Genomic DNA, 54,842 nt, shown 5'->3' with positions numbered 1-54,842 from the left:
ATCGTGCGGAGGAGGTTCTTCGTCGTCGTCTTGCCGTTGGACCCGGTCACGCCGACGACGGTCAGCCCGCCGAGCGCACGGACGCGCCGGACGACCTCCGTCGCGAGGGCGCCGAGCGCCTGCACGGAGTCGTCGACGAGCACCTGCGGCACGTCGAGATCGAGCGGGCGCTCCACGATCAGGAGAGCGGCGCCGTTCTGCACGGCGGCCGGCGCGAAGAGGTGCCCGTCGGTGTGCTCCCCGCGCTTGGCGACGAAGATCCCGCCGGGGCGGATCTCGCGGGAGTCGGTCTCGGTGGCGCCGTCGACGAGCGTCGACGCCGTCGAGGAGGGGCCGGCGAGGTGCAGGCGTCCGGAGACGGCCTCGGCGACCTCGGTGAGGGTCATGGCGATCATCTAGAGCCAGCCCGCCTCACGCAGAGCCAGACGGACGTCGTCCCTGGCCGAATACGGCATGTGCACTCCTGCAACCTCCTGGTAGTCCTCGTGGCCGGGTCCGGCGTAGAGGATCGAATCCCCCTCGCGCGCGAGCGCGACGGCGGCGCGCACGGCGGCGCGCGGGTCGGGGATCTCGTGGATCTCCCGGTCGGGTGACGCCTCCCTCGCCGCACGGAGGAGGACGTCGCGGATCGCGGCGGGGTCCTCCCAGCGGGGGTGGAAGTCGGTGACGACGACGACGTCCGACAGCCTGGCGGCGATCGCGCCCATGTCGGCGCGCTTGGTCGGATCGCGGTCGCCGTCGGCCCCGAACACCATGATCAGGCGACCGGGCGTCAGTGCCCGCAACGCCTCGAGAGCGTTCTGGAACGCATCGGGAGTGTGGCCGTAGTCGACGTAGACGCGCGGACCGCGCTCGCCCGAGACCCGCTCGGCGCGACCCGGGATGTAGACGTCGAGGACGCCCTCCTCGAGGGCGTGGGCGATGGCTCCGAGGTCGAAGCCGGACTCGACCAGCATCACGATCGCGAGGGCGGCGTTGGCAGCCATGTACCAGCCGATGAGCGGCACGGTCACCTCGACCGAGCGGTGCTCGGGCCCGTCGAGCCGGAAGGTCGTCTGCTCGGTCGTCCCCGCGACGACGGTCATCGTCCAGTCCGCGGGGACGTCGGGGGCGACTCCGACCGCCGGGGAGCTCGCGAGGGTCGCGACGGGGATGCGCGAGCGCTCGGCCAGCTCCCGGCCCCAGGTGCTGTCGACGGTCACCACGCCGCGACGTGCACGGTCGGGTTGGAAGAGATCCGCCTTGGCCTCGAAGTAGTGGGCCATGTCGGAGTAGTCGTCGAGGTGGTCGTGGCTCAGGTTCGTGAAGCCGACGACGTCGAAGACGACGCCGTCGATGCGGTGCCGGGTCAGCGCCTGAGCGGACACCTCGATCGACACGGCGCGGACGGCCGACTCGCGCATCCGAGCCAGGAGCGCGTGCAGCTCACTGGCCTCGGGGGTGGTCAGGGAGCTCGGCACGGCGACGTCGCCGATGCGGCGCTCGGCCGTCGAGCTGAGACCGGACACGACTCCGAGACGGCGCAGGAGGGCGTCGAGCAGGTAGACGACGCTCGTCTTGCCGTTCGTGCCGGTGACGCCGAACAGGGTGGGCACGTCCTCGCGGGTGCGGTGGATCCAGGAGGCGACGTCGCCGAGGGCGGCGCGCGGATCGGGGGTGACGAGGACGGGCAGTCCGCTCGCCGCGGCGAGGGCCGCGCCCTCCTGGTCGGTCAGCACGGCCACGGCGCCCGAGGCGGCGGCGTCGGAGGCGAACGCGGCGCCGTGCACACTCCGGCCGGCGACGCCGACGTAGAGGTCGCCGGACTCGACCTGACGCGAGTCGAGCGTCACTCCGCTCACCTCGACGCCCTCCGTGCCCGGAACGGCGCGGAGCGAGAACTCGGACACCAGCTGCGAGAGCGACCTCGGGACCGGATGCTCGGGTCGGAGGGAGGACTGCGGGCGAGTGACGTGCAATGCCCGCTCTTTCTCTCGTGGTGGTGCGATCACCACGTCGTGGGGTAGCTCACGGCGGGGACCGTCGACGGCTCCACCCGGTTGGTCTTCAGCACCTGGGTCATGACCTGCTGGAAGACCGGGGCGGTCGCCTGGGACGTGTTCATCTTAACCGGATCGGCGATGGTGACCGTCACGACGTACTTCGGGTCCTCTGCGGGAGCGAGCCCCGCGAGGGAGACCGTGTAGCTCGAGGAGTAGCCGCCATCGCCGTCCGGCTGCTGAGCCGTTCCGGTCTTCGTCGCGATGTTGTAGCCGTCGACGTGGATGTAGTCGGCGAGCCAGCCGTCGGTGTAGTGGGTCTGCAGCATGTCGACGACGTCGTGCGCGGCTCCGGCCGAGACGACCTGCGTGCCCGTCGCGTCCGGGACGTCGACGACGGTCCCGTCGGCCGTGGTGCAGCCGGCCACCAGCTGCGCCGGGAGGCGCACTCCGTCGTTCCCGAGGGTCTGGTAGATGCCCGCGACCTGGATCGCCGTGGCGGAGACGCCCTGGCCGAACATGGTCGTGTAGTTGGTCTGGCCGTCCCAGTCCTGGTAGTCGCTGAGCAGGCCGCCGGACTCGCCGGGGAACCCGACCGCGGTCGGAGCGTCGAGCCCGAACTTCAGCATGTAGTCGTAGCGCTGCTGAGCCGACAGCTTCGAGCCGATCGTCGCGATGCCCACGTTCGACGAGTCCTTGAGGATCCCGGTCAGCGTGTAGTTCGTCGGCGTGTGCGCGAAGTCGTCGCTGAACGAGACGCCGTTCTTCTCGAAGGTGTCGGGCGTCACCACGTGGGTCGTCGGCGTCGCGAGCCCCTGGTCGATCAGCATCGCGGCCGTCATGGGCTTGAACGTCGATCCGGGCTCGAACGGGCTCTGGAACGCGCGGGATCCGCGATCGGCCGCGGCGCTGGCCGTGACGTCGTTGGGGTCGACGGTCGGGGTCTCGGCGACGGTGAGCAGCTTGCCGGTCTCGACCTCCTGCACGACGACGATCCCGTAGCTGCCGCCGACCTCGGCGACCCGCTGCGACAGCACCTGCTGCGCGTAGTACTGCAGATCGGAGTCGATGGTCAGCTGCACCTGCCCGCCGTCGACGGCGGGCGTCTCGGCGACGGTGCTGCCCGGGATCCGGACGTAGTCGGCGCTGCGCTCGAAGCTCTCGGAGCCGTTCTTGCCCGCGAGGCAGGAGTTCTCGGTGTACTCCACGCCCTCCTGAGCCGCGCCGTCGGCGCCGACGTAGCCGATCAGGTTGCCGGCCACCGCGCCGTTGGGGTAGGTCCGCCCCTGCTGCGTCTCGAAGTAGAGCCACGGGATGTCGAGCGCGACCAGCTTCTGGTAGGCCTCGAGGTCCAGGCCCTCGGCCAGCACGAGGTAGTTGGCCTTCGCGTTCTCGGCCAGCTCGGCGTCGACGAGGCCCGTCACCTGCTCCACGCTCTGGCCGGTGATCGCACCGATCTCGGCGGCGGCCTGCTCGATGCTGACCACGACCTCCCGACCGTCCGGCATCTCGCGGGGGAACTCAGCGACGTTGCGCGGCGACGTGGTCAGCCGGTAGCGGGTCGTCGTGTCCGCGAGGACCGCGCCCGCACGATCGACGATCGCGCCGCGGGTGCCGTAGGTGACGCTCCTGCTCGACTGGCTCTCGGCGGCCGCGTCGGTCAGCTCGTTCGCGCGGACGATCTGGATGTCGACGAGCTTGCCGATGAACAGGCCCACGACCGCGGCGATCACGAGGAACGTGACGGCGGTGCGGCGTCGGCTGGAGCGGTTCTGTCTCACTGCGGCGGTGTCCTTCTGCGTCCGGGCGGGGTGGAGCCGTTCGTCGTGTGCTGGTCGGAGCGGCCGGGAGGCCTGGCCGGTCAGTGCGTGATCGGGGCGGGCAGCTCGCCCTGCAACGGTACGGCCGAGGCCGCTCCGGCGGCGGACGACGCGCTCGCGGCGGCGGGAGCGGCCTCCGCGCCGGCGGGGAGGATCAGGGCGTTCGGCACGAGCGCAGCGGCGCCCGCGGTGCCGACCTCGCTGGCGGAGGCGGAGGCGGGGTCGCCCAGCACGGCGCCGTCCGACAGGCGGAGGTAGACGGGAGCGGTGTTCGCGACCATGCCGAGACCCTGCGCGGCGGTCGCGAGGTTCTGCGGCGAGCTCAGCGTGTCGACCGCGTCCTGCTTCTCGGCGTTGCTGCGGGTGAGCGTCTTCTGCTCGGTCTGCAGCGCCGCGATCTGGTACGCGCCCTGCGACAGGCCCACGCTGACGAGGAGCTGCACCACGATGATCGCGAACAGGCCCGCCACGGCGACGATCCCGTAGACGAGCTTGGGGCGCGGTGCGCTCGCTGCGGCCGGGACCGCCTCGATGCGGGGCCTCTCGGACGGTTCACCCGGACGGGCCGGGCGGGTGTGCTCGATGACGGCGGGGTCGATGACGGCGGTGGCGCTCACGCGGTCCTCCTGATCCTCTCGGCCGCGCGCAGACGCACGGGTGTTGCTCGGGGGTTTCGGGCCTTCTCCTCGTCGGACGCCAGTTCGGCGCCGCGGAGGACGAGTCGGAACTCGGGTCGGTGCTCGGGCAGCTCCATCGGCAGCCCCGCGGGGGCCGTCGAGGACGAAGCGGCCTGGAGTGCGCGCTTGACGATGCGGTCCTCGAGCGACTGGTAGGCCTCCACGACGATCCGGCCGCCGACGGCGACGCGGTCGAGTGCGGCGGGGATCGCGCGCTCGAGGACCGACAGCTCCTGGTTGACCTCGATGCGCAGCGCCTGGAAGACGCGCTTGGCGGGGTGGCCGTTGCGCTGGATCGCTACCGGCGTCGCGGCCTGGATGATCTCGACCAGTCGGCCGGAGCGCACGATCGGCGCCTCCCGACGCGCCTCCACGATGCGCTTGGCGTACCGCTGGGCGAGGCGCTCCTCGCCGTACTCGTGGAAGATGCGGCGGAGCGCGCCCTCGTCGTACTCGGCCAGGATCGTCTCGGCCGTGAGCGGCGCCGTGGCGTCCATCCGCATGTCCAGCGGCGCGTCCTTGGAGTAGGAGAAGCCCCGCTCCGTCTCGTCGAGCTGCAGCGAGGAGACGCCGAGGTCGAAGAGCGCCCCGTCGATCTCGTCGATCCCCAGCTCGTCGAGCACGTCGGGCAGCTCGTCGTAGACGGCGTGCACGAGGTCGATCCGCGAGGAGTGCGCGGAGAGCCGCTCCCCCGCCAGCGCCAGCGCCTCGGGGTCGCGGTCGAGACCGACGAGGTGGAGGCCGGGGAAGCGCTCGAGCAGCGCGAGCGAGTGGCCGCCCATGCCCAGGGTCGCATCCACCAGCACGGCGCCGTCGCGCTCGATCGCCGGAGCGAGGAGCTCGACGCAGCGCTCGAGGAGCACGGGCAGGTGGCGCTCCTCGGTCGGGCGCACCTGCTTCTTCTCGGTGTCGTCTGCCATGGCGGTCCCGCCGTCCTGTTCCTGCTGCCCGATCCCCATCCATCTCACGACCGGACACCGGGGAAGGTGCGTCCGGGCGCCGAGTGGCTGGGAGTCGCGCGGCAGGAGCTAGAACAGTCCGGGGATCACCTCCTCCTGGGTGTCGGAGAAGACGGACTCCTGCTCGGTCAGGTACGCGTCCCAGGCGTCCTGCGCCCAGATCTCGGCACGGTTGCCCGCGCCGATGACGGTGAGGTCGCGGTCCAGGCCCGCGTAGGCGCGCAGCGGCGCCGGCAGCGTGACGCGGTTCTGCTTGTCGGGCGTCTCGGCGCTCGCGCCCGAGAGGAACACGCGGAGGAAATCGCGGGCCTGCTTGCTGGTGACCGGCGCCTGGCGGATCTTCTCGTGCATCGTCTCGAACTCGCTCTGGCTGAAGACGTAGAGGCACCGCTCCTGACCGCGCGTGACGACGACTCCGGAGGAGAGCTCGTCGCGGAACTTGGCGGGGAGGATCACGCGGCCCTTCTCGTCGAGCTTGGGGGAATAGGTGCCGAGGAACACGGACGTCCCCCCACTTCTTCCGGCCCGGATGGTGTGTCCTCCACAGTACTCCACTTCCCCCCACCCACAACCCCGCGGCGCGCGGCGACGCACCGGTTTCTCCCCGGTCATCCGCGGGATCGCGCGGCGGAGCACGGGTGGAGCGGAGTGGAGGGACTCAGCGCTCAGAGGGAGGGTCCGGGCATGAAAAAAGGGCCGATCCGTGAGGATCGACCCTGTGGGTGGTGCGGAGTGGGTGTCAGCCGCGACCGTCGCCGCGGTTGTCCCATCGATCGTTCAGACGATCCATGAAGGTGGAGTTCGGACGCGCTCCGGTGGACCGGGGCTTCGCGGGACGGGCCGCGCCGGGCAGTCCGGGCTCCTCGACTCCCCCGGCGGCCGGGCGCATGGCCACGACGACTCCGGCGAGCATGACGGCGAAGCCGCCGACGCCGACGAGCGGGACCTGGACGATGACGCCGGTCACGAGGATCGCGAGACCGAGGAGCGAGAGGAGGATGCCGAGCACGAGGGCCCGGTAGTTGGTGCCGCCGCGCCCCTTGCTGACCGCCGCCACGAAATCGGCGTCGTTCTGATAGAGGTTGCGCTCCATCTCGTCGAGGAGCCGTTGCTCGTGCTCGGAAAGCGGCATCTTGACCCCTTCGAGGGTGCGGCGCCGATCCTCTCGGGAGCGACACCAGGTTGGCGACACGGTGTGGTCGACGGGGCGGGTGGCGCTTCAGTGTAGACCGAGCCCGGCACAGGCGCTAGGCGGCGTCGATGCATAGGCTGGTCGGGTGAACAACAGCACTCGTCTGGTCGATCGCGTCCAGCTCCGAATCGATGGATTCCTCGCCGGGCGCACGCCAATTCTGCGCTCGATCGGAGAGGACGTGTCCGCCCTCGGCGACCTTTCGCGGGACTTTCTCAGCGGCGGGAAGCGGTTCCGCGCGCGCTTCTGCGAGGCCGGCTGGACGGCCGTCTCGGCGGTCCCCAGCGAGGCCCATCCGAGCGGTTCCGACCCCGTCGCGAGCGTGGGCGCCGGGCTCGAGCTGTTCCACGCCGCGGCCCTGGTCCACGACGACGTGATCGACAACTCCGACACCCGCCGGGGCGCCCCCTCGGCGCACCGCCGCTTCACCGGGATGCACTCGGCCGGCGGCTGGGCCGGCTCGGGCGACGAGTTCGGCCGCTCCTCCGCGATCCTGCTCGGAGACCTGCTCCTGGTGTGGTCGGACGAGATCTTCGCCGACGCGGAATGGGCCCTGGAGGACCGCACCAGCGCCGGGCGCGCGAGGACCGAGTTCAATCTGATGCGCACCGAGGTCACGCTGGGCCAGTACCTCGACATCCTCGAGGAGAGCGCGTGGGCCGGTCACGACGAGCACGAGCACCTCGCCCGGGCTGAGCGCGTCGTCGTCTACAAGAGCGCGAAGTACAGCATCGAGGCGCCGCTCGCGATCGGCGGCTCCCTCGGTGGAGGCGACGACGCCCAGATCGACGCCCTCCGGCGTTTCGGTCTCCCGCTGGGCATCGCGTTCCAGCTGCGCGACGACGTCCTCGGCGTCTTCGGGGACCCGGCCCTCACCGGCAAGCCCGCGGGCGACGACCTGCGCGAGGGGAAGCGGACGATGCTGCTCGGCCTCGCCCGCGCGGGCTCCTCCGCCTCGGCGCGCGACGCTCTCGACGCCGTCGTGGGTCGCAGTGACGCCGGCGTCGAGGACATCGCCCGCGCGCAGACGATCGTCGCCGAGAGCGGAGCCCTGGACCGGCTCGAGGAGCGGATCGGCCGCGACGTCGAAACGGCGCTGGCGGTGCTGCCCGGATCGCCGCTGCGCGAGGAGGGACTCGACGAGCTGCGGGACCTCGCGGCCCGGGTCAGCGTCCGGACCGCCTGAGCCGGGAGGCGCTCACGGCGCCGCCGAGCGGATCAGGCCAGGGCCTGGGCCACGCGGCGCACCTCGGCCTTGCGGCCGGCCTGCAGGGCGAGGACCGGGCTCGTGCCCAGGCTCTCCTCGTCGGCGAGCAGCCACTCGACGGCCTCGTCGTCGGAGAACCCGGAGTCGGACAGCAGGATCGCGGTCCCGCGGATCTCGGACATCGGCTCCCCGTCGCGGAGGAACAGGGACGGCACGACGAGCTTGCCGTCGCGGCGCGTGGCGAGCAGGTGGCGCTCCTCGAGCATCCGGCGGATGCGGCTGACGCCGAGGCCGGTGCGCTCGACGAGGTCGGGAACGGTCAGCCACTCGATCTCGGAGGCGGTCGAGGACGGGGCGGGGGCGGACGAGTCGGTCACCCCTCAAGAGTGCCACGCCCCGCGCCTCCGAGCACGCCCGTCCGGGTCGCGCGGGGCGCCGCTCCCGCGTTGCACACGGGTTCGCCGAACGGTCTTGCCTAGACTCGTCGCGTGACCACCAGCCAGCTCGACCCCCTCCTCGGCCGTCTCGTCGACGGCCGCTACGAGGTGCGCTCGAGGATCGCCCGCGGAGGCATGGCCACGGTCTACCTCGCGACCGATCAGCGCCTCGAGCGTCGCGTGGCGATCAAGGTGATGCACGGCCACCTCTCCGACGACGCGACCTTCAAGAACCGCTTCGTGCAGGAGGCCCGCTCGGCCGCTCGACTGGCGCACCCCAACGTCGTGAGCGTCTTCGACCAGGGGCAGGACTCGGACATGGCGTACCTCGTCATGGAGTACCTGCCGGGAATCACCCTGCGGGATCTGCTCAAGGAGCGGGGGCGCCTCACCGCCCAGCAGGTCGTCGACATCATGCACTCGGTGCTGTCGGGCCTCGCCGCGGCGCACCGTGCGGGCATCCTGCACCGCGACCTCAAGCCCGAGAACGTGCTGCTGGCCGACGACGGCCGGATCAAGATCGGCGACTTCGGGCTCGCCAGGGCCGCGTCGGCGAACACCGCGTCGGGGCAGGCGCTGCTCGGCACGATCGCCTACCTCTCCCCCGAGCTCGTCACCCGCGGCACCGCCGACACCCGCAGCGACATCTACGCCATCGGCATCATGATCTACGAGATGCTCACCGGCGAGCAGCCCTTCACCGGCGAGCAGCCGATGCAGATCGCCTACCAGCACGCCAACGACTCGGTGCCCTACCCGAGTGCGAAGGTCGCCTCCGTCCCGACGTCGCTCGACGAGCTCGTGCTCTGGGCGACGGAGCGCGATCCGGACATGCGTCCGCGCGACGCCGGGGTGATGCTCGCGCAGCTGCTCGAGGCCGAGCGGCTGATGGGCATCACGCCCACGGACCGCCGGGTCGCCGACACCCAGGCCGTCACCCCTCTGCCCGAGTCGGCCCCGCCGCCCGCGACGACCGCGCTCTTCGATGCGGCGACTCCGGGCCAGACGACGGTCCTCGACGGACCCGGGAGCGAGGCCGAGGTCGTCGAGGACGACGACGAGACCGCCGTCGCCCGGCTCGCCGCGAAGCGGAAGGTCCGGCGCCGACGAGGCGTGCTCCTGGTCGTCGCCGTGATCCTCCTCGCCCTCCTCGGCGGCGGCACCGCCTACTGGTTCGGCGAGGGCCCCGGCGCGCTGCGCACCATCCCGAGCGTGGTCGGCCTCCCGCAGGACGACGCCGTCGAACTGCTCGAGTCCAGCGGACTGCGGGCGGAGCAGGAGCAGGCGCCCGACCTGACCGTTCCTCCGGGCACGGTGATGAGCTCGAACCCGGCGCCGGACCAGGCGATCCACAAGGACTCCGTCGTGACGCTCGTCGTCTCCAGCGGCCCCCGGCAGCTCGAGGTCCCGGCTCTCACCGGTCTCACGGAGGAGGAGGCGACCGCGGCGATCACCGCAGCCCCGTTCGCCGTGGGCGACACGACCCGCGTGTTCGACGGGGACGTCGACGAGGGACGGGTCATCTCGGCCGCCCTCCCCGACGGCTCGCCGCTCCCTCCCGTCCTCGCCGAGCAGTCGACGATCGCCCTGACCGTCAGCCTCGGGTCGATCCCGAACGTCGTCGGGATGACCGTCGAGGAGGCGACCGCGGCGGCGAAGGACGCCGGCCTCGCCCTCGACCGCAACGGCGAGGACTGGAGCGACACCGTGCCCCCCGGCGTCGTCCTCATCCAGGCGAACCCGGAGGCTCCGGCCACCACCGGCGGCACGATCTCGGTCGTCGTCTCCAAGGGCCCGGAGCCGGTCGCCGTACCGAACGTCGTCGGTCTGACCCGCGACGAGGCCAAGGCGGCCCTCGACGCCGTCGACCTGACGTGGAGCTACTCCCTCTCGACCCTCGGCGCGCTCATCGACGCCGCCCCGAACGAGATCACGAGGGTCACCGCGCAGTCGGACCCCGCCGGCGAGGCCGTGCAGCGCGGCACCTCCATCCAGCTGTCGATCACCATCACGACGTGATCACTGTGCGATGGGGTCCTCGCCCCCATCGCCGCGGTCGGCTTCACGACGGGTCGCGAACCGGAGAGCGGGTCGCGTGCGGCTAGCGCGGATCGCTCGCACGCGATCCACCCGTTCGCCTCGAGGAGGGGGACGATTCGGATGCCTGAGAGTCCATCGGACTCGGACCCCCGGTGATCGAGTAGCCGTCGGAGAGGGCGCATCGAGATCCACGACCTTCAGAAGCGCGGGTCTCGATACGCCCCTGCGCGGCTACTCGACCAGCAAGCTTCCGGTGATCGAGTAGCCGTCGGAGAGGGCGCATCGAGATCCACGACCTCCAACAGTGTGGGTCTCGATTCGCCGCTGCGCGGCAGACGCTCGTTGATCGAGTAGCCCTCACAGAGGGCGTATCGAGATCCACGACCTTCAACAGTGTGGGTTTCGATACGCCGCTGCGCGGCTACTCGACCAGCGGGCTTCTGGTGATCGAGTAGCGCGCGCGGCGGGCGCATCGAGATCCACGGCCTCCAGGAGGAGGACCGCCTCGCCGAGGTGGCGCTCAGACGGCGGAGCCGCGGAGTTCCTCCGCCACGAGGAAGGCGAGCTCGAGGGACTGCATGTGGTTGAGGCGGGGATCGCAGACCGACTCGTAGCGGGTCGCGAGGGTGGCCTCGTCGATCTGCTCCGAGCCGCCGAGGCACTCGGTGACGTCGTCGCCGGTGAGCTCCACATGGATGCCGCCCGGGTGGGTGCCCGCGGCGCGGTGCGCCCCGAAGAAGCCCTTGACCTCGTCGACCACGTCGTCGAAGCGACGGGTCTTGTAGCCGGTGGGCGTCGTCAGACCGTTGCCGTGCATCGGGTCGGTGACCCAGAGCGGCAGGGCGTCGCTCGACTTGACCGCCTCCAGCAGCGGGGGCAGGGCGTCGCGGATCTTGCCCGCTCCCATCCGCGTGATGAAGGTGAGGCGACCGGGCTCGCGATCCGGGTCGAGCTTGTCGATCAGCTCGAGCATCGTCTCGGGGCTCGTCGAGGGGCCGAGCTTCACGCCGATCGGATTGCGCACGCGCGACAGGAAGTCGACGTGGGCGCCGTCGAGCTCGCGGGTGCGCTCGCCGATCCAGATGAAGTGGCTGGACGTGTTGTACGGGGTGCCGGTACGCGAGTCGATCCGCGTCATCGGGCGCTCGTAGTCCATCAGCAGGCCCTCGTGGCCCGTGTAGAACTCGGTGCGCTTCATGCCCTCGAAGTCGGCTCCGCACGCGACCATGAACTTCACGGCACGGTCGATCTCGCGGGCGAGCTGCTCGTAGCGCTGGTTCTGCGGGTTCTCGGTGAAGCCCTTGTTCCAGTAGTGCACGAGCCGCAGATCGGCGAAGCCGCCCTGCGTGAAGGCCCGGATCAGGTTCAGGGTCGACGCGGCCGTGTGGTACCCCTGCACGATCCTGCGCGGGTCGGCGGTGCGCGACTCCGGAGTGAAGTCGTAGCCGTTCACGATGTCGCCGCGGTAGGCGGGCAGCGTGACGTCGCCGCGGGTCTCGAGATCGCTCGAGCGGGGCTTCGCGAACTGCCCGGCCATGCGGCCCATCTTGATGACCGGCATGCTCGCACCGTAGGTCAGGACGACGGCCATCTGCAGCACGGTCTTGACGCGGTTGCGGATCTGGTCGGCCGTGGCACCGGCGAAGGTCTCGGCGCAGTCGCCGCCCTGGAGCAGGAACGCCTCGCCGCGCGCCGCGGCGCCGAGGCGCTCGCGGAGCTGGTCGACCTCGCCCGCGAAGACGAGCGGAGGCAGCGCGGCGATCTCGGCGGACGCGGCGCGGACCGCCTCGGCGTCGGGCCACTGCGGCTGCTGCTTGATCTCGAGCTCGCGCCAATAGTCCAGGCCGGCGACCACGGAGGGGGCGGCGAGGACGTACGGTTCGTTCGGATCGATGACCACGGGGGTTCCTGGTTCTGACGGGCGCCGGGAGGCGCGCGAGCGGGTACCGCCCGGTCGGACGGCAGCGGTTGACGAGCTTATCGCCTCGCGGGACGCCTCCGAGGAGGAGGCCTCCGCGCACAGCCGGCGGTCAGCGGACGAGCGCGGCGCGCTTCTCCTTGACCGACGTCGCGTAGACGTCGAGGTACTCCTGGCCGCTCAGGGCGAGGAGCTCGTACATGATCTCGTCGGTGATCGAGCGGAGGATGAAGCGGTCGCCCTCCATGCCCTCGAAGCGGCTGAAGTCGAGCGGCTCGCCGAAGACGATGCCGATCCGGCCGAGCTTGGGCAGGCGGCTGCCGATCGGCATGATCCGCGCCGTGTCGACCATCGCGACGGGCACGACGGGCACGCGCGCCTCGAGGACCATCCGCGCGACGCCGGTGCGTCCGCGGTACATCCGGCCGTCGGGGCTGCGGGTGCCCTCCGGATAGATGCCGAGCGCCTCCCCGCGCGCGAGGACCCGGAGCCCGGTGTTGAGGGACGCCTCGGAGGCCTTCCCGCCGGAGCGGTCGATGGGCAGCATCCCCGTGGCGGTGAAGAACAGGCGCGTCGCCCAGCCCTTCAGGCCCTTGCCGGTGAAGTAGTCGCTCTTGGCGAGGAAGACCATGTTGCGGTCGATCACGAGCGGCAGGAACACCGAGTCGATGAACGAGAGGTGGTTGCTCGCGAGGATCACTCCGCCGGTCTGGGGCACCCGGTCGGCGTTCACGACCCACGGACGGAAGATCGTCTTCAGGAGCGGTCCCGCCACGATGTGCTTCATGAACCAGTAGAACATCGTGCGGCTCCTCAGCGAGTGCAGGGTCGGGGGTGGGGCGGGTGGAGCGGGGTCAGAGGGAGTTCGCGTGCAGGCGGGCGAGATCCGCCGCACCGACGACTCCGGCGTCGTTGACGAGCTCCGCGATGCGGAACTCGGGCTCGGGGTGGTAGCCGCGCGCCGGCAGATTGTCGAGGTACGCCTGACGGATCGGGTCGAGCAGCAGGTCGCCGGCCTGCGCCACTCCCCCGCCGATCACGAAGAGCTGAGGGTCGAGGACCGCGCTCAGGCTGGCCGCGGCCTCGCCCAGCCAGTGGCCGAGCTGGCGGAGCGCCGCGAGGGCGCCGAGGTCGCCCGCGACGATGAGGTCGGAGATGATGTGGCCGTTGAGCTCGCCGCCGTTCCGGCTGCGGGCGTCCGCGATGCCCTGTCCGATGCCGCCGGCGTCGGCCAGCTCGCCCGCGAAGCGCTGCAGGGCGCGACCGGAGCCGTACTGCTCGATGCAGCCGCGGGCGCCGCAGCCGCACGGCAGCCCGCCGGGGACGACGCGCATGTGCCCGACCTCCGCGGCCGCGCCGAAGCCGCCGCGCAGCAGGCGGTCGTTGATGACGATCGCTCCGCCGACGCCCGTGCCGATGGTGAGCATGACCATGTCGCTGACCAGGCGGCCGGAGCCGTAGCGGAACTCGGCCCAGCCCGCGGCGTTCGCGTCGTTCTCGATGATGATCGGCAGATCGATCCGCGCCGAGAGCTTCTCGCGGAAGGGCTCGTTGCGCCAGTTGATGTTGGGGGCGTAGTAGACGATCGACTGGGAGGCGTCGATGAAGCCGGCGGCGGCCACTCCGACCGCGGCGACATCGCCGGGCGCGAGGCCTTCGCGCAGGCGCTGAACCATCTCGACGACGACGTCGACGATCAGCTCGGGGTGCCCGGCGGGAGTCGGCTGGCGGTCCTCGCGGAGGATCGCGCCGAACTCGTCGACCAGCGCCCCTGCGATCTTCGTGCCGCCGATGTCGATCCCGATCGCGTGCACGCGAACCGCCTTCCCTCCGCCGTCGGCGCATCCGCGCCGGTGGAGCCGCCTTCTCCGGCGACTGGATCGAGTGTAGTGACCGCGGACAGCGCGCAGGCTCAGGCGGGCCGGGCACCGGAGGAGCCCGCATCGCGACCACCGGCCGGATCGTTACCCTGAACGGATCCACAGTTTCGATCCCGCCGATAGAGTGGGCTCGACGTTCGTTCAGGTGCCGAAGGAGTTGCCGTGGAACAGTTCGATTCACCCGCCGTGGTGGCCGCCGATCCTCAGGCGAACGCCGCCGATCTGCTGCTCGACAGGGTTCGCGAGACCCCCGACCGCGTGCTGTTCGCCCTGCCCGAGGGCGGAGGCTGGCGCGACGTCACCGCGCAGGAGTTCCTCGACCAGGTGACGGCTCTCGCGAAGGGCCTCGTCGCCGCGGGCATTGAGCCCGGCGAGAAGATCGGGCTGATCTGCAAGACGCGCTACGAGTGGACGCTGATCGACTTCGCCGTCTGGTTCGCCGGCGCGATCCTCGTCCCGGTCTACGAGACCTCCTCGCCCGCCCAGGTGCAGTGGAACCTGACCGACTCCGGTGCCCACGCCGTGATCGTCGAGACGGCTGATCACTTCGCGCGGCTCGACGAGATCCGCGCCGACGTCCCGGACGTCCGCATCGCCTGGCAGATCGGGCTCGGCGACCTCGACAAGCTCGCCGCGCGCGGAGTCGACGTGCCGGACGCCGAGATCGAGCGCCGCCGCTCGCTCGCCACCGGCTCCGACATCGCCACGATCATCTACACCTCGGGATCGACCGGGCGGCCCAAGGGCTGCATCATCCGGCACTCGAACTTCGTCGAGCTCAGCCGCAACTCCGCCGTCGCTCTCACGGAGCTGATCCACCAGCCGGGCGCCTCGACGCTCCTCTTCATCACCACCGCGCACGTGTTCGCCCGCTTCATCTCGGTCCTCTGCGTGCACGGCGGCGTGAAGGTCGGCCACCAGGCCGACACCAAGCAGCTCCTCCCCTCCCTCGCCTCGTTCAAGCCGACGTTCCTGCTCGCGGTGCCCCGCGTGTTCGAGAAGGTCTACAACTCGGCGGAGCAGAAGGCCGAGGCCGGAGGGAAGGGCAAGATCTTCCGCCGGGCCGCCGACGTCGCCGTCGCGCACTCGATCGCCGTAGAGGCCGGGTCGGTGCCCCTGGCGCTCAAGCTGCAGTACCTGCTGTTCGACCGCCTGGTCTACTCGAAGCTGCGGGCGGCGATGGGCGGCAACGTGAAGTACGCGGTGTCGGGCTCGGCACCGCTCGGCGACCGGCTCGGGCACTTCTTCCACAGCCTCGGAATCAAGATCCTCGAGGGCTACGGCCTGACCGAGACGACCGCCCCCGCGAGCGTGAACCGGACCGAGCTGTTCAAGATCGGCACCGTCGGACCGGCGATGCCGGGGGCGTCCATCCGGATCGCGGCGGACGGCGAGATCCAGGTGCGGGGCATCTGCGTCTTCGGCGGGTACTGGAACAACGAGCAGGCGACGGCGGAGTCGTTCGACGGCGAGTGGTTCCGCACGGGCGACCTCGGCTCGCTCGACGAGGACGGGTACCTGCGCGTCACCGGCCGCAAGAAGGAGATCATCGTCACGGCCGGCGGCAAGAACGTCGCGCCGGCGGCGCTCGAGGACCCGATCCGCGCGAATCCGCTGGTCGGCCAGGTCGTGGTGGTCGGGGACCAGCGGCCGTTCATCGCTGCGCTCGTCACGCTCGACAGCGAGATGCTGCCGACGTGGCTCGGCAACAACGGGCAGGATCCGACGCTCTCCCTCGACGACGCGGCCGTCAACCCGGCGGTCCTCGCCGAGATCCAGCGCGCCGTCGACCACGCCAACGGGTCCGTCTCGCGCGCGGAGTCGATCCGCAAGTTCGTGATCCTGCCGACCGAGTTCACGGAGGCGAGCGGCCACCTGACGCCGAAGATGAGCATCAAGCGCGCCGTGATCCTCTCGGACTACGCCGACACGATCTCCGCGCTCTACTCCGCCGCCCCGGCCACGGAGGGCATCAGCCTCCGCTGAACGGCGGTGCCGCCCGGTGCTCGGGCGGCCGCGGTTCTGCGTCCGACGAGCGGTCGGATGCAGAGCCGCAGGTGTGAGTGGCGGTCAGCGACGATGGCGGAGCTGCACTTCTGGCCGAGGTTGTGCTCGTCAGAGACCGACCACAGTGACGTGGATCTCGATACGCCCGCTCCGCGGGCTACTCGATCAGCAGCAGAAGCTCGACCCGACCGGCCACCGCGGGCTCCGCCGAAGGTCGAGCCGTATCCGGGAAAGCGCGTCCCAGCGCTTTCCCAACGGCGAACGCTGGACGGTCTGCAGAACGCGGCCCTCTGCACCAGCCGACCGCGAGGAGCCGGGCAGGGACCGGCTCCTGAGAGGGTCGAGCCGTATCCGGGAAAGCGCGTTCGAGCGCTTTCCCGTCGGCGGACGCAGGACGCTCTGCAGAACGCGACCACCTGCACAAGCCGACCGCGAGGAGCCGGGCTGGGACCGGCTCCGAATCAGCTCAGAACCAGGGCGACTCGCGGACGTCCTTCATCGCGGCGCGGCGGTGCTCCTTGGAGAGCCGATCGAGGTAGAGGCGGCCGTCGAGGTGGTCGCACTCGTGCTGCAGGGCCTGCGCCATCAGGCCGTCCCCCTCGAGGACGATCTCGTTGCCGTCGAGGTCGGTTCCGCGGACCTTCGCGTGCGGGTAGCGGATCGCCGGGTACCAGAGGTTGGGCACCGAGAGGCAGCCCTCGTCGACCGGTTGCGGCTCGCCGCTCAGCTCGACGATCTCGGGGTTCAGGATGTAGCCGATGACGCCGTCCACGTTGTAGCTGAAGGCGCGGAGGTTCACGCCGATCTGCGGCGCGGCGACGCCTGCGCGTCCCGGAGGACGGACGCTGTCGACGAGGTCCTCGACCAGTCCGCGGATCCCGTCGTCGATCGTCTCGATCGGAGTCGACGGGGTCTTCAGGACGGGATCTCCGAAGATCCGGATCTGGCGTTCGGTCATGTGGTGCGCTCCCTCAGGGCCTCCTCCGCTTTCAGGAGGGCGTTCTCGACGACTTCGCTCGCTGCCGGGTGCGGCCAGTACTGGCTGCGGGCGAGTCCGTGGATGCCGCGTCCGACGCTGGCGGCCTGGACGAGCGGCTGAATGAGGATACTCGCCTGCGGGCCCATCAGGTGCGCGCCGAGCAGGGCTCCATCGAGCCCGACGACCAGGATGCAGACGCTGGAATCGTCCTCGAGTGCCCAGCCGAAGGCGGTGGAGCCGTACTCCTGGCTGACCGAGATCGCGGCGACGCCGGCGTCCTCCGCGTCGGCCAGCGTCATGCCGAAGTGGGCGATCTGGGGGTGGGCGAAGATCGCTCCGGGCACGGGCGAGAGCGTGTTCCGCTGAGGGTCGTCCGGGTGCAGGAGGTTGTGGGCGACGATCCGCGCCTCGTGGTTCGCGACGTGCTTGAGCTGCCACTCCGACGAGACGTCTCCGAGCGCGTAGAGACCGGGGACGGGCGCACCGCCCGAGAGGACCCGCTGCTCGAGGTCGACCGCGACCCGTCCGTCCGGATGCAGATCGATCCCTGCGGAGGCGGCGGCGAGGGTGTCGCTGTTGGGGTCGCGTCCGAGGGCGACCAGCAGGACGTCCGTCTCGACGCTCGACCCGTCGCTGAAGGTGACGACGAGCCCGCCGTCGCCCGCGTCGACCTGCTGGGCGGTGACGCCGGTGCGGACGTCCCAGCGCTCGCGGGCGATCGTGGTGAACCGCCGCGCGATGTCCTCGTCGAGCGAGCGGAGGAGGCGGTCGCTCCGGACGGCGACGGTGACCGCGGTGCCGAAGGCGGAGAAGACGTGGGCGAACTCGACGGCGACGGCTCCGCCTCCCAGGATCACCATCCGCTCGGGGAGCTCGTCGAGGCGCATGATCGAGGACGAGTCGTGGATGCGCGCATCGGGCGCGTACGCCGCCAGGAGAGGGCGGGGCCGGGAGCCGGCGGCGATGACGACGCGGGGCGCGCTGATCCGGGTGCCGCTCGCGCTCACCAGCACGTGAGGACGGGAACCGTCGCCGAGCGACTCGAAGCCGAAGCTCTCGCGCAGCACGGTGACGTTCGGGGATCGCCCGTCCCGGTACTCGAGTCCAGCCCGGCTGATCGTGTCGGTCCGGCCGAAGACGCGATCGCGGACGGCCGCCCACTCGGGCCGCGCGACGGCTCCTCGCACACCGATCGGCGCTCCCTGGTCGACGTCGGTGACCACGTCGGCCACGTGCACGAACATCTTGGTCGGGATGCAGCCCGCGTTGAGGCAGGTGCCGCCGAACCACTCCCCGTCGTCGAGGAGCGCCACGCGGGAGTCGTCGTACTCGGGACCGACGATCGAGTTGCCGGATCCGGCCCCGATGACGATCAGATCGAACTGCTCGGCGGCGTCGACCGCCGCCTCAGGCACGCCGGACCGGCATGCCCTCGACGACGAGCGCGGCCAGCAGTCGCGCTGCGTCCTTCGTGGCCGGACGCAGGTGCTCCCACTTCACGACCGAGCCGGCGGCCAGCACCGGGTCGTACGGGATGCGGACGATGTCGCGCACCCGCGAGCGGAAGTGCGACTCGATCTCCTCGAGCTTCACGAGGCTCGTCCCCTGCGTGGCGGTGTTCAGGGCGACGACGGCGTTCTTCACGAGAGCGCCGTGGCCGTTCGCATCGAGCCAGGTGAGGGTCTCGGAGGCGAGGCGCGCCTCGTCGATGCTCCCGCCCGACACGATGACGACCGTGTCGGCCCGCTGCAGCGTCGGACGCATCACGGAGTGGACGATGCCGGTTCCGCAGTCGGTGAGCATGATCGAGTAGAACCGCTCCACGAGGTCCGCGACCACGTTGTAGTCGTCCTCGTCGAACGCCTCGGACAGCATCGGGTCGGTGTCGGAGGCGAGGACGTCCAGTCGGGTCTCGTCGCGCGACACCATCGTCGAGAAGTCGGTGAAGCCGGTGACTCCGGACGCCCGGTTGACGACGTCGCGGACGGTGGCCCGGGTCTGCTTCGGGACGCGCTCGGCGAGAGTGCCCCGGTCGGGATTGGCGTCGACCGCGATGATGCGATCCTCGCGGGCGTCGGCCAACGCCATGCCGAGGAGGGTCGTGACGGTCGTCTTGCCGACGCCGCCCTTGCGGGTCATCACCGGCACGAAGCGGGTGCCGCCCTCGAACTGGCGGCTGATCCGCTCCCCCATCGCCTTCCAGGCCTGCTCCTTCGCGGAGTCGCCGAGGTTCACGGTGTGGAACGTCACGGCGTAGACGAAGCGGTTCCAGCCGGAGGTCGGCGCGGGACGCGTACGCCGGTTCACCTCGAGGAGGCGGTCGGCCGTCAGCATCGACGACGATTCAGGTCCGGAGACGGAACCGGATGAGGATCCCGAACCGGACGACGCCTCGGACTCGGCCCGGAGACGGTCGCGCCGAGTGGCGCTGCGGGTCTGCTCGGCCGCGGAGGACTCGGCGGAGTCCGTGGCGGGAGTCTCTCCCCGGCCGCGCGGACGCTCGCCCGGCTCCTCGGGCAGCACGGAGACCTCGTCGCGCGAGGCGGACCCGGCGGACACGGGTCCGACGCCCGAGGCGGGGTCCGGCTCCGGAGGCGCGACGTGCGAGGAGCGGGACGGACGGGCCGAGGGGATGCCGAGCGTGCCGACATCGACGGAGTCGTCCTCGACGGGCGCCGGCGCGGTGGACCGCCGCCGCAGCGGCGGGTCGACCCGCACGCCGTCGGGGATCCGGGTCGGAGCAGTGTCGCTCTCGCGGGGCACGTACTGCGTCGAGTCCCTCACCGCGTCGAGCGCGGTGCGGGGCACGGGGCCGGTGTCGGGCTGTTCGTCGTTGCGCTCATCCATGCGAACGAGCCTCCTTCCGCTTGCGGTCAGTGTACCGGCGGCCCGTTCGGGGGCGCCGGGCCTTGGAGCCCCCGGGCTCCGACTGCTAGGACGCCTCGACGACGACCAGCAGATCGCCCGCGTCGACCTGCTGCGTGACCGGGACGGCGAGCCGTCGGACGGTGCCCGCGACCGGAGTCGTGATGGCCGCCTCCATCTTCATCGCCTCGATCGTCGCGATCGCGGCTCCCGCCGCCACGACGTCGCCCACGGCGACCTTGAGCGTCACGACCCCCGCGAACGGAGCGGCGACCTGACCGGGTACGGTCCGGTCCGCCTTCTCGGCACTCGTCGTGTCGACCGCGACGGTCGTGTCGCGGACGAACACCGGCCGCAGCTGCCCGTTCAGGGTGGTCATCACCGTTCGCATGCCCTTGTCGTCCACGTCGCCGATCGCCTCGAGCCCGACGTAGAGGCGGACACCGCGCGCGATCTCGACCACGTGCTCCTCGCCCTGCCGCAGGCCGTAGAGGTAGTCGGCCGTGTCGAGGGCCGAGACGTCGCCGTAGGACTCGCGCACGTCGAGGAACTGCTGGGCGGGGCCGGGGAACAGCAGCCGGTTCAGGGTGGCGCGCCGAGCGTCCGAGTCGTCGCCGAGCAGCACCGCGCGGTCCTCGGGCGGGAGGTCGGCCACTCCGATGCGCACGTCGCGCCCCTCGAGCACCCGGGTGCGGAACGGCTCGGGCCAGCCGCCGGGCAGCTCGCCGAGCTCGCCCGCCATGAAGCCGACGACGGAGTCGGGGATGTCGTAGGCCTGCGGGTTCTCGGCGAAGTCGGCGGGGTCGGCGTCGACCGCGGCGAGGTGGAGGGCGAGGTCGCCGACGACCTTGGAGGACGGCGTGACCTTGGGGACCCGTCCGAGGATCCCGTTCGCGGCGGCGTAGAGGTCCTCGACGACCTCGAAGCGGTCGGCGAGGCCGAGCGCGATCGCCTGCTGCCGCAGGTTCGAGAGCTGACCGCCGGGGATCTCGTGGCGGTACACCCGCCCGGTCGGTCCGGGCAGGCCGGACTCGAACGGGCGGTAGAGGCGGCGGACCGCCTCCCAGTAGGGCTCGAGATCCGAGACGGCGTCGAGGTCGAGCCCGGTGTCGCGGGGCGTGTGCGCGAGGGCGGCGACCAGGGCCGAGAGCGAGGGCTGGCTCGTGGTGCCCGCCATCGGCGCGGACGCGGCGTCGACGGCGTCGGCACCCGCCTCCGCCGCGGCGAGCAGGGTGGCGAGCTGACCGCCGGGAGTGTCGTGGGTGTGCACGTGCACCGGCAGGTCGAACCTCCCGCGCAGCGCCTCGACGAGGCGGGCGGCGGCGTACGGGCGCAGCAGCCCCGCCATGTCCTTGATCGCGAGCACGTGGGCCCCCGCGTCGACGATCTGCTCGGCGAGCCGGAGGTAGTAGTCGAGGGTGTAGAGGTCCTCGGCCGGATCGAGCAGGTCGCCGGTGTAGCAGACGGCCACCTCGGCGACCGTGGTGCCCGTCGCGAGCACGGCGTCGATGGCGGGCCGCATCTGCGACACGTCGTTGAGCGCGTCGAAGATGCGGAAGACGTCGACGCCGGTGGCGGCGGCCTCGCGGACGAACGCGTCGGTCACCTCCGTCGGATAGGGCGTGTAGCCGACGGTGTTGCGGCCCCGGAGCAGCATCTGGATCGCGACGTTCGGCAGGGCCGAGCGGAGGGCCGCGAGCCGCTCCCACGGGTCCTCGCCGAGGAAGCGGAGCGCGACGTCGTAGGTCGCGCCTCCCCAGGCCTCGACCGACAGCAGCTGCGGAGTGAGCCGGGCGACGGAGGGGGCGACGGCCACGAGGTCGCGGGAGCGGACCCGCGTCGCGAGGAGCGACTGGTGCGCGTCGCGGAAGGTCGTGTCCGTGACCGCGAGGGCGGTCTGCGCACGCAGGGCGTCGGCGAACCCCTTCGGGCCGAGCTCCAGCAGGCGCTGCCTGGACCCGGCGGGAGCAGGAGCCGCGAGGTCGACGGCCGGCAGCTTGTCGACGGGCCGCAGTCCCGGCGGTCGGGCGCCGTGCGGCTGGTTCACCGTGACCTCGGCGAGCCAGGTCAGCAGCTTCGTGCCCCGGTCGCGGGACTCGCGGCCGGCGAGCAGCCCCGGCCTCTCGTCGATGAACGATGTGCTGAGGTCTCCCGCGGCGAACGACGCATCGTCCAGCACGGCCTGCAGGAACGGGATGTTCGTCGAGACGCCGCGGATCCGGAACTCGGCGAGAGCGCGCTTGGCGCGGGCCACCGCCGCCGGGAAGTCGCGACCGCGGCAGGTGAGCTTCGCGAGCATCGAGTCGAAGTGCGGGCTGATCTGAGCACCCGGGTTGATCGTGCCGCCGTCGAGGCGGATCCCGCCGCCGCCCGGCGAGCGGTACGTGGTGATCTTGCCGGTGTCCGGACGGAAGCCGGCCGCCGGGTCCTCGGTGGTGATGCGGCACTGCAGCGCCGCCCCGTGCAGTCGCAGCTCGCTCTGGGTCAGCCCCAGCTCGGCGAGGGTCGCCCCGGCGGCGATCCGCATCTGCGAGGCGACGAGGTCGACGTCGGTCACCTCCTCCGTCACCGTGTGCTCGACCTGGATGCGCGGGTTCATCTCGATGAACACGTGCTCGCCCGCCCGCTCCCCCGCGGTGTCCAGGAGGAACTCGACCGTGCCCGCGTTGACGTACCCGATCGACCGGGCGAAGGCGATGGCGTCGCGGTGCATCGCCTGCCGGGTCGTCTCGTCGAGGTTCGGCGCGGGCGCGATCTCGACGACCTTCTGGTGCCGGCGCTGCACCGAGCAGTCGCGCTCGAACAGGTGGACCGTCTCTCCGTCGGCGTCGGCGAGGATCTGCACCTCGATGTGCCGGGGCCGGACGACCGCCTGCTCGAGGAACATCGTCGGATCGCCGAACGCGCTGTCGGCCTCCCGCATGGCGGCCTCGAGGGCCGCGCGGAGGTCCTCCGGAGCGTCGACGCGCCGCATGCCGCGACCTCCTCCTCCCGCGACCGCCTTGGCGAAGATCGGGAAGCCGATCTCCGCGGCGCCCGCGAGCAGCTCGTCGAGATCGCGCGACGCCGGGGTGGAGCGCAGCACCGGCACGCCGGCGGCCCGCGCGTGCTCCTTCGCCGTGACCTTGTTGCCCGCCATCTCGAGGACCCGGGCCGGAGGACCGATGAACGCGATGCCGGCGTCGGCCGCCGCTCGGGCGAGCTCGGGGTTCTCGGAGAGGAACCCGTAGCCGGGGTAGATCGCGTCGGCACCGCACTCGAGGGCGACCCGGATGATCTCGGCCACATCGAGGTAGGCCCGGACCGGATGCCCCTTCTCGCCGATCTGGTAGGCCTCGTCGGCCTTCAGCCGGTGCATCGAGTTCCGGTCCTCGTACGGGAACACGGCGACGGTGCGCGCCCCGAGCTCGTACGCGGCACGGAACGCCCGGATCGCGATCTCTCCGCGATTGGCCACAAGGATCTTCGAGAACACGGCAGTCCTTCGGGTCGGTCCTCCGCGGGCGACGGGGAGCCGGGAGTGCGACGTCGCGCCCCCGTATCCGCATCCCGGGCCGGGTGGCGCGCAGGGAACGGTTAGGTTCTCCCACCCTAGTGAAAGTAAAGTAACCAGCCATGCATGTACTCAGCGTGAGCTCCCTCAAGGGCGGCGTCGGCAAGACCACGGTGACCCTCGGCCTCGCGTCCGCAGCGTTCTCGAAGGGTCTGCGAACGCTCGTCGTCGACCTCGACCCCCAGTCCGACGTCTCCACCGGCATGGACATCAATGTCGCCGGCCACCTCAACATCGCCGACGTGCTCACGTCGCCGAAGGAGAAGATCGTCCGCTCGGCGATCGCCCCCTCCGGCTGGACGAAGGAGCACCACGGCACGATCGACGTGCTCATCGGCAGCCCGTCGGCGATCAACTTCGACGGACCGCACCCGAGCATCCGCGACATCTGGAAGCTCGAGGAGGCGCTCGCGAGCGTCGAGGCCGACTACGACCTCGTGCTGATCGACTGCGCCCCGTCGCTGAACGCGCTGACCCGCACCGCGTGGGCGGCGAGCGACCGCGTCGCCGTCGTCACCGAGCCCGGGCTCTTCTCCGTCGCGGCGGCCGACCGCGCCCTGCGCGCGATCGAGGAGATCCGGCGCGGTCTCAGCCCGCGCCTGCAGCCCCTCGGCATCATCGTGAACCGCGCGCGCGTCCAGTCGCTCGAGCACCAGTTCCGGATCAAGGAGCTGCGGGACATGTTCGGCCCGCTGGTGCTCAGCCCCCAGCTCCCGGAGCGCACCTCGCTGCAGCAGGCGCAGGGCGCGGCGAAGCCCGTCCACGTCTGGCCGGGCGAGAGCGCGCAGGAGATGGCGCACAACTTCGACCTGCTGCTCGACCGGGTCATCCGCACCGGCCGCATCGGCGAGCAGGTGCCGGCGGGGAAGTAGGCGCGACCTCTTCTCGACCACGGCGTCGCAGCTCGGGCTGCGGCGCCGTCGTCGTCGTCGGGCGGAGTGGTCGGCGCGGCGACAGCGGTTCCTGGCGGTGGGCGGATCTCGATACGCCCGCTGCGCGGGCTACTCGATCAGCAGAGGCCGCGGAACCACGGATCAGCGGGGGCAGGCGGGTGACCGGAGCGGCGGTCAGCCGACCTTGCGGGAGGCGCGGCGCTGGGCGAGCTCGTCCAGGGGGTCGACGGACTGGCTGCCGAGGTCGACGAGGCTCGATTCGACCTCGCGGAGGACCTTGCCGACGGCGATGCCGAAGACGCCCTGACCGCGGCTGAGGAGGTCGATGACCTCGTCGTTGGAGGTGCAGAGGTAGACGCTCGCTCCGTCGCTCATGAGCGTCGTCTGGGCGAGGTCGTCCACCCCGGACTCGCGCAGCTGCGTGACCGCGGTGCGGATCTGCTGGAGGGAGATGCCGGTGTCGAGCAGTCGCTTGACGAGCTTGAGCACGAGGATGTCGCGGAAGCCGTAGAGACGCTGCGTGCCGGACCCCGAGGCGCCGCGCACGGTGGGCTCGACGAGCTCGGTGCGGGCCCAGTAGTCGAGCTGGCGGTAAGTGATGCCGGCAGCACGGGCTGCGACCGCTCCGCGGTAGCCCGCGCTGGCGTCGAGATCGGGGAGTCCGTCGGTGAACAGGACGAGGTCGCGCTGGCCGCTGACGTCGCGGCGGACTTCTCTCATCCCGTGGCCTTCCGGATCCGAACGCCGGATCGTCCGAACGCGCTCCCTACGGTACTCACCCGGGGGTGCCGAGTAAACGACATCGGCTCGACGGCCGCGGCGTGTCGTCGCGGCCGCGGGATCACGAGCGGGCGATCCGCGTGAGGGCGCTGCGGACCATGGCGCTCCGGATCGTTCCGAGCTGCGCCGCGAGCCCGATGGCGTTCTCGGTCGCGCTCGCGGAGCCGGACACGTCGCCCCGGCGGGCGCTCGACGCGACGACGCTCTCGATGAGCGACATCTCGCGCTCCACCGCGACCCGCAGCGGGCGGAGGTGGCGCGGCTCGATGCCCGATCGCGAGAGCTCGACGAGCGCCTTGAGGGTCGTCACCGCCTCCTCGCCGTAGAACTCGCCACCGCGGACGAGTCCCGCGCCGATCGCCTCCTGGAGGAGCGCGCCGCTCGCTCCGGACTCCTGCGCGAGCTGCTCGCGGGTGAGCCGGGACGCCGGGGCGAGCAGGGAGGCGGGCGCCCCGCCCACGCCGCTCGGGAGCACCGGCTCGCGGCCGGCGTCGACGTCGTCGAGGTAGCCGCGGATGACCTTCAACGGCAGGTAGTGATCGCGTTGCAGCGCGAGGATCATGCGGAGCCGCTCGACGTCCGCTCCGGAGAACTTGCGGTACCCGGAGTCGGTGCGAGCGGGTGACACGAGCCCCTGCTCCTCGAGGAAGCGGAGCTTGGACGGGGTCACGTCGGGAAACTCGGTCGTGAGGCGGGACAGGACCTGTCCGATGCTCAGCAGAGCGGCCGGACCGGACGGGAGGGCCCGGGCGGTGGAGCGCCCCACGGTCTACGCGTCCGGTGCGGCGACGAGGTCGGCGCGGGACGCGTAGAAGGTGAGCCGGAACTTGCCGACCTGCACCTCGGAGCCGTCGGTCAGGAGTGCGGACTCGATGCGCACGCCGTCGAAGTAGGTGCCGTTGAGCGAGCCGAGGTCGCGGACCTCGAAGCCCGTGCCGCGGCGGACGAACTCCGCATGGCGGCGCGAGACGGTGACGTCGTCGAGGAAGATCCCGGCGTCGGGGTGCCGGCCGACCGTCGTCGAGTCGGTGTCGAGGAGGAAGCGCGCTCCTGTGTTCGGACCGCGGCGCACGACCAGCAGGGCGGATCCGGACGGCAGCGCGCCGACCGCCTCGGCCTCGTCGCGGGAGGCGCGGTTGTCGAGCGCAGCGAGCTGCGCACCGATGTCGTCGGTGAACGTGAGCGTCGTGTCCGTCGAGGGCTCGACGGGCTCGGACTTCAGCGGTTCGGTGGATGATGCTCCACGCACGGGCTCGGCCAAGACGTACCTCCTATCCGTTCAGCGTATCGGAATCCGGGGGCCCGCCGGACCCGGAGTTCTGCGAGCGGACCCCCCGGACGAGACCGGCCGTCTGCACCGCGTAGACGATGCCGGCCCACCAGTAGAGGAAGGCGCCCCAGAGCGCGAAGGCCCAGGCGATGGGCAGCGAGGCCGGCGCGAGAGCCGGGAACGCCTGTCCGAGCATGATCAGCGGCAGGGCGTAGAAGAGGCAGAACGTCGCGAACTTGCCGAGGTGGTGCACCGGGAGCGGCCCGTAGCCGGTGTTCGCCAGGATCACGGCCAGGACGACGAGCATGAGATCCCGCGCGACCAGCACGGCGACCAGCCACCACGGCACGAGTTCGCGGAACGCGAGGCCGAGCACCGTGGCGAAGATGTAGAGCCGGTCGGCGGCCGGATCGAGGATGCGCCCGAGGCGCGTCATCTGGTCGAAGCGGCGCGCGATCCAGCCGTCGAGGTAGTCGGTGAGGCTGGAGACCACCAGGGTGAGCAGCGCCAGAGCGTCCTCCCCCTCGATCACGAGGACGAGGAACACGGGGACGAGCGCCAGGCGCACCATGCTCAGGACGTTCGGGACCGTCCAGATCCGGTCCTCCCCCGCGCGCGCCATGCGCTCAGCCTACGGGCGGGCCCCGCGCGCCGGGTCAGCGCTTGTCGCGCCAGACCCGCTCGAACGGGAGACGCCAGGCGTGCGGCGCGATCAGCTGGTGGATCGCGTTCGGGCCCCAGGAGCCGGGGGCGTAGAGGCGCACGGGCGGCGGAGCCTGCAGCAGCGGCGCCGAGACCTCCCAGAGGCGCTCGATGCCCTCGGCGGTGGTGAAGAGCGTGTGGTCGCCGCGCATCGCGTCGAGGATCAGCCGCTCGTACGCCTCGAGGGCGTCGCCGGCGCGATCGGTCTCCTGCAGCGCGAACTGCATGCTGAGCTTGTCCAGGCGCATGCCCGGCCCCGGCCGCTTGCCGTAGAAGGACAGCGAGACCTTGGAGGCGTCGGCGAGATCGAAGGTGAGATGGTCGGGGCCGTGGGCGCCGACTCCGGACCCCTGCGGGAACATGCTCTTCGGAGGCTCCCGGAAGGCGATCGAGATGATGCGCTGCCCCTCCGCCATGCGCTTGCCCGTGCGGAGGTAGAACGGCACGCCCGCCCAGCGCCAGTTGTCGATCTCGCACTTGAGCGCGACGAAGGTGTCGGTCTCGGAGTCGGGGGCGACGCCGGGCTCCTCGCGGTAGCCGATGTACTGGCCGCGCACCACGTTCTCGGGGTTCAGCGGGCGCATCGAACGGAAGACCTTGTTCTTCTCCTCGCTGATCGCCTGCGGCTCGAGTGCGGTCGGCGGCTCCATCGCCATGAACGCGAGGACCTGGAACAGGTGCGTGACCACCATGTCCTTGTAGGCGCCGGTGGACTCGTAGAACTCGGCGCGACGGTCGAGCGTCAGCTTCTCGGGGATGTCGATCTGGACGTGGTCGATGAAGTTGCGGTTCCAGATCGGCTCGAAGAGGCCGTTGGCGAAGCGGAAGGCGAGGATGTTCTGCGCCGGCTCCTTGCCGAGGAAGTGGTCGATCCGGAAGATCTGCTCCTCGTCGAACGTCTCGTGCAGCTCGGCGTTGAGGACGACGGCGCTCTCGAGGTCGACGCCGAAGGGCTTCTCCATGATGATGCGGGAGCGCTCGACGAGGCCCGCCTCGGCGAGCATCCGCACGACCGACAGCGCGGCCTTGGGCGGCACGCTGAGGTAGTGGAGGCGGCTGACGTCCGGGCCCAGCTCCTTCTCGGCCGACTTCACGGCCTCGGCCAGGGCGGCGGGGCCCGCCGACTGCGGTACGTAGCAGAGCTTCGACGCGAACTCGTCCCACTGCGCGCGGGTGAGCGAGCGGCTGCCGAACTCGTCGTACGCGAGCTTCGCGAAGGCGCGGAACGACTCGTCGTCGTGCTCCTCGAGCGAGGTCCCGACGATGCGCACGTCGGGCGCGAGCGAGGACAGCGCCAGATGCGCCATGCCGGGGATGAGCTTGCGCCGCGCGAGATCGCCGACCGCCCCGAAGAGCACGACGACGTGAGGAGCGGCCTGCTCTGTCTGGACGGCGGGAGCGGAGGGTGCGGGTGTCACGGTCACACCTCCGATCATTCCATTGCGAAACGAGACCCGGGCGTCATCTCCCGGATACGAGGCGCCGCTAATGTCTGTCAGGTGCCTCCGATCTCCGACGCGCCAGCCGCGACCGCAGCACCCGCCCCCACCTCCGCCGACGGCACCGTCGCGCCGCCCCTGGACGACCGCATCCGTGCGGACGTCCACCTCCTGGGCGAGCTCCTCGGTCAGGTCCTCCGCGAATCCGGGGACCCGACGCTCTACACCGACGTCGAGCGCCTGCGCGCGCTGACGATCAGCGCGTACGACGGCGGACGACCCGAGGACCTCGCCGATGCGGAGGAGTTCGTCGCGTCGCTCTCGGCCGAGCGCGCCGAGGAGGTGGCGCGCGCCTTCACCTGCTACTTCCACCTCGTCAACGTGGCGGAGGAGTTCCACCGCGTGCGCGTGCTGCGCAGGCGCGAGGCCGATGCCGGCGCGCAGTCGCCCGAGGACTCGATCACCGCGTCGGTGGCGACGCTCACCGCCGAGCTCGGCGAGGAGGAGGCGTTCGAGCGCCTCTCGCGCCTCGAGTTCCGCCCCGTGCTCACCGCGCACCCCACCGAGGCCCGCCGCCGGGCCGTCGCCTCGACCATCCGGCGCATCAGCGCGCTGCTCGAGCAGCGCGACGACCCGCGCACGGGCGGCGTGGTGCTGCTCGAGAACCGCCGGCGCCTGCTCGCCGACGTCGACACGCTCTGGCGCACCGCGCCGCTGCGCGAGTCGAAGCCGTCGCCGCTCGACGAGGTGCGCACCGCGATGAGCGTCTTCGACGAGTCGCTGTTCTCGGTCCTCCCCCGCGTCTACCGCCGTCTGGACGACGCCCTCCAGGGCGAGGCGTCGGGCACCCGCGCGCCGATCGCCCCCGCCTTCGTGCGGCTGGGCACCTGGATCGGCGGCGACCGCGACGGCAACCCGTTCGTCACCGCCGCGACGACCCTCGAGGCCGTCGGGATCGCCTCCGAGCACGTGCTGATGGGGCTCGAGCGGGTCGCGCGCCGCGTCGGCCGCGCCCTGACGCTCGACGCGTCGACCACTCCGCCGTCGGACGAGGTGCTGGCGCTCTGGGACGCGTGCACGGGCCGCGCGCCGGAGCTCGCCGAGGACATCGCCGACCGCTCCCCCAACGAGACGCACCGCCGCGTGCTGCTGTTCGCGGCCGAGCGCCTGGCGGCGACGCGCTCCGGCGGCGCACTCGCGTACTCCTCCGCCGCCGAGCTGATGGGCGACCTGCGGACGCTTCAGGAGTCGCTCCTGGCCGCCGGCGACGCCCGCTCGGCCTACGGCGACCTGCAGAACATGATCTGGCAGGTCGAGACGTTCGGCTTCCACCTGGCCGAGATCGAGGTGCGCCAGCACTCGAAGGTGCACCGCGAGACGATCGCGGCGATCCGGGCCGGCGGTGCACTCGACGAGCGCAGCGAGGAGGTGCTCTCGGTGTTCCGCGCGATCGCGACCGTGCAGGAGCGCTTCGGAGTCGCGGCCGCGCGCCGCTACATCGTCTCGTTCACCCAGTCCTCGGACGACCTGCGGACCGTGTTCGAGCTCGCGGACGCGGCGACGGAGGGGCACCCGCCGGTCATCGACGCGATCCCGCTCTTCGAGACCTTCGCCGACCTCGACGCGTCGACCGACATCCTCGCCGAGATGATCCGACTGCCCCAGGTGCGCAAGCGGCTCGACGAGACCGGGAACCGCCTCGAGGTGATGCTGGGCTACTCCGACTCGTCGAAGGACGTCGGACCCGTCTCGGCGACGCTGGCGCTCTACGACGCCCAGGCGCGCATCGCGAAGTGGGCGGCCGACGAGGGCATCGTCCTCACGCTGTTCCACGGCCGCGGAGGCGCACTGGGCCGCGGCGGCGGACCCGCCAACCGCGCGGTGCTCGCGCAGCCGCCGGGATCGGTCGACGGCCGCTTCAAGCTGACGGAGCAGGGCGAGGTCATCTTCGCGCGCTACGGCAACCCGGACATCGCGACCCGGCACATCGAGCAGGTCGCCGGCGCGACCCTCCTCGCCTCCTCCCCCTCGGTCGGCGAGCGCAACGCCGCGGCGGCCGACCGCTTCCGCGAGGTCGCCGAGACGATGGACCGCGAGTCGCGCAAGCGCTTCTTCGAGCTGGTGAAGGCCGACGGCTTCGCGCCCTGGTTCGCCCGGGTCACCCCGCAGGAGGAGGTGGGCCTGCTCGCGCTCGGCTCGCGTCCCGCGCGCCGCGGCCTCTCGGTCGAGTCGTTGGAGGACCTGCGGGCGATCCCGTGGGTGTTCGCCTGGACGCAGGCGCGCGTCAACCTGACCGGCTGGTTCGGGCTCGGCAGCGCACTGGAGGCGGTGGGCGACCTCGAGCTGCTCCGCTCGGCGTACGCCTCGTGGCCGCTGTTCACGACGATGATCGACAACGTCGAGATGTCGCTGGCGAAGACCGACGAGGGCATCGCGCGCCGCTACCTGGCGCTCGACTCGCGCGACGACCTGGCAGGCCTCGTCCTCGACGAGATGGAGGCGACCCGGCGCTGGGTGCTCTCGATCACGGGCGAGGAGAGCCTGCTCACCGGACACCGCGTGCTGGGCCGGGCGGTGCGGCTGCGCACTCCGTACGTCAACGCGCTCTCGCTGCTGCAGCTGCGGGCGCTCCGCGCGCTGCGCACGGATCCGGGCGGCTCGGGGACGGAGCAGAACCAGCGCCTGCTGCTGCTCGCGGTCAACGGCGTAGCCGCGGGCCTGCAGAACACGGGCTGATCCGGACGCGTCCCGGAACGACGGAACCCCCGCGACCACGTGGTCGCGGGGGTTCCGTCGTGCGAGCGTCAGATCTGGGCGCCGTCGGCGAACTGCTCGGGGCCGGCGGCCTCCTGAGCGGCCTTCGCCTCGTCGTACTGGCGGCGCACCTCGACCATGTCGAGACCGCGCACCTGCTCGATGAGGTTGTCGAGCGCCGGGGCGGGCAGCGCGCCGGGCTGCGCCATCAGCGGGATGCCGTCGCGGTAGACGACGAGGGTCGGGATGGAGGAGATGCCGTAGCTCGCGGCGAGCTGCTGCTGGTCCTCCGTGTCGACCTTCGCGAAAGTGATGTCGGCGTTCTTGTCGCTCGACGCCTCGAAGACCGGGGCGAACTGGCGGCACGGGCCGCACCAGGCCGCCCAGAAGTCGATGAGGACGATGCCGTCGGAGACGGTCTGGTCGTGGGAGTCGAGGGTCATCGTGGTCGTAGCCATGCCGACTCCAACCCCGGTGGCCGCCCGGCTATTCCCCGCGCGGGTCTTGGGCGGCGAGGAGGTCGAGCAGGGTGCGGGGGCCGAGGGCGGCGGCTCCGAGGGCGCTCACTCGGGCGATCAGCTCGCGGTCGGCGGTGACCACGGCGGCGGGGGCGTCGAGCGCGCGCACCAGGGCGACGATCGCGTCGTCGCCCGAGCCGTCCGCCGACTCGATCCGGAGGCGCCGTGGCGGGACGGCGGCGAGGGCGGCCGTGGTGTCGGCGTCGCGGGCCGCGCCCTCGAGGACCACGGCGATCCGCGGCCAGACGCGATCGGCGGCGACTCCGAGCACCGCGCCGGGCAGACCCGCGACCGCCAGAGCGGCCAGGCCGTCGAGGAGTCGCTCCGCGGCTCCCGCGCGGTCGCGCCACCAGCCGTCGGGCCGGGAGCCGACGACGTTCGCGGCGTCGACGACCAGCACGGGGAGCGCCGTGTCGAGGGCACGCAGCCCGCTCCAGGAGGCGCCGAAGCCGGGGTGCAGCGGCAGCGCCTCGACGTCGTCGGGGGCGACCCACCGCAGCTCGGTGCTCTCGGCGTCGGCGATGCGCGGCTCGAAGTGCTCGAGCGCGTGCGCGAGGACGGTGGTGTAGCTCCAGGGTCCGACGGTGACGACACTGGCGGCATCGGGGACGACGAGCTCGGGCGGGACGCCCGCCTCCTCCACCGACTCGCGCAGGGCGGCCTCGAAGGCCGTCTCCTCGGGGTGGCGGGCTCCTCCGGGGAGCCCCCAGGTGCCGCCGAAGTGGCTCCAGGCGACGCGGTGCTGCAGCAGCACCCGGCCGTCGGGGTCGCGGAGGAGCAGACCGGCCGCGCCGAAACGGCCCCAGAACCGGCGCCCGTCCCCGACCTCGACCCAGCCGTCGCCGAGCGACGCGTCGAAGGGGTGGCGCGGAAGGGCGGCGTCGCCGCCGCTGTCGCTGCCCGTCATGCCCTCCAGCCTGACACACCGCGCCGGGACGACCGGACGGTGCGACTCCCCGCGGCTGGCAGAATCGGACGATGCGCCGCTCAGGAGTCCTCCGTCTCGCGACGGCGCTCTGGCTCGCGGTCATCGCGCTGATCACGCTGACCCCTGCGCCGTACCCGGCCGGGGAGCCGTCGACGCTCGTCCGCTCGATCATCGCCTTCCTCGGCTCGACTCCGCTGACCTCGTGGTTCGACTACGACGTCGCCGAGTTCACCGCGAACGTGCTCATGCTCGTGCCGCTCGGGGCGCTGCTGGCCGCGCAGCTGCCTCCGCGCCGCCGTCTGCTCGCCGCCCTGATCGGGCTCGGCGTCTCGGTGCTCGTCGAGACGATCCAGCTGCTCTGGCTGCCGTCGCGCGTCTCAGACGTCCGCGACCTCGTCTCGAACGGACTCGGCTCGCTCCTGGGCGCGCTGCTGACGATCGCGCTGCTCCGCTCCTCCGCTCGCCGCTCCCTCCGGAAGGACCGCACCGCCCATGCCCGCTGACACCCTCGTCCTGCTCGACCGCCCGTGCGAGGCGTCACCGGGCCACGGCCTCGCCGCGGCGGCGGTCGTCGATCCGACCGGCGTCGGCGGGATCGACGTCACCGATCTCGGCTTCACCCGGGGCGACGGCGTGTTCGAGACGATCAACCTCGTCGACGGGCGGCTGCAGGCGCTCGACGCCCACCTCGACCGCTTCGCGGCCTCGGCCCGGATGCTGGAGCTGCCGGAGCCCGACGGCGCCGCATGGCGGCACGCGATCGACGAGGCGGTCGCCTCGCATCCGCGGGTGCCGGAGGCGATGGTGAAGACGATCCTGACGCGCGGGCTCGAGGGCGACGGACGGCCGACGGGCGTGGTGTTCGTCCAGACGAGTCCGGACTTCGGCCCCGCGCGGCGGGACGGAGTGCGGATCGTGCTGCTGGACCGGGGGCTGCGGTCGGACGTGAGGGAGACCTCGCCCTGGCTGCTCGCGGGGGCGAAGACGCTCTCGTACGCGGTCAACCGCGCGGCGTCGCGCGAGGCGGTGCGGCGCGGGGCGGACGACGCGCTCTTCGTCTCGAGCGACGGGTTCCTGCTGGAGGGGCCGACCTCGAACCTCGTGCTGCTCACGGGCGGCGCGCTGCTCACTCCGCCGCCGAGCCTGGGCCTGCTGCCCGGGACGACGCAGGCCGACCTGTTCGCGCTGGCGGACGGACTCGGTCTGCGGACCGCCTACCGGGCCCTGCGCCGCGAGGACCTGGACGCCGCGGACGCCGCCTGGCTGGTCTCGAGCGCGCGGAACGCGGCTCCCATCCGCGCCGTCGACGGGAGCGAGCGCCGCGTCGACGCTGAGCTCTCGGCCCGGATCAACGCGGCGCTGCTCGCGCGCTGACGCGGCGCCCGGAAGCGCCTCGCACTAGGAGAGGTCGGTCACGTCCGTCGCCTCGCGGCTGATCAGCCCGCCCCGCACGCGGACGGCGGCGGGGTCGAGGTCGACGCCCTCGCGCTGGTCGGCGGCCTCGTCGTTGATGACGGCCGACACCAGTCCGCGCCAGTCGGTGCCCTCGGCGACGGCGTCCTCGGAGCCGAGGCGGCTCGAGACGAAGACGGCCTCCGCCGCATCGCCCGCGTGCGAGATCACGGCGAGCTTCCCGACGGCGCGGCCGTCGGGGTGGCGGACGTGCCACTCCTCGTGGCCGGACGGGACGAGCGCGTACTCGGCGCCCGCGTGCTCGAACGCGGTGTCGCGCAGCTCCGACGGCAGTCCGCTGTGCGGGGGCGCGCCGCGGGTCGGGACGCCGGTGCCGCCCTCGGAGGAGCGCGCGCTCGTCGTGCTCATGCCGACATCGCCCGGGGTGCCGGCGGCCGTGCTCGTGGCGGTCGCCTCGGCGACAGAAGCGTCCTCCTGTCCGGTGTAGGTGCTGCCGTTGGGGTTCGAGCCGGTGTTGCCGTGGTCGGTGCTCATGAGGAGACCTCCTTGTCGGGCGGTCCTGGGGACCGCGGGGTGTGCGGGTCCGCCGAGCGGCCCGGAGGGACCACCCGGCTCCCGGGTTCGTAGACTGGACGGATGCAGATCCCGGTCACCGGCGCCGTGCGCGTGGACGCCTGGCTGTGGGCGGTCCGCGTGTACAAGACGCGATCGGCCGCGACCTCAGCGGCCCGCGCGGGCCACATCCGCGTCAACGGCGAGCGGGCGAAGGCGGCGCAGACCGTGAAGGTCGGCGACGAGGTCCGCGCCCGCATCGCCGGATTCGACCGGCGCCTGATCGTGCGCGGGCTGATCGTGAAGCGGGTCGGCGCGCCTATCGCGGCGGAGTGCGCGGAGGATCTCACTCCGCCGCCCCCGCCGCGCGAATCGGCGCCCGCGATCATCGAGCGCGACCGGGGTGCCGGCCGGCCGACCAAACGCGACCGTCGCGAGATCGAGCGGCTGCGCGGCTTCTGAGCACGACGGGGTCGCTCACGGCGCGAGGGCGCGCAGGCGCTCGAGGAGGCCGTCGGCCGCCTCGTCGAGGAAGCGCTGCTGCAGCTCGTCGCCGACCTGGACCAGCGCGATGTCCGTGAACCCGGCCTCGATGTAGGGCAGGAAGCTCTCGGCGAGCTCGTCGAGGTCGGGTCCGCAGGCGATCTGCTCGGCCACGTCCTCGGGGCGCACGAACTTCGACGCTCCGGAGAAGCCGGCCGGGGTCGGCAGGTCGGCGTTCACGGCCCAGCCGCCGGCGAACCAGCGGAACTGCTCGTGCGCGAGGGCGATGCCCTGCTCCTTGTCCGGGGCCCAGCAGATCGGGATCTGCCCGATCGTGCGCGACGGCGCGGCGTCGGCACCGCGGACGGCCGTCCACTGCGAGATCAGCTCGGCCTCGGGCTCGGTGGTGATCAGGTGGTCGCCGAGCGGCGCGAAGCGCTCGATCGACTTCTCGCCCGAGACGGCGAGGCCGATCTCGACGGGCTTGTCCGGCAGGTCCCAGATGCGCGCGGAGTCGACGCGGAAGTACTCGCCCTCCCACGTCACCAGCTCGCCGGTGTGCAGCGCGCGGATGATGTGCACAGCCTCCTCGAGCATGTCCTGGCGGACCGAGACGGCCGGCCAGCCCTCGCCGACGACGTGCTCGTTCAGGTTCTCCCCCGATCCCAGACCGAGGGTGAAGCGGTCGTCCGAGAGGATCGCGAGAGTCGCGGCCTTCTGGGCGACGACGGCCGGGTGGTACCGGATCGTCGGAGCCGTGACGTAGGTGGTGAGGTCGATCGTGGACGTCGCCTGCGCGACCGCGCCCAGGAGGGTCCAGGCGTAGGAGGCGTGCCCCTGCTCGGTCAGCCAGGGCGAGTAGTGATCGCTCGAGACGGCGAACTCGAAGCCGTGCCTCTCAGCGTCGACGGCATAGCCGACCAGTTGCTTGGGTCCGCTCTGCTCGGTCATCAGGGTGTATCCGAATCGCACCATGGTCGCTCCTCGTTCCGCTCGACGTCGCGTGCCCCGGGGCACGGTCCCATGGTGCGCGGCGACCGGGGCGGCTGCTAACCCCTTGCACGGGCGACCCGCGGCGGCTAGCGGGAGCGGTCAGACGAAGCGGACGCGGTTCTGCACGCGGGTGCGGACCTCGAAGGACTCGCCGTAGCCGCCGAGGCGGTCGTCGGTGCCCGAGCGCAGCAGCTGCGGGAGGAGCGAGCGCCGGATCAGTACCGCGCCCTGGTGCCGGCCGCGCTCGACCTGCTCGTAGGGCTGCTCGAGGCCGTCGTCGGGCACGACGACGACGCTCGCCGAGAAGCGCACGCCGAGCTCGCGGCCCAGGCGCCTCGCCGCCTTCGAGAGCGACGCGATCGGCTTCTCGTCGTCGGCGACTCCGGCGCCCTCGACCTCGCCCTTGCGCAGGCGCACGGGGTCGCCCCAGTCGGCCGAGGTCAGGGCGAGCAGCCCGGACGGGCCGAGGACGACGTGGTCGATCTTGAGCCCGCCGTCGCCGACGGCCACGTCGTTCCAGATCGTGTAGGCGATGCCCAGCGAGGCGACGAGCGAGGCGGTGGCCTCCTCGGCCTGCGCCTTCGCGAGCCAGCGCCGCACTTCGCGCGGCGCGGAGCGGACGATCGCCGGATCGAACGGGTCGTCGATGTCGACGCCGCGGCCGAGCCACTCCCGCACGAGGCGCAGGTAGTACTCGCGGGCGGCTCCGCCCGGGTGGCCGTACGAGCGGGCGCGGACGGCGGAGGCGGTCTGCGGCCGGGGCGACCCGGTGTAGGGCGACTGCGGGGACTGCGCGCCCGGGGCCGGAGCGCCGCGATCGTAGTCGGTGCGGGCCGAGGCGCTGCCGATCCGCTCCCAGGCGAGCTGGACCGCGTGGAACGAGGCGGCGTCGCCTCCGGTGTCGGGGTGGGTCTCGCGGAGCAGGCGGCGGTAGGCCTTCCGCAGCTCGTCGTCGGACGCGGTGGCGGAGACGCCGAGGACCTCGTAGGGCGTGCGGGCGGCGTGGCTGTCGGGCATGGTCTTCCGGAGGGGTCGAGGAGCGGGGCGAGCCCTCGAGCATATCGGCGGCAGCCGGGCGGCCGATGGGAGCGCGCAGGGCATGCGCTCGGAAGCCGCCGGCGTCGGGAGCGCCCGGGAAGGCGCTCCCGGACGGCTCAGCCCTCGGCGAGCATCTCGCGCACTAGCGGGATCACGCGGGTGCCGTACAGCTCGAGGTTGTGCATGATCGCCGCGTGCGGCAGGGTGCCGGCGCTGTACTTGAGGTCGAAGCGGTCGATGCCCAGGGTGCCGACGGTGTTCGCGATCTTTCGGGCCACGGTCTCGGGCGAGCCGACGTGCAGCGCGCCGTCGGGGCCGGCCTCCTCCGCGAAGCGCTCGGGAGTGAGCGGGGACCAGCCGCGCTCGCGGCCGATGGCGTCGGCCATGCCCTTGTAGTGCGGGAAGTAGAGCTCGCGCGCCTCCTCGTCGGTGTCGGCGACGAAGCCGGGCGAGTGCACGGCAACCGGGAGGCGCGGCTGCTCGAGCTGGTCGAGGGCGCGGCCGAAGAGGTCGACGTAGGGGCGGAAGCGGGCCGGCGAGCCGCCGATGATCGCCAGCACCAGCGGGAAGCCGAACCGGGCGGCGCGGACGACCGACTCCGGACTGCCGCCGACGCCGATCCAGGTGCGCAGGCGCCCGTTCTCGACGGAGGGGAACACGCTCTGCTCGGTGAGCGCGGCGCGGGTGCGGCCCTCCCAGGTCACCGGTCCGCCCTCGAGGAGGGCGTGGAAGAGCTCCAGCTTCTCCTCGAAGAGGAGCTCGTACTGCGAGAGGTCGAGGCCGAAGAGGGGGAAGGACTCGGTGAAGGAGCCGCGGCCGAGGATGACCTCCGCGCGCCCGTTCGAGACTCCGTCGAGGGTCGCGAAGCGCTGGTAGACGCGGACGGGGTCGTCGGAGGAGAGGACGGTGACGGCGGATCCGAGGTGGATGCGCTCGGTGCGGCCCGCGATCGCGGCCAGGACCACGTCGGGAGCGCTCACCGCGAAGTCGGCGCGGTGGTGCTCGCCCACTCCGAAGAAGTCGATGCCGACCGCGTCGGCGAGCACGCCCTCCTCGACGACGTCGCGCAGGACCTGGCCGTGCGGGAGCAGGGCGCCGTCGGCGCCGCGGGTGACGTCGCCGAACGTGTCGACGCCGAACTTCACTTCATGCATACTCATGGACTTCTGCAACCTCCCGAGGTCGTGGGCTATTCCTGCGGCGGATCCGGGACGATCCCGGCCGCGACGGCGGGCTCGCGATAGGCGCGGCCGAGGGACTCCGTGGTGTCGTGCGCGTTCAGACCGCTCGGATTGGGCAGGACCCACAGCGGGACGCCCGCGATCCCCTCCTCCTGACGCCCCTGCTTCGCCGAGCGCCGACCGAACGCCGCGCGGTACGCGGTGATGCCGACCATCGCGACGGCGGAGGGACGCACCCGCTCGACGGTGGCGACCAGCCGTCGCGCCCCGGCGCGCAGCTCCTCGCCGCTCAGCTCGTCGGCGCGCGAGGTGGCCCGCGCTGCGAGGTTCGTGATGCCGATCCCGCGATCGATCAGCAGGCGGCGGTCCTCGTCGCTCATCCCCTCCGACACGCGCATCGGCCGCTCGAGGATCCCCGCCGCGAGCAGGGCCGGGTAGAAGCGGTTGCCGGGGTGCGCGAAGTGCGCGCCCGTCGCCGCCGTCCAGAGGCCGGGGTTGATGCCGACGAAGAGCAGGCGGACGTCGGGGCCCAGCAGATCCTCGACCGTGCGGTCGCGGAAGGACGCGAGCTGGGCGCGGGTGAAGGGCACGACTCCATCCTCCCCCGGACGCCCCGCCGCAAGTAGTCGCCGGCGGCCCCCGCGGATGGAAGCATGGAGCCATGACGAACGCATCCCAGGACCACCCGATCCAGCACGGCAGCGACGACGCGGTGCTCGACGAGAAGCTGCGGGGGATCCTGCTGCAGGTCGCCGGCGATCTGCAGCTGCGGCCCGACGAGGACCCGGAGGCGCTGCTGCGCCAGCGCCTGCGCGACACCCGTATCGAGCTGTCGGAGGAGAGCATCCCCGGGCTCGCGAAGCGGATCCCCGGGCTGACCGATCGCAGCAACGGCGAGATGAACCCCGGAGCGCACTGACCTACTCCGGGACCGCCGGGCCCTTGCGGTGGTGGTCGAACACGATGCTGGTGCGGGTCGACGCGACCGCGGGGTGAGCCGACAGGTTCGAGACCACGAAGTCGCGCACGTCGTTGGAGTCGCGGACGGCGACGTGGATGATGAAGTCCTCCGAGCCGCCGAGGAAGAAGAGCTGCACGACCTCGGGCAGCGCCCGGATCTCGTCGGCGAACCGGGAGATCGCCTGGCGCTGACCGACCCGGATGCTCACGCTGATCAGCGCCTGCAGCGTGAGTCCGAGAGCGGCCGGGTCGAGCTCGGCGGTGAAGCCGGTGATGATGCCGCGCTCCACCAGCGAGCGCACGCGCGAGACGCAGGTGGACGGCGCGATGCCCGCCTGCTCGGCGAGGCGGCTGTTCGGCGTCCGCGCATCCGCTCGCAGCAGCCGCACCAGTGCGCGGTCGACCGGATCGAGGTCGCCGAGGTCGTGCAGATCCTTCGGTCTCATCGCCGCCTGCCCTTCTCGGACCGCCGATCGTGCGGAACTGCGGGCGTTCTTCGACGATCCTGCGGAACGTCACCCGTCGGAAACACGATCTTCGCACGATAGGAGCGACGTCGGCGCAGGATCGGCGTCCACCGCCCAGCGTCGGGCGCTGCACCTCGGGCGCCCGCGAATCGAGGAGCCGCCATGCGCATCGGGATCCCCAGCGAGATCAAGAACAACGAGAGCCGCGTCGCCGCGACGCCCGCCGGCGTCCACGAGCTCGTCCGGCGCGGGCACGACGTGCTCGTGCAGTCGGGCGCGGGCCTGGGCTCCCGCCTCACGGACGAGGACTTCGCCGCAGCCGGAGCACGGCTCGCCGCGGACGCCGACGAGGTCTGGGGCGAGGCCGACCTCGTCCTGAAGGTGAAGGAGCCGATCGAGGCGGAGTACCCGCGGATGCGCGCGGGCCAGGTGCTCTTCACCTACCTCCACCTCGCCGCGTCCCGCCCGTGCACCGACGCGCTGCTCGCCTCCGGGACCACGGCGATCGCCTACGAGACGGTGCAGCTGCCGAACCGTCAGCTGCCGCTGCTCTCGCCGATGAGCGAGGTCGCGGGGCGCCTGTCGATCACCGTCGGCGCGTACCACCTGATGAGCGCGGCGGGCGGGCGCGGCACCCTGCTGGGCGGCGTTCCCGGCACGCCGAAGGCGAAGGTCGTCGTGATCGGCGGAGGAGTCGCCGGCGAGCATGCGGCGGCGAACGCAGTTGGGATGGGGGCGGACGTGACGATCGTCGACCTCTCGCTCCCCCGGCTGCGCGAGCTCGAGAACCGTTTCGGCGGAGCGATCCAGACGCGGGCGTCGTCGACGTACGAGATCGCGGCGCAGGTCGCCGACGCCGACCTGGTGGTCGGCTCGGTGCTGATCCCCGGCGCGCGGGCGCCGAAGCTCGTCACCGACGAGATGGTGGCGACGATGAAGGCGGGCTCGGTGCTCGTGGACATCGCCATCGACCAAGGGGGCTGCTTCGAGGGCTCGCGGCCGACCACCCACGACGACCCGGTGTTCGCCGTGCACGACAGCGTCTACTACTGCGTCGCAAACATGCCCGGCGCGGTTCCCGAGACCTCGACGCGGGCGCTGACCAACGCCACGCTGCCCTACGTCGTCGCGCTCGCGGACCAGGGCTGGGAGGCGGCGCTGCGGAGAGACCCCGCCCTCGCGCGGGGACTCAGCACCCACGACGGGCGGGTCGTGAACGCGGCCGTCGCCGAGGCGTTCGACCTGCCGGTCACGCGGGTCGAGGACCTGCTCGGAGGCCGGAGCTCCGACTGAGGACCCAGATGAGCGCACCCGCCGCGAGCACCGCGGCGATCAGGCCGAGGACGTGCGCGATCAGGGACGGCAGCCCGTTCCCGGGCAGCAGGAAGCCGTAGGGGACCCAGCCGTCGGTCCGCCCGCGGACGAGCACCACGACCAGCCAGACCAGCGGGTAGGGCAGGACCAGCGGGAGCCTGCGCCACGGCAGAGGCGGCCGGTCGGCGACGAGGGCCCAGTCGAGGACGGCGAGCACCGGCAGGACGACGTGCAGCAGCGCGCTGACCCACGGCGGTGCGGATCCCGTGCCCGGCACGAGGGTGTTGTAGACGACTCCGACGACGACGAGGTAGGCGGTGGCGATCCCCCGGACGAGGCTCGACGACTCGGAGGGCGCGCGGTCGAGCAGCGCCACTGCCCCCGAGACGAGCAGCACGACGCTCAGGATCAGGCTGGTCTGGTTCGTGAAGTAGCCGAAGTAGTCGACGGGACTCGCGTCGCCCACCGCCACTCTCAGGCCGTAGGCGTAGCCGAGCACCGCGAGCACGACCACCGACACGAGCAGGCGGGCTACGGCCACGGCGGGCGGAGTCGCGGGGACCGCCCTACGCACGCGGATCGTCCTCGCCGCTCCCCCGGCTCAGCCACCCCGGTCCGGTCGGATCGGGGGCGGGCGGCGGGGTCGGAGCCGGTGGCCGGATGAGCAGCTGGACCTGCTTGACGACGCCCAGGACGACTCCGGTGCCGAACAACGGCACGCCGAGCAGGAGCACGAGCCACAGCGGAGCGTGCCGGCGGCTGCCGCCGATCTCGGCGGTGAGATCCCATCCGGCATCGGAGGCCAGCACGACGATCCCCGCGACGAAGAGGCCGCTGACGAGCGCCAGCGCCCACGGGTGCTCCTGCAGGTACTCCTGTGCTCGGCCTGACCGAGGTGTGCTCACGTGCGCGCCTCGGTCCGCACGCGCTTCAGCTGCTCGGGCGCATCGGTCGCGGGGACCCACTCGCACCGGAAGCGCCCGAAGTAGCCGAAGAGCACGCCCAACGCGCTGTTGCGCACCCCTGAATCGGCGTCGATGACCGTCTCGACGCAGATCGCCCGTTCCCCCATGCAGCGAGCGTAGCCGCGCACCTTGACGCTCGACCCCTACCTTCCTATTCTTCGGAGCATGCCCAGACGCAGACCGGGGACGGTCCTCCCCCTCGAGCTCGACCTCCTCGAGGCGCTGCTCGCCGCCGCCGAGCCCGTGCACGGCTTCGCTCTCGCGGCCTCGATCGCCGAGCGGGACGGTGCGGCGCTGACCGCCCACGGCACGCTGTACAAGGCGCTCGGGCGGATGCAGGAGCGCGGCCTGGTGACGTCGTCGTGGGAGGACAAGGCCGAGGCGACCGCGCAGGGGCGGCCGCCCCGGCGCTGCTACGAGGTCACCGGCGAGGGGCGGGCCGTCGCGCACGCCGCGGCGGCGGCGTCCCGAGTCGCGCCGTCGTCGCCCCTCCTCGCGGGAGGGACGGCGTGACCCGCCGTTCCGCGGCCGTCCGCCGCTCGACGCTCTCGGCTCTGCGGTGGTGCCGCTTCTACACCCGCGGACTCGACACTCTGGCCGCGTCGGATCGTGCCGACGAGATCGCCTCCGATCTGCACGAGCACGCCCTGTGGGCGGAGGAGCGTGGGGAGAGCCCCGCGCGGACCGCTCGTGCGATCCGCTCCCGGGTCCTGCGGGGAGCGGGCGCCGATCTGCTCTGGCGGCGTGCGCGGCTCCGCGAGGGCAGTACGGAGGCCCTGTTCGACGGGCGCGTCGGCTCGCTCTCGGCGGGACTGCAGGCGGTCGCACTGCTGCTCGTGCTCGCGTCCGTCCTCGTCGGCGGGTGGGCGAGCATCCGGGTGACGACCGAGAGCACGGTGCCGCTCCCGACCCTGCTGCCCGTTCCCGTCGCGACGCTGATCGCGGCGGTCGGGCTCCTGCTGCTCGCAGGCAGGAGGACGAGGATCGCGGGGGCGCTCCTGGGCGCGGTGGGCGTCAGCGTGCTGCCCACGGTCGCGGTCGACGCGCTCTGGTACGTCAGCGCGACGGTACCGGTGCTCGTGTCCACCGTCCCCGCGCTCGATCTCGGCCTGCTCCTGCTCGGCAACGCGCAGGGGCTGATCCTTCTCGCCGCCGTCCTCTGCTGGTCGATCGAGCGTCGTCGCCCCGAAGGGGCGGTGGCGGCGTGAGCCGGCAGCAGGGCGGGACCCGGTTCCGTGCGGCCGTCGCTCTCACCGTGGCCGGGGTGCTCCTGACCGTCGGGATCGGGACCGCGCTGATCGTCGGGGCGAGCGCGTCGGTGCAGCGGTACGAGGCACTCGCGGCCGTTCCCGGCGACGTCCGGTCCGACGAGTCGCTCCCCCGCGAGCCGCGCGAGCCCGCGGAGCAGCCGACTCCGACCGCCGCGCCCGACGGAGCACGCTACGACCAGTGGGGCGTGCGCCTGTACGGCGATGCGGACTCGGCCGCGGTCATCGAGTACCCAGCGGCGCTCACGGGCGACGAGCTCGAGAACCTGCACTCCTGGGTCGACATGCAGTTCCTCGTTGCGGAGTGCATGACGGAGGCGGGACACGACTACACCTTCCAGCTCCCGTGGGAGCGATCGCCCGAGAGCCACGGCTCCGGGCTGCCCGAGGCGGGCGGTGCCGCGTGGATCGCGCTCTACGGCGACGACGCCGACGGACCCTACGACTGGACACGGGCGGGCTGCCACGGCGCCGTCGTGCACGCGATGGGCAACGACGGTGCGCACTGAGCCGGTGATCCGCGCATGAACGGGACACCTCTCCTCGGCGGCGGCGACGAGGAGAGGCCCGCCGACGCGAGGACGCGTCACGGGGCGGCCGGCGGACCCGGCGACCGGTCCGCGTGGATCGTGCTCGGCATCGTCCTCCTCGTCGTCGGCACGGTCTCGAACGTCGCGGCGGGCATGGTCTGGGATCCGGACGAGGAGTGCGCGGTGGGCGGCCACGGCGGACTGGCGGAGCAGCGCCGTCTGCCGACGGCGATCCTCTGCACGGACGGGGTCGACCTCGTCCACCCGGCAGTCGCGGTGCTCACGCTGCTCTGCCTCGGGCTCGGCGCCGCAGCGCTCCTCCTGGCGCTGCGACCGGATCGCCGGTGAGCCGCGGATCGGTCGTGTCCTCTTCCGGACGTGTCCTCTAGAGGTTCTTGCGGGGGGCGCAGGACGGTCACGACACTGGGGGCACCCCGGTCGGCGAAGGCCGGTCACTCGCGCAGTGCTCCGCGAGTGGCCGGCGGTGACGGCTACTCGCTCGCGGGTGCGGCACCGCTGTCCGCGGTCCACGCCGTGCCCAGGGCGAACAGGGTCGAGACTCCGTGGTGCTCCATCGCCGCCGCGACGCGTCGGCGCCCCGTGCGGGGGTTGATCCCCAGGCGGTGGGACGCGGTCTCGAGGGTGATCCCCGTCCGCATGAGGCGCAGCAGCGACGTCCACGACTCCTCGACGGCGGCGACCGGGACGGCCTGCCGCCACAGCTCCTCGAAGTACGCGCTGACCAGGCCCGCGAGGGCGGCGTGCCGCACGCCCACGACGCTGGTCGGCCGCGTCTCGCCCCACTCGAACGGCACCGCCAGGTGCTCGCCGTCGACCCAGAACCAACTGGGCGGGTTCTCGAGCAGGCGGTACTCGACTCCTGCCTTCTCGTAGGCCTCGATGCGGGCGAGGACGCGCGGGTCGCTCACGCACGAGGCCGGCATGATGACCCGGACGCGGTCCTTCGCCGCCAGGGCCTGCCCGAAGCGGATCGCGCGCTCGGTGGGCGGATCGAGGAAGCGCTCGACGTCGGGCAGGACGGCGATGAGCGTTCCGGAGTCGCGGCGGACGAGGTCGAACCAGAGATCCTCGGACGCGTGCCGTCCGTGCCGGAGCAGGGTGGGCACGAGATCGGCCGACGCCTCGCCGACCGACCAGGCGCCCATCAGCCCGGGCAGTCCGGCCATGACGCGCTCGATGCCCTCGACCGACTCCTCCGTGGCGCGGCGGACGGCGTCGGTGTGCCGGGCGATGCTCGCGGCCGCCCACTCCGCGGGAGGGACGTACGCGAGGAGGTCGTCCTGTCCCCCGAGCAGGCCGCGCTCGCGCAGCCGATGGACACCCGAGCGCACGAGATCGGGGGCGAGCTGGGTGAGCTCGGCCGCCTCGACGATCGTGGCCGGGCGTCCGCGGTGCAGCGCCGCGAGCAGGTTCTCGTCGTCCATGGATCTCCCGTGATCTCTTCCCCGGGGACGACAGTTCCGTGTCGCGGTCCTGTGTGCAAGTCCGCCTCGCTCTGCGGCCGGAGCGCCGCCCTGATCGGGGGCCCGGGAGTGCCGGGAAAGGCGTCAGCTCAGGCCGAGGCGCTCCACGATCTCGGCGATCTCCTCCTCCGGGGCGTTCCCGACGTCGACCGTGATGTGCCGCTCGTCGTCACCGAGGGGCTCGAGCAGGCCGAACTGCGAATCGAGCAGCGTCGTCGGCATGAAGTGGTCGAGCCGGGAGGCGAGGCGCCCGGCGACGACCTCCTTCGATCCGGCGAGGTGCACGAAGACGAGGTCGTCGCGCCGCAGGATGTCGCGGTAGGCGCGGCGCAGTGCCGAGCAGGTGACGACGACGGGGCGGCCGCTCGTGATCCGCTCGTCGACCACCCGGGCGATCTCGGCGAGCCAGGGAGCGCGGTCGGAGTCGTCGAGCGGGATGCCCGCCGCCATCTTCTCGACGTTCGCGCGCGGGTGGAGATCGTCGCCCTCGAGGAAGCTCCAGTGCAGGAAGCCGGCGAGCAGGGCGGCGACGGTCGACTTCCCGCTGCCGGAGACGCCCATGACGACGATCGCGCGGACGGGGGCGGTGGTCGGGTGCTGCATCAGAGTCCTCCTACGAACAGGCCGATCACGAGGACGCCGGCGAGCCCCGTCACCGAGACCAGGCACTCCATCACCGTCCACGTCTTCAGTGTCTGGCCGATGCTGAGCCCGAGGTACTCCTTGACGAGCCAGAACCCGGCGTCGTTCACATGCGAGAGGAACACCGAGCCTGCCCCGATCGCGAGCACCATGAGGGCGACCATCGGTCCGTCCATCGTCTCGGTCAGCGGCTGGAGGATTCCTGCGGCCGTCACCGTCGCGACGGTCGCGGAGCCGGTGGCGATGCGGATCACCACCGCGACGAGCCAGGCGAGGAGGAGCGCGGACGCTCCGCTGCCCTCCGCCAGCTGGGCCACGACGCTGCCGATGCCGGTGTCGACGAGGACCTGCTTGAATCCGCCGCCCGCGCCGACGATCAGGAGGATGCCCGCGATGGGCGGGAGGGAGCTGGAGAGCGAGTCCTGGAGCTCGGAGCGGTTCATCCGGCCGCCGCGGCCCAGCAGCACCAGACCGGCGAGCAGGGCGATGCCGAGGGCGATGGTCGGGGTGCCGAGGAAGTCGAGGACCGCCTTCCACGCCGCCTCGGACTGGGGAGCGGCGATGTCGGCGACGGCCTTGCCGAGCATGAGCACGACGGGGAGCAGGATGCTCGCGACCGCGGCGACGAAGCCCGGGCGGTGCTCGCGGGCGTCGCCGGCGCCCTCGCCGAAGAGCGGCGGAGTCTCGACGGGCGCCCACTTCGCGGCCAGGCGGCCGAAGAGAGGACCGGCGACGACCACGGTCGGGATCGCGACGAGCACGCCGAAGGCGAGCGTGACTCCGAGGTTCGCGCCGAGCGCGTCGATCGCGACCAGCGGACCGGGGTGTGGCGGCACCAGGCCGTGCATGACCGAGAGACCCGCGAGGGTGGGGATCGCGATCGTCATGAGCGGCAGTCCGCTCCGGCGCGCGACCAGGATCACGACGGGGATGAGGAGGACGAGGCCGACCTCGAAGAACATGGGCAGGCCGATCAGCGCTCCTACGAAGCCCATCATCCAGGGCAGCGCGCGGGTGCTCGAGCGGGCGATGAGGGTGTCGACGATGCGGTCGGCTCCGCCGGAGTCGGCGAGGAGCTTGCCGTACATGGCGCCGAGTCCGATCAGGATTCCGACGCCTCCCATCGTGTTGCCGAAGCCGAGCGCGAAGCTGGCGACGGCGTCCGCGGGCGCCATCGCGGCGACGAGGCCGGTGGTCAGCGCGCCGATGAGCAGCGAGACGAAGGGGTGCAGCTTCAGCCAGGTGATCAGGACGACGATCACGGCGATGCCGAGGATCGCGGCGAGGATCAGCTGCCCCTGAGGGGCGGTGGTGGCGACCTCCTCCCCCGCGGCGCGGAGAAGGGAGGGGAGGGTCGGTGTCATGAGCATCCTTGATCGGTCCGACGGCTCGCGGACATGCCTCGCGGGGGGCGCGATATGTCCGACATAACCGGTGTTCTCGACGAGTATGTCCGATGAATGGCGCGGAGTCGAGCGTCGGCTTGGGAGGATGGGCGCATGACCGCGACGCCGCCGCCCTCCCTGCACCACTCGGTGCTCGACGAGCTCGGCTCGCAGATCGTGCGCGGGGAGCTCGCCCCGGGGACCGCGTTCAGCGCCGACGAGCGGGCCGAGCGGCGCGGAGTGTCCCGTTCGGTGATGCGCGAGGCGGTGCGGGTCCTCGAGTCGCTCGGCCTGGTCACCTCGCGCCGCCGGGCGGGGACCCGGGTGCAGCCGCCGGAGTCGTGGAACGCCCTCGATCCGCGCGTCGTCGCGTGGAGCCTGGACGGGCCGGACCGCCAGCGGCAGCTCCACCAGCTCAGCGAGCTGCGCCTGGGCGTCGAGCCGCTGGCCGCTCGGCTCGCCGCGTCGAACGCGACGGAGGTGCAGCGCGAGGCGCTGACGGACGCCGTGCGTGTGATGTCGGCGCACTCGGGATCGGCCGACCAGGGCGCGTACCTGGCGGCCGACACGACGTTCCACCGCACCCTGCTGTCGGCGTCGGGCAATCGGATGCTCGCACAGCTCGCCGACCTGGTCGCGGAGGTGCTGGCGGGGCGCACGCGGAACGCGCTGATGCCGCGGGAGGCCGACAGCGAGGCGCTGCGGCTGCACCGGGCGGTCGCGGCGGCGGTGACGGAGGGGGACGGAGCGGCGGCGGAGGCGGCGATGCGCTCGATCGTGGAGGAGTCGGACAGGGCTGTGCAGGAGTCCTGAGGGGTTCCCGCGCGCCGGCGTTGGAGCGGAACCGGCGCTTGGCGCATCCGCAGGCGTGAAGCGCTCGTCGCAGTTGGCGAACGTGAGGGGATGTCAGTAGTCGCTGGTTCTGTGCTCGTGTGACGGGATCAGACATGGTGGAGGTGCTCGAGGTCGTGCGGGAGCGCGGGGATCGGGCGGGTGAGTTGGCGCGGTCGGCATCGCCGGTGCTGCTGGCGGCGGCGGTGGAGCTGCATGCGGCCTACCGAGCGGCGGTGTCGTGTCCGGAGGCGTTCGCGCGGGGTCTGCCGCGGGGCGGGTCGGCGGATCTGGTGGAGCGCTCGGTCCGGGCGGAGCTCGCGGTCNCGAGCGGCGGTGTCGTGTCCGGAGGCGTTCGCGCGGGGTCTGCCGCGGGGCGGGTCGGCGGATCTGGTGGAGCGCTCGGTCCGGGCGGAGCTCGCGGTCGGGTGCGGGGTGTCGGAGCGGGTGGTGTCCCGCGATCTGGAGGACGCGCGGCTGCTGATCGAGGACCTCCCGCGCACCCGGGAGGCGCTCGCGGGCGCAAGGCTGCGGTGGGAGGCAGGCCGGATCATCTGCGCGACCGCCGCCAGCCTGCCGCCGGAGTCGCGGGCGGTGTTCGATGAGCGGGCGTGCGAGCTGGCGCTCGTGCTGACGCCCACGCAGCTGCGGCGCCGGGTCGCACGGCTCCGCGACGAGCTGCACGTCGAGCCGCTCGCCGACCGGCATGCGCGGGCTCGGGAGGATCGCGCGGTCTGGCTGGTCCCGAACGCGGACGGCATGGCGCTGCTGTGCGCACTACTCCCCGCCCCGGTCGCCATCGGAGCCTACGCACGGCTGGACCGCATCGCCCGCTGCCTCCGCGACAGCGCAGACGACGACGGAAGGGACGACGACGGGAGGATCGGCCCGACGGACGAGGTGAGCGCAGCGACCAAGGCCTGCGGCGAGCAGCGCACGCTCGCGCAGTTGCGCGCCGATGCGCTCGCGGATCTGCTCTGCGACGGCGACGTGTTCGGGACGACCCCGCCCCGCGACGGCGAGGCGTCCGACAAAGCGGCCGCCCCTGCGACGTTCGTGCCCGGCGTACGGGCCGAAGTCCGGTTGACCCTCACCGCGAGCACCGCCACCGGCCGCGACGACGCCCCCGCCGACCTCGACGAGTACGGCCTCATCCCCGCCCACGTCGCCCGCGAACTCGCCGGAGCGGCCACGACGATCACCCGCGTCCTCACCGACCCCGTCACCGGCACGGTCGTCTCGGTGGGCCGCACCCACCGTCTTCCCCCACCGCGGATGCGGCTCGCGCTCCAGCTGCGCGACCGGACGTGCCGCTTCCCCGGCTGCACCCGCCCTGCATCCCGCGCCGAAGCGGATCACTCCGTCGAATGGCGGCACGGCGGGGAGACGAGCCTCGAGAACCTCGCCTCCCTCTGCACCGCCCACCACCACGTCCGCCACGGCGACCGCTGGACCTACGTCCTCCACCCCGACGGCACCACCGAGTGGACGACTCCCACCGGGCGCCGCATCACCACACGACCGGGCGACCTCCTCCCGGACCCGCCGCGACGCCGGCCGGCTCCGCTGGTCAAGGCGACATGCACGGCATGACGGAGGAGCAGTCGACGAGAGCGCCCGACGGGCGGCGCTGGTTCCGCACGCCGCCTCCGGGGTTGCCGTGGAGCGTGGCGGAGCGCACAGTGGAGGCATGGTCGAGGGCTACTCCTCCGCGCAGGTGCGGGCCGCGGAAGCGCCGCACCTGGCGCGGCGCGAACCGCTCATGCAGAGGGCGGCGGACGGACTCGCCCGCGAGATTCGCGCGCTGCTGGCCGGGCGGCGAGACCGCCGCGGTCCGGGGACCGTGCTGGTGCTGGTCGGGCCGGGGAACAACGGCGGCGACGCCCTCTACGCGGCGGCCGAGGTCGCCTCCTCCGGTGTCGACGTGCTGCTCGTGCTGACCGCCGACCGCTGGCACCAGCGGGGGCTGGCCGTGGCGCTCGACGAGGGCTGCGACCGCGTCCCGGCGGACGACGTGCGGGCGCTGCTCGCCGCGATCGCGCGCGCGGACGTCGTGGTCGACGGGATCCTCGGAATCGGCACGCGGCATCCGGCCCTCTCAGGACGGCCCCGCTCGATCGTCGAGACGGTCATCGACGCTCTGGCCGACCGCGAGGAGCGTCCGGTGGTCGTCGCGGTCGACCTGCCCAGCGGCATCGGGCCCGACGACGGCAGCGTCCCCGATCCGACCGTGCTGCACGCGGACGTGACCGTCACGTTCGGGGCGATCAAGGCCGGGCTGCTCCTGCCGCCCGGCGACGCGTACGTGGGGCGGATCCGGCTCGTGGACATCGGGCTCGGGCCGGACCTGGCCGGGGTCGAACCGCTCGTCCGGGAGTGACGCCGGCGCGGGCAGCGGGTTCCGGCTCCGTCAGCGGGTGAGGAGGTGCGACTTCTCGGGGTGCTCCTCGAACCACTGGCCGACGTACCAGCAGAGCGGCACGATGCGCCGAGCGCTCGAGGTCTCGATGTCGTCGACCGCGAACGCCACCAGCTCGCCGGCGAGGCCGCGGCCGCGGAACGGCGGAGAAGTGAAGGAGCGCACGAGCGAGACCGCCTCGTCGTTCTCGCGGTAGTCGAGGACGCCGACCAGCGCGCCGTCCTGATGCAGCTCGTAGCGGGACGCGTCGTCCGCGCGCCGGAAGTCCTGGGCCATGCCTTCAGCGTAGGACGGAGGCGGGCGCCACGGGACGGATGCCGAGAACCGGAGCGTCAGGACTCGTCGCCGAGCAGATCACCGTCGACGTAGAACCAACGCCCGTCCTCCCGGACGAAGCGGCTGCGCTCGTGCACGAGGCCGACGCCCTCCGAGGATCGGTACGAGGCGCGGAACTCGACGAGTCCGTCGACGTCGTCCTCCCCTCCGCGGGCCGTGTCGACGATCTGGAGGCGCCGCCAGCGGACGTCGTCGTCGAGATCGACGCGCGGCGGTCGCGTCGAGGGGTGCCAGCTGGCGAGCAGGTACGGGGCGCTCCCGAGCACGTTGGCGCTGTAGCGGCTGCGCATCAACCGCTCGGCGGTGGGCGACGGGGTCTCGCCGAGATGGGCGGGGCGGCAGCAGTCGGCGTAGTGGCGGCGGCTTCCGCACGGGCAGGCGTCGGCGGGGTGCATCCGGACAGTGTCGCAGGTGGCGCGTCCGCCGAGCCGGGAGGTGTGCATTCCCTCCACGTCCGCCCGCGCGACTTGAGACCGGCTGCGGATCTCGGAATCGTGGCCGTCTCATCGACCACGGACGGAAAGGAACGACCGATGCTCACGCTCACCGACAACGCCAGCACTGTCGTCAAGACCATCACGGGACAGACCGAGACCCCCGTCGAGGGTGGCCTGCGCATCAGCGGGACCGACCTCGACGCCCAGAACTTCGCCGTCGCCGTCGCGCCGGCACCCGAGACGACCGATGCCGTCGTCGAGCAGGACGGGGCGCGCGTGTTCCTGGACGTCGCCGCCTCCGTCGCCCTCGGCGACAAGGTGCTCGACGCGCAGGTCGACGAGAGCGGCACCGTCAGCTTCGGGCTCGCCGCCCAGGGCTGACCTGCTCCGACGGCGGTCACGCCAGGACGTCCGAGATCCGGAGCCCGATCGGGCGGGCGGTGTCAGGACAGGATGTCGCGCGTCGTGAACCGGCCGGCGGCCAGCGCGCCGAACACCGCGACGTAGGCGAGCTGCAGCAGCGCGTTCTCGCCGAAGGAGCTCCACGCGATGGGGTCGCGCAGCAGATCCGCGAAGTCGAACCAGCGGTCCGTGAACAGGAACGGGTGCAGCGCGTCGAGCTGCGAGAGCGATCCGACGATCTGCGCCGCGATCGACACGACCACGGTCGCGGCCATCGCTCCGACGGGGACGTCGGTCAGCGTCGAGATGAAGAGTCCGATCGCGGCGAGCCCGACGAGCGAGAGTGCCACGTAGACCGCGATCGCCAGGGCGCGGCCGATCGCATCGACCAGCGGCACGGTGCTGCCCGACAGCAGGGTGACCGGTCCGACCGGGAAGAGCGCGAAGCCGATGAGGATGCCCGTCACCATCACCGTGAGGGCCGCGGCGAGGCAGAACGCGAGCGCGGCCGCGAACTTCACGGCGAGGAGCCGAAGTCGGCCGACGGGAGTGACGAGCAGGTAGCGGAGGGTGCCGAGCGACGCCTCGCCCGCGATCGCGTCTCCGGCGACCACTCCGATGGTCAAGGGGAGGAACAGCGGCACCGCCACCGTGATCGCGGCGAAGCCGGTGAAGAGGCCGTTGCCGCCGATCGCGCCCACGAAGGACGGACCGCCGCCCTCGCCGGAGAGGCGGACGGCGACGGCCAGCAGGACGGGGATCGCGGCCAGTGCGGCCAGCAGCGCCCAGGTGCGGCGACGGCGGAAGAGCAGCGTGAGCTCCGAGAGCAGGAGGGCTCCCACTCCCCCGCGGGTGCGGGACGCCTCCGCGGCGATCGTCTCAGCGCTCGACATCGAAGCCCTCCCCCGTCAGCTCGACGAAGCGCTCCTCGAGTGACGGCCGGCGCACGGCGAACCCGCGCACGCGGACCTCGGCTCGGACCAGTCCGGCGACGACCGACTCCTCGGCGACCCCGGGAGGCATCGCGGCGACGACGAGCGGCGGATCGCTCGGGTGGTCGGCGGGGGCGACGCGGGGGGCGAGCCCCTGCTCGACGAGGCTGCGCTGCGCGCGCTCCGGATCGGGGGTGACGAGCTCGAGGATGGCCGCGTCGCCGCGGAGCTCGTCCAGACCGCCCTGCGCGACCAGGCGTCCCGTGCGCATGACGGCGGCGTGGGTGCAGAGCTGCTCGATCTCGGCGAGGAGGTGACTGGAGACGAGCACGGTCGTTCCGTCGGCGTTGAGACTCCGCACGAGCGAGCGGACCTCGCGGGTGCCCTGGGGATCGAGCCCGTTCGTGGGCTCGTCGAGGACGATCAGGTCGCGCGGCGAGAGCAGGGCGACGGCGATGCCCAGTCGCTGCTTCATCCCGAGCGAGTAGGAGCCGACCTTCTTGCGAGCGGCGGCGCTGAGGCCGACCCGGGCGAGCGCCTCCTCGACGCGGAGCCGCCGGGTGCGGGAGGACGTGCCGGCCTCGGCGGCGTCGAACCGGCGGAGGTTCGCGGCCCCCGAGAGGAACGGGTAGAAGCCCGGTCCCTCGACGAGGGCGCCCACGCGCGGAAGGACCTCGGCCGAGCGGCGGGGCATGCTCTCACCGAGCACCGTGATGCTGCCCTCCGTGGGCGCGGCGAGGGCGAGCAGCATCCTGATGGTCGTCGTCTTGCCCGAACCGTTGGGTCCGAGGAACCCGAAGACCGCCCCGCGCGGGACGGCGAGGTCGAGCCCTGAGACGGCCTCCTGGCGCCCGAAGCGCTTGGTGAGGCCGCTCATCTCGACCGCGAGGGCGGTCGCGGTCACCGACCGGCCGCGTCGACCAGGACGTCGACCGGCACGGAGCCGGCGAGGACGCGGCCGTCGTCGGTGAGGAGCACCGACACCAGCGCGGCTTCGAGGGCGCGACCGCCGTCGACGCGGGTGGTGACGGCGTCGAGGGAGGCGAGTGCCTCGGAGTCGCCCGCGGGCAGCTCAACGACTGTGGCCCAGCCGGTGCCGGTGGTCACGACATCGGACGACTGCGCAGAGGAGGACTCTGCATCGAAGGACTCTGCATCGGACGACTCCGCGCCGGGCTCGATCGAGAGGTCGTGCTCCGGGGCCGCCCTCTCGACGACCTCGGCTCCCTCGGGCGCGGTGAAGGCGAACATGGCGGCATCCGGGGCGTCGAAGTCGATGCTGGAGTAGGCGACGCTGAACGCGGGTGCGGTGCCGCCGCGCGCGGTCACGGCGACTCCGAGCGGGAGGCCGGTCTCTCCGTCGATCGAGACGGTGACCGAGCCGACGAGCGTCGAGCCCTCGCGCGGAGTGAGGACGAGCTCGTACGCGTCGCGGCCGGCGACCTCGACGTCGGAGCCGACGGCCACCGCGGTGGTCGGATCGATGCTCGCGAGCAGATCCTCCGCGATGCTCGAGGGCGTGGGGACCTCGCCCGACGGCACGGTGTCCGGTGCGGCCGCCCCGGACTCCGGAGGCAGGAAGTGGGTGGCCGTGTTCTCGGCGGAGTCGTAGACCCAGACGCCCTCGCCCTTCGTCGCGACCACGTCGCGCTCGGCGAGCCGGTCGAGGACCTGCAGGCGGGCACCCTGCTCGGCGTCGACGAAGACGCGGGCCTCGTGAGAGCCGGTGGCGAGCTCCATCAGGGCGCCGGCCGGGGAGGCGTCGGAGCCCGACGAGCCCGGCGCGGAGCCGCCGAGGGCGGAGAGGTCCGGCAGGCCGAGGTCGGAGGACTGCTCGATCTCACCCGAGAACGCGGTGACCTCGTTCTCGGCGGCGAAGGTCAGGAGCTCGGAGGCGGTCTTCTCGGGCAGGTCTCCTGCGGCGCTCGCGGAGAGGGGCAGGGCGACGGCCGCCGCGACGACGACCAGGGGGACGGCCGCAGCGGGCGCCCAGCGCTTCCATGTGGTGCTCAT

At 72.3% G+C, this 54,842-nt stretch carries 57 protein-coding genes (1 of these 57 cut by a window edge); 18 read left to right on the top strand and 39 right to left on the bottom strand.

Annotated elements, in window-relative coordinates; all coding sequences use genetic code 11:
• The 7 genes from ASF48_RS18730 to ASF48_RS18700 form a co-directional block, all read right to left on the bottom strand.
• Nucleotides 1-395: the start of a UDP-N-acetylmuramoyl-tripeptide--D-alanyl-D-alanine ligase gene (locus ASF48_RS18730; protein WP_055794955.1), read on the bottom strand. It extends 1,030 nt beyond the left edge of the window; the window shows 395 of its 1,425 coding nt (coding positions 1-395); its start codon is at nt 393-395; the stop codon falls past the left edge of the window.
• Entirely contained in the window at nt 396-1,958 is a 1,563-nt protein-coding gene (locus ASF48_RS18725; RefSeq protein ID WP_055794952.1) for a Mur ligase family protein, read from the bottom strand. It lies immediately after the preceding gene.
• A 29-nt stretch (nt 1,959-1,987) separates the two neighbouring features.
• Nucleotides 1,988-3,760 (bottom strand): peptidoglycan D,D-transpeptidase FtsI family protein, encoded by a 1,773-nt coding sequence (locus ASF48_RS18720; RefSeq protein ID WP_230670391.1) that lies wholly within the window; start codon nt 3,758-3,760, stop codon nt 1,988-1,990.
• 80 nt (nt 3,761-3,840) lie between these two features.
• Nucleotides 3,841-4,416: a hypothetical protein gene (locus tag ASF48_RS18715; protein ID WP_055794949.1), complete on the bottom strand. Its 576-nt coding sequence runs from the start codon at nt 4,414-4,416 to the stop codon at nt 3,841-3,843.
• Nucleotides 4,413-5,396, bottom strand: a complete 984-nt coding sequence (rsmH, locus tag ASF48_RS18710; RefSeq protein WP_055794946.1) for a 16S rRNA (cytosine(1402)-N(4))-methyltransferase RsmH — start codon at nt 5,394-5,396, stop codon at nt 4,413-4,415. Before rsmH ends, ASF48_RS18715 begins: the two co-directional genes overlap by 4 nt.
• A gap of 108 nt (nt 5,397-5,504) precedes the next feature.
• Nucleotides 5,505-5,936: a division/cell wall cluster transcriptional repressor MraZ gene (gene mraZ, locus ASF48_RS18705; RefSeq protein ID WP_055794943.1), complete on the bottom strand. Its 432-nt coding sequence runs from the start codon at nt 5,934-5,936 to the stop codon at nt 5,505-5,507.
• A gap of 238 nt (nt 5,937-6,174) precedes the next feature.
• A complete protein-coding gene (locus tag ASF48_RS18700) occupies nt 6,175-6,567 on the bottom strand; it encodes a DUF3040 domain-containing protein (protein ID WP_055794940.1) in 393 nt (130 codons plus the stop codon).
• 145 nt (nt 6,568-6,712) lie between these two features.
• Between ASF48_RS18700 and ASF48_RS18695 the strand changes: the two genes are divergently transcribed.
• Entirely contained in the window at nt 6,713-7,813 is a 1,101-nt protein-coding gene (locus ASF48_RS18695; RefSeq protein WP_055794937.1) for a polyprenyl synthetase family protein, read from the top strand.
• A gap of 32 nt (nt 7,814-7,845) precedes the next feature.
• On the opposite strand, the gene ASF48_RS18690 is transcribed toward ASF48_RS18695, so the two are convergent.
• On the bottom strand, nt 7,846-8,211 hold the full coding sequence (locus tag ASF48_RS18690) for an Rv2175c family DNA-binding protein (protein WP_235577286.1): 366 nt from the start codon (nt 8,209-8,211) through the stop codon (nt 7,846-7,848).
• A 111-nt stretch (nt 8,212-8,322) separates the two neighbouring features.
• Between ASF48_RS18690 and pknB the strand changes: the two genes are divergently transcribed.
• Nucleotides 8,323-10,290 carry a Stk1 family PASTA domain-containing Ser/Thr kinase gene (gene pknB, locus ASF48_RS18685; RefSeq protein WP_055794933.1) on the top strand — a complete coding sequence of 656 codons (1,968 nt, stop codon included), beginning with the start codon at nt 8,323-8,325 and terminating at the stop codon, nt 10,288-10,290.
• Nucleotides 10,291-10,831: 541 nt separating this feature from the next.
• Here the strand turns inward: pknB and ASF48_RS18680 are convergent.
• From ASF48_RS18680 to ASF48_RS18670, 3 genes are all read right to left on the bottom strand, one after another.
• Entirely contained in the window at nt 10,832-12,166 is a 1,335-nt protein-coding gene (locus ASF48_RS18680) for a class II 3-deoxy-7-phosphoheptulonate synthase (protein WP_055795032.1), read from the bottom strand.
• Between the two features lie 175 nt (nt 12,167-12,341).
• Nucleotides 12,342-13,031, bottom strand: coding sequence for a lysophospholipid acyltransferase family protein (locus ASF48_RS18675; protein WP_055794930.1), 690 nt, complete (start codon nt 13,029-13,031; stop codon nt 12,342-12,344).
• 52 nt (nt 13,032-13,083) lie between these two features.
• Nucleotides 13,084-14,043 carry an ROK family glucokinase gene (locus ASF48_RS18670; protein WP_055794927.1) on the bottom strand — a complete coding sequence of 320 codons (960 nt, stop codon included), beginning with the start codon at nt 14,041-14,043 and terminating at the stop codon, nt 13,084-13,086.
• A 228-nt stretch (nt 14,044-14,271) separates the two neighbouring features.
• Here ASF48_RS18670 and ASF48_RS18665 point away from each other — a divergent pair, with 228 nt between their 5' ends.
• Complete coding sequence (locus tag ASF48_RS18665; RefSeq protein ID WP_055794924.1) at nt 14,272-16,095, top strand: AMP-dependent synthetase/ligase; 1,824 nt, start codon at nt 14,272-14,274, stop codon at nt 16,093-16,095.
• A 487-nt stretch (nt 16,096-16,582) separates the two neighbouring features.
• On the opposite strand, the gene def is transcribed toward ASF48_RS18665, so the two are convergent.
• From def to ASF48_RS18645, 4 genes are all read right to left on the bottom strand, one after another.
• Nucleotides 16,583-17,074, bottom strand: a complete 492-nt coding sequence (gene def / locus ASF48_RS18660) for a peptide deformylase (RefSeq protein ID WP_055794921.1) — start codon at nt 17,072-17,074, stop codon at nt 16,583-16,585.
• Entirely contained in the window at nt 17,071-18,510 is a 1,440-nt protein-coding gene (locus ASF48_RS18655; RefSeq protein ID WP_055794918.1) for a mycothione reductase, read from the bottom strand. Before ASF48_RS18655 ends, def begins: the two co-directional genes overlap by 4 nt.
• Nucleotides 18,503-19,942 carry a MinD/ParA family ATP-binding protein gene (locus tag ASF48_RS19595; RefSeq protein WP_157603254.1) on the bottom strand — a complete coding sequence of 480 codons (1,440 nt, stop codon included), beginning with the start codon at nt 19,940-19,942 and terminating at the stop codon, nt 18,503-18,505. The genes ASF48_RS18655 and ASF48_RS19595 overlap by 8 nt, the downstream gene beginning before the upstream one ends.
• An 85-nt stretch (nt 19,943-20,027) precedes the next feature.
• Nucleotides 20,028-23,435, bottom strand: coding sequence for a pyruvate carboxylase (locus ASF48_RS18645; protein ID WP_055794917.1), 3,408 nt, complete (start codon nt 23,433-23,435; stop codon nt 20,028-20,030).
• Between the two features lie 140 nt (nt 23,436-23,575).
• Between ASF48_RS18645 and ASF48_RS18640 the strand changes: the two genes are divergently transcribed.
• Nucleotides 23,576-24,385: a ParA family protein gene (locus ASF48_RS18640; protein WP_055794914.1), complete on the top strand. Its 810-nt coding sequence runs from the start codon at nt 23,576-23,578 to the stop codon at nt 24,383-24,385.
• A 195-nt stretch (nt 24,386-24,580) separates the two neighbouring features.
• Here ASF48_RS18640 and ASF48_RS18635 read toward each other — a convergent pair whose 3' ends face one another.
• The 5 genes from ASF48_RS18635 to zwf form a co-directional block, all read right to left on the bottom strand.
• Entirely contained in the window at nt 24,581-25,126 is a 546-nt protein-coding gene (locus tag ASF48_RS18635; protein WP_055794909.1) for a MerR family transcriptional regulator, read from the bottom strand.
• Nucleotides 25,127-25,247: 121 nt separating this feature from the next.
• Complete coding sequence (gene ftsR, locus ASF48_RS18630) at nt 25,248-25,952, bottom strand: transcriptional regulator FtsR (RefSeq protein ID WP_055794906.1); 705 nt, start codon at nt 25,950-25,952, stop codon at nt 25,248-25,250.
• A 3-nt stretch (nt 25,953-25,955) separates the two neighbouring features.
• Nucleotides 25,956-26,408 carry an FHA domain-containing protein gene (locus ASF48_RS18625; protein WP_230673060.1) on the bottom strand — a complete coding sequence of 151 codons (453 nt, stop codon included), beginning with the start codon at nt 26,406-26,408 and terminating at the stop codon, nt 25,956-25,958.
• Between the two features lie 49 nt (nt 26,409-26,457).
• Nucleotides 26,458-27,078 (bottom strand): CDP-alcohol phosphatidyltransferase family protein, encoded by a 621-nt coding sequence (locus tag ASF48_RS18620; protein WP_055794903.1) that lies wholly within the window; start codon nt 27,076-27,078, stop codon nt 26,458-26,460.
• Between the two features lie 34 nt (nt 27,079-27,112).
• The gene (gene zwf, locus ASF48_RS18615; RefSeq protein WP_055795028.1) at nt 27,113-28,576 is read right to left on the bottom strand and encodes a glucose-6-phosphate dehydrogenase; all 1,464 of its coding nucleotides are present in this window, start codon (nt 28,574-28,576) and stop codon (nt 27,113-27,115) included.
• A gap of 159 nt (nt 28,577-28,735) precedes the next feature.
• Between zwf and ASF48_RS18610 the strand changes: the two genes are divergently transcribed.
• Entirely contained in the window at nt 28,736-31,333 is a 2,598-nt protein-coding gene (locus tag ASF48_RS18610) for a phosphoenolpyruvate carboxylase (RefSeq protein ID WP_055795024.1), read from the top strand.
• Between the two features lie 68 nt (nt 31,334-31,401).
• Here ASF48_RS18610 and trxA read toward each other — a convergent pair whose 3' ends face one another.
• The gene (gene trxA / locus ASF48_RS18605; protein WP_055794900.1) at nt 31,402-31,809 is read right to left on the bottom strand and encodes a thioredoxin; all 408 of its coding nucleotides are present in this window, start codon (nt 31,807-31,809) and stop codon (nt 31,402-31,404) included.
• Between the two features lie 28 nt (nt 31,810-31,837).
• Nucleotides 31,838-32,776 (bottom strand): NUDIX domain-containing protein, encoded by a 939-nt coding sequence (locus ASF48_RS18600; protein ID WP_055794898.1) that lies wholly within the window; start codon nt 32,774-32,776, stop codon nt 31,838-31,840.
• 71 nt (nt 32,777-32,847) lie between these two features.
• On the opposite strand from ASF48_RS18600, the gene ASF48_RS18595 reads away from it, so the two are divergent.
• Entirely contained in the window at nt 32,848-33,300 is a 453-nt protein-coding gene (locus ASF48_RS18595) for a VanZ family protein (RefSeq protein WP_055794895.1), read from the top strand.
• Nucleotides 33,290-34,171, top strand: a complete 882-nt coding sequence (locus ASF48_RS18590; RefSeq protein ID WP_055794893.1) for an aminotransferase class IV — start codon at nt 33,290-33,292, stop codon at nt 34,169-34,171. The genes ASF48_RS18595 and ASF48_RS18590 overlap by 11 nt, the downstream gene beginning before the upstream one ends.
• A 24-nt stretch (nt 34,172-34,195) precedes the next feature.
• Here ASF48_RS18590 and ASF48_RS18585 read toward each other — a convergent pair whose 3' ends face one another.
• Nucleotides 34,196-34,744, bottom strand: coding sequence for a hypothetical protein (locus ASF48_RS18585; RefSeq protein WP_055794892.1), 549 nt, complete (start codon nt 34,742-34,744; stop codon nt 34,196-34,198).
• A gap of 102 nt (nt 34,745-34,846) precedes the next feature.
• Here ASF48_RS18585 and ASF48_RS18580 point away from each other — a divergent pair, with 102 nt between their 5' ends.
• On the top strand, nt 34,847-35,224 hold the full coding sequence (locus ASF48_RS18580) for an RNA-binding S4 domain-containing protein (protein ID WP_055794888.1): 378 nt from the start codon (nt 34,847-34,849) through the stop codon (nt 35,222-35,224).
• A gap of 15 nt (nt 35,225-35,239) precedes the next feature.
• On the opposite strand, the gene ASF48_RS18575 is transcribed toward ASF48_RS18580, so the two are convergent.
• The 4 genes from ASF48_RS18575 to mug all read right to left on the bottom strand — a co-directional run bounded on the left by ASF48_RS18575 (nt 35,240) and on the right by mug (nt 39,047).
• On the bottom strand, nt 35,240-36,220 hold the full coding sequence (locus ASF48_RS18575) for a TIGR03557 family F420-dependent LLM class oxidoreductase (RefSeq protein WP_055794884.1): 981 nt from the start codon (nt 36,218-36,220) through the stop codon (nt 35,240-35,242).
• Between the two features lie 117 nt (nt 36,221-36,337).
• On the bottom strand, nt 36,338-37,255 hold the full coding sequence (locus ASF48_RS18570) for a J domain-containing protein (protein ID WP_055794881.1): 918 nt from the start codon (nt 37,253-37,255) through the stop codon (nt 36,338-36,340).
• 137 nt (nt 37,256-37,392) lie between these two features.
• Nucleotides 37,393-38,430, bottom strand: a complete 1,038-nt coding sequence (locus ASF48_RS18565) for an LLM class flavin-dependent oxidoreductase (protein WP_055794878.1) — start codon at nt 38,428-38,430, stop codon at nt 37,393-37,395.
• A gap of 35 nt (nt 38,431-38,465) precedes the next feature.
• Entirely contained in the window at nt 38,466-39,047 is a 582-nt protein-coding gene (gene mug / locus ASF48_RS18560; RefSeq protein ID WP_055794875.1) for a G/U mismatch-specific DNA glycosylase, read from the bottom strand.
• A gap of 71 nt (nt 39,048-39,118) precedes the next feature.
• Here mug and ASF48_RS18555 point away from each other — a divergent pair, with 71 nt between their 5' ends.
• On the top strand, nt 39,119-39,376 hold the full coding sequence (locus tag ASF48_RS18555) for a hypothetical protein (protein ID WP_055794872.1): 258 nt from the start codon (nt 39,119-39,121) through the stop codon (nt 39,374-39,376).
• Between the two features lies 1 nt (nt 39,377).
• On the opposite strand, the gene ASF48_RS18550 is transcribed toward ASF48_RS18555, so the two are convergent.
• Nucleotides 39,378-39,863, bottom strand: coding sequence for an Lrp/AsnC family transcriptional regulator (locus ASF48_RS18550; protein ID WP_055794869.1), 486 nt, complete (start codon nt 39,861-39,863; stop codon nt 39,378-39,380).
• 183 nt (nt 39,864-40,046) lie between these two features.
• Here ASF48_RS18550 and ald point away from each other — a divergent pair, with 183 nt between their 5' ends.
• Complete coding sequence (ald, locus tag ASF48_RS18545; RefSeq protein ID WP_055794868.1) at nt 40,047-41,177, top strand: alanine dehydrogenase; 1,131 nt, start codon at nt 40,047-40,049, stop codon at nt 41,175-41,177.
• Here ald and ASF48_RS18540 read toward each other — a convergent pair.
• Genes ASF48_RS18540 through ASF48_RS18530 form a run of 3 tightly spaced genes read right to left on the bottom strand, consistent with a single transcriptional unit; the run spans nt 41,134 to nt 42,270 of the window.
• Complete coding sequence (locus ASF48_RS18540) at nt 41,134-41,772, bottom strand: Pr6Pr family membrane protein (RefSeq protein WP_230670365.1); 639 nt, start codon at nt 41,770-41,772, stop codon at nt 41,134-41,136. The two genes, ald and ASF48_RS18540, sit on opposite strands and share 44 nt — an antisense overlap.
• Nucleotides 41,765-42,103 (bottom strand): hypothetical protein, encoded by a 339-nt coding sequence (locus tag ASF48_RS18535; protein ID WP_055794862.1) that lies wholly within the window; start codon nt 42,101-42,103, stop codon nt 41,765-41,767. Before ASF48_RS18535 ends, ASF48_RS18540 begins: the two co-directional genes overlap by 8 nt.
• Nucleotides 42,100-42,270: a hypothetical protein gene (locus ASF48_RS18530; protein ID WP_157603251.1), complete on the bottom strand. Its 171-nt coding sequence runs from the start codon at nt 42,268-42,270 to the stop codon at nt 42,100-42,102. Before ASF48_RS18530 ends, ASF48_RS18535 begins: the two co-directional genes overlap by 4 nt.
• Before the next feature lie 58 nt (nt 42,271-42,328).
• On the opposite strand from ASF48_RS18530, the gene ASF48_RS18525 reads away from it, so the two are divergent.
• The 4 genes from ASF48_RS18525 to ASF48_RS18510 are packed head-to-tail and all read left to right on the top strand — an operon-like array spanning nt 42,329 to nt 44,309.
• A complete protein-coding gene (locus ASF48_RS18525) occupies nt 42,329-42,676 on the top strand; it encodes a PadR family transcriptional regulator (protein WP_055794859.1) in 348 nt (115 codons plus the stop codon).
• Entirely contained in the window at nt 42,673-43,371 is a 699-nt protein-coding gene (locus ASF48_RS18520; protein ID WP_055794858.1) for a hypothetical protein, read from the top strand. Before ASF48_RS18525 ends, ASF48_RS18520 begins: the two co-directional genes overlap by 4 nt.
• The gene (locus ASF48_RS18515) at nt 43,368-43,940 is read left to right on the top strand and encodes a hypothetical protein (protein WP_055794856.1); all 573 of its coding nucleotides are present in this window, start codon (nt 43,368-43,370) and stop codon (nt 43,938-43,940) included. The genes ASF48_RS18520 and ASF48_RS18515 overlap by 4 nt, the downstream gene beginning before the upstream one ends.
• A gap of 15 nt (nt 43,941-43,955) precedes the next feature.
• Complete coding sequence (locus ASF48_RS18510) at nt 43,956-44,309, top strand: hypothetical protein (RefSeq protein ID WP_055794854.1); 354 nt, start codon at nt 43,956-43,958, stop codon at nt 44,307-44,309.
• Between the two features lie 143 nt (nt 44,310-44,452).
• Here the strand turns inward: ASF48_RS18510 and ASF48_RS18505 are convergent, their stop codons facing one another.
• The 3 genes from ASF48_RS18505 to ASF48_RS18495 form a co-directional block, all read right to left on the bottom strand.
• Entirely contained in the window at nt 44,453-45,406 is a 954-nt protein-coding gene (locus ASF48_RS18505; RefSeq protein ID WP_055794852.1) for a hypothetical protein, read from the bottom strand.
• Between the two features lie 123 nt (nt 45,407-45,529).
• Nucleotides 45,530-46,048 carry a gluconokinase gene (locus tag ASF48_RS18500; protein WP_055794850.1) on the bottom strand — a complete coding sequence of 173 codons (519 nt, stop codon included), beginning with the start codon at nt 46,046-46,048 and terminating at the stop codon, nt 45,530-45,532.
• Nucleotides 46,048-47,451, bottom strand: coding sequence for a GntP family permease (locus ASF48_RS18495; RefSeq protein ID WP_055794848.1), 1,404 nt, complete (start codon nt 47,449-47,451; stop codon nt 46,048-46,050). Before ASF48_RS18495 ends, ASF48_RS18500 begins: the two co-directional genes overlap by 1 nt.
• 135 nt (nt 47,452-47,586) lie before the next feature.
• Between ASF48_RS18495 and ASF48_RS18490 the strand changes: the two genes are divergently transcribed.
• From ASF48_RS18490 to ASF48_RS18480, 3 genes are all read left to right on the top strand, one after another.
• Nucleotides 47,587-48,285 (top strand): FadR/GntR family transcriptional regulator, encoded by a 699-nt coding sequence (locus ASF48_RS18490; RefSeq protein ID WP_055794846.1) that lies wholly within the window; start codon nt 47,587-47,589, stop codon nt 48,283-48,285.
• Between the two features lie 345 nt (nt 48,286-48,630).
• The coding region (locus ASF48_RS18485) for an HNH endonuclease signature motif containing protein (RefSeq protein ID WP_235577285.1) at nt 48,631-49,896 on the top strand (1,266 nt) is incomplete at its 5' end.
• A gap of 97 nt (nt 49,897-49,993) precedes the next feature.
• Nucleotides 49,994-50,683, top strand: coding sequence for an NAD(P)H-hydrate epimerase (locus tag ASF48_RS18480; RefSeq protein ID WP_055794842.1), 690 nt, complete (start codon nt 49,994-49,996; stop codon nt 50,681-50,683).
• Nucleotides 50,684-50,713: 30 nt separating this feature from the next.
• Here the strand turns inward: ASF48_RS18480 and ASF48_RS18475 are convergent, their stop codons facing one another.
• Together ASF48_RS18475 and ASF48_RS18470 are read right to left on the bottom strand one after the other, a co-directional pair.
• Complete coding sequence (locus ASF48_RS18475; protein WP_268788530.1) at nt 50,714-51,058, bottom strand: GNAT family N-acetyltransferase; 345 nt, start codon at nt 51,056-51,058, stop codon at nt 50,714-50,716.
• Nucleotides 51,055-51,453 carry a YchJ family protein gene (locus ASF48_RS18470; protein WP_055795020.1) on the bottom strand — a complete coding sequence of 133 codons (399 nt, stop codon included), beginning with the start codon at nt 51,451-51,453 and terminating at the stop codon, nt 51,055-51,057. Before ASF48_RS18470 ends, ASF48_RS18475 begins: the two co-directional genes overlap by 4 nt.
• A 138-nt stretch (nt 51,454-51,591) precedes the next feature.
• Here ASF48_RS18470 and ASF48_RS18465 point away from each other — a divergent pair, with 138 nt between their 5' ends.
• Nucleotides 51,592-51,876 (top strand): hypothetical protein, encoded by a 285-nt coding sequence (locus tag ASF48_RS18465; RefSeq protein WP_055794838.1) that lies wholly within the window; start codon nt 51,592-51,594, stop codon nt 51,874-51,876.
• 62 nt (nt 51,877-51,938) lie between these two features.
• Here ASF48_RS18465 and ASF48_RS18460 read toward each other — a convergent pair whose 3' ends face one another.
• From ASF48_RS18460 to ASF48_RS18450, 3 genes are read right to left on the bottom strand one after another with little or no spacing between them, the layout of a single operon-like run.
• Nucleotides 51,939-52,790: an ABC transporter permease gene (locus ASF48_RS18460; protein WP_055794836.1), complete on the bottom strand. Its 852-nt coding sequence runs from the start codon at nt 52,788-52,790 to the stop codon at nt 51,939-51,941.
• Nucleotides 52,777-53,706 carry an ABC transporter ATP-binding protein gene (locus tag ASF48_RS18455; protein WP_082481809.1) on the bottom strand — a complete coding sequence of 310 codons (930 nt, stop codon included), beginning with the start codon at nt 53,704-53,706 and terminating at the stop codon, nt 52,777-52,779. The genes ASF48_RS18460 and ASF48_RS18455 overlap by 14 nt, the downstream gene beginning before the upstream one ends.
• 23 nt (nt 53,707-53,729) lie before the next feature.
• On the bottom strand, nt 53,730-54,842 hold the full coding sequence (locus ASF48_RS18450) for a LolA family protein (RefSeq protein WP_055794831.1): 1,113 nt from the start codon (nt 54,840-54,842) through the stop codon (nt 53,730-53,732).

The organism is Rathayibacter sp. Leaf299 (assembly GCF_001423055.1).
Classification (GTDB): domain Bacteria; phylum Actinomycetota; class Actinomycetes; order Actinomycetales; family Microbacteriaceae; genus Rathayibacter; species Rathayibacter caricis.
The sequence above is the reverse complement of the archived record's forward strand: the minus strand, read 5'-3'. Positions and strand labels throughout refer to the sequence as shown.

What these genes read in the sequence shown, in the direction of transcription:
- trxA (WP_055794900.1), bottom strand. Translation starts at nt 31,809, where the DNA reads ATGGCTACGACCACGATGACCCTCGACTCCCACGACCAGACCGTCTCC.
- ASF48_RS18595 (WP_055794895.1), top strand. Translation starts at nt 32,848, where the DNA reads ATGCGCCGCTCAGGAGTCCTCCGTCTCGCGACGGCGCTCTGGCTCGCG.
- ASF48_RS18570 (WP_055794881.1), bottom strand. Translation starts at nt 37,255, where the DNA reads ATGCCCGACAGCCACGCCGCCCGCACGCCCTACGAGGTCCTCGGCGTC.
- ASF48_RS18585 (WP_055794892.1), bottom strand. Translation starts at nt 34,744, where the DNA reads ATGAGCACCGACCACGGCAACACCGGCTCGAACCCCAACGGCAGCACC.
- ASF48_RS18675 (WP_055794930.1), bottom strand. Translation starts at nt 13,031, where the DNA reads ATGTTCTACTGGTTCATGAAGCACATCGTGGCGGGACCGCTCCTGAAG.
- rsmH (WP_055794946.1), bottom strand. Translation starts at nt 5,396, where the DNA reads ATGGCAGACGACACCGAGAAGAAGCAGGTGCGCCCGACCGAGGAGCGC.
- ASF48_RS18500 (WP_055794850.1), bottom strand. Translation starts at nt 46,048, where the DNA reads ATGCAGCACCCGACCACCGCCCCCGTCCGCGCGATCGTCGTCATGGGC.
- ASF48_RS18635 (WP_055794909.1), bottom strand. Translation starts at nt 25,126, where the DNA reads ATGAGAGAAGTCCGCCGCGACGTCAGCGGCCAGCGCGACCTCGTCCTG.
- ASF48_RS18580 (WP_055794888.1), top strand. Translation starts at nt 34,847, where the DNA reads ATGCAGATCCCGGTCACCGGCGCCGTGCGCGTGGACGCCTGGCTGTGG.
- ASF48_RS18510 (WP_055794854.1), top strand. Translation starts at nt 43,956, where the DNA reads ATGAACGGGACACCTCTCCTCGGCGGCGGCGACGAGGAGAGGCCCGCC.
- ASF48_RS18495 (WP_055794848.1), bottom strand. Translation starts at nt 47,451, where the DNA reads ATGACACCGACCCTCCCCTCCCTTCTCCGCGCCGCGGGGGAGGAGGTC.
- ASF48_RS18455 (WP_082481809.1), bottom strand. Translation starts at nt 53,706, where the DNA reads ATGAGCGGCCTCACCAAGCGCTTCGGGCGCCAGGAGGCCGTCTCAGGG.
- ASF48_RS18505 (WP_055794852.1), bottom strand. Translation starts at nt 45,406, where the DNA reads ATGGACGACGAGAACCTGCTCGCGGCGCTGCACCGCGGACGCCCGGCC.
- ASF48_RS18620 (WP_055794903.1), bottom strand. Translation starts at nt 27,078, where the DNA reads ATGGCGCGCGCGGGGGAGGACCGGATCTGGACGGTCCCGAACGTCCTG.
- ASF48_RS18530 (WP_157603251.1), bottom strand. Translation starts at nt 42,270, where the DNA reads ATGGGGGAACGGGCGATCTGCGTCGAGACGGTCATCGACGCCGATTCA.
- ASF48_RS18555 (WP_055794872.1), top strand. Translation starts at nt 39,119, where the DNA reads ATGACGAACGCATCCCAGGACCACCCGATCCAGCACGGCAGCGACGAC.
- ASF48_RS18640 (WP_055794914.1), top strand. Translation starts at nt 23,576, where the DNA reads ATGCATGTACTCAGCGTGAGCTCCCTCAAGGGCGGCGTCGGCAAGACC.
- ASF48_RS18460 (WP_055794836.1), bottom strand. Translation starts at nt 52,790, where the DNA reads ATGTCGAGCGCTGAGACGATCGCCGCGGAGGCGTCCCGCACCCGCGGG.
- ASF48_RS18575 (WP_055794884.1), bottom strand. Translation starts at nt 36,220, where the DNA reads ATGGTGCGATTCGGATACACCCTGATGACCGAGCAGAGCGGACCCAAG.
- ASF48_RS18590 (WP_055794893.1), top strand. Translation starts at nt 33,290, where the DNA reads ATGCCCGCTGACACCCTCGTCCTGCTCGACCGCCCGTGCGAGGCGTCA.
- ASF48_RS18480 (WP_055794842.1), top strand. Translation starts at nt 49,994, where the DNA reads ATGGTCGAGGGCTACTCCTCCGCGCAGGTGCGGGCCGCGGAAGCGCCG.
- ASF48_RS18550 (WP_055794869.1), bottom strand. Translation starts at nt 39,863, where the DNA reads ATGAGACCGAAGGATCTGCACGACCTCGGCGACCTCGATCCGGTCGAC.
- ASF48_RS18490 (WP_055794846.1), top strand. Translation starts at nt 47,587, where the DNA reads ATGACCGCGACGCCGCCGCCCTCCCTGCACCACTCGGTGCTCGACGAG.
- ASF48_RS18565 (WP_055794878.1), bottom strand. Translation starts at nt 38,430, where the DNA reads ATGCATGAAGTGAAGTTCGGCGTCGACACGTTCGGCGACGTCACCCGC.
- ASF48_RS18465 (WP_055794838.1), top strand. Translation starts at nt 51,592, where the DNA reads ATGCTCACGCTCACCGACAACGCCAGCACTGTCGTCAAGACCATCACG.
- ASF48_RS19595 (WP_157603254.1), bottom strand. Translation starts at nt 19,942, where the DNA reads ATGGATGAGCGCAACGACGAACAGCCCGACACCGGCCCCGTGCCCCGC.
- ASF48_RS18470 (WP_055795020.1), bottom strand. Translation starts at nt 51,453, where the DNA reads ATGCACCCCGCCGACGCCTGCCCGTGCGGAAGCCGCCGCCACTACGCC.
- ASF48_RS18700 (WP_055794940.1), bottom strand. Translation starts at nt 6,567, where the DNA reads ATGCCGCTTTCCGAGCACGAGCAACGGCTCCTCGACGAGATGGAGCGC.
- def (WP_055794921.1), bottom strand. Translation starts at nt 17,074, where the DNA reads ATGACCGAACGCCAGATCCGGATCTTCGGAGATCCCGTCCTGAAGACC.
- ASF48_RS18450 (WP_055794831.1), bottom strand. Translation starts at nt 54,842, where the DNA reads ATGAGCACCACATGGAAGCGCTGGGCGCCCGCTGCGGCCGTCCCCCTG.
- ASF48_RS18525 (WP_055794859.1), top strand. Translation starts at nt 42,329, where the DNA reads ATGCCCAGACGCAGACCGGGGACGGTCCTCCCCCTCGAGCTCGACCTC.
- ald (WP_055794868.1), top strand. Translation starts at nt 40,047, where the DNA reads ATGCGCATCGGGATCCCCAGCGAGATCAAGAACAACGAGAGCCGCGTC.
- ASF48_RS18600 (WP_055794898.1), bottom strand. Translation starts at nt 32,776, where the DNA reads ATGACGGGCAGCGACAGCGGCGGCGACGCCGCCCTTCCGCGCCACCCC.